Here is a 56180-nt window from a genome sequence, read left to right on the forward strand (position 1 = left end):
GCGCAAGGCGGACCCAGACCTCATCTGTCAACACAAACCGCTCTTCGTTCATTCAAACCTCCATTTTGGAAGCTTGAATCAGATTTCAGCCAGCTTGGGAATCCTGAATGTCCACAGACCCTAATTTTCACAAAACTTCCGACGGACGCCCGATGAGGCGCGCCTGGCGTCTTGTTCCCGCTCACATTCAGGGTTACGCATCCCACATGACACAGACCATGACCACCCCCACCGACGACAGAGTCGCCAAGAAGAATGTTGCCATTCTCGTGATGGCGCAGGCCTTCCTCGGCGCTCAGATGCCGATGATCTTTACCATTGGCGGCCTCGCGGGGCAGTCGCTGGCCTCCAACCCTTGTTTCGCCACCTTGCCGATCTCACTGATCGTCGCCGGGTCGATGATGGCAGCAACGCCGATTTCGGCGATCATGCAGCGCTGGGGCCGCCGCGCGGGCTTCTTTACCGGAGCGCTGTTCGGAGCGCTCGGCGGCATCGTTGGCGCCTATGGTCTCTATCTCGGCTCATTCCCTGTGTTCCTGCTCGGCAGCCTTCTGACCGGCGTCTACATGAGCGCGCATGGTTTCTACCGCTTTGCCGCCGCCGATACCGCGTCCGAAGAGTTCCGTCCCAAGGCGATTTCCTATGTGATGGCGGGCGGGCTTTTGTCGGCCATCATCGGCCCACAGCTGGTCAAGGCGACCAGCCAGGCCTTTGTCATCCCCTTCTTCGGAACCTATATGGCGGTGATCGCGGTCAACGTTGTGGGTGCGGCGCTGTTTCTGTTCCTGAACATCCCGAAACCACCGGTCCCCAGCCATGACGCCCCCAAGGGCCGCAGCCGTATCGAGCTGCTGAAAACCCCGGTGATCGCGGTGGCGGTGATCTGTGCAATGGTTTCCTACGCGCTGATGAACCTCGTGATGACCTCGACCCCGCTGGCCGTGGTCGGCTGCGGCTATACCGAAGGCAACGCCGCCGATGTGGTGACCTCTCACGTGCTGGCGATGTATGTGCCCTCCTTCTTTACCGGTCACCTGATCGCGCGTTTCGGCGTGGAGAAGATCGTTGCCGCGGGTCTGGTCATTCTGGCCGGCGCGGGCGCCGTGGCGCTGCAAGGCGTCGACCTCGGAAACTTCTTTATCGCGCTTGTCCTGCTTGGTGTTGGCTGGAACTTCGGCTTTATCGGCGCGACCACCATGCTGGCGGGCGCGCATGAGCCGCACGAACGTGGCCGGATGCAGGGTCTGAACGACCTTCTGGTCTTTGGCGGTGTCACCATGGCCTCGCTCGCCTCGGGCGGTCTGATGAACTGTTCGGGCGGCTCGCCGGTGGATGGCTGGAGCGCGGTCAACATGGCGATGGCGCCCTTCCTGGTGCTGGCCGGCGGCGCGCTGGTCTGGCTCGCCCTGCGGCCCAAGCGGGTCTGACAGTTTCGTTCAGCTAAAATTCAAAAAGCCGCCCCGTGGGGCGGCTTTTTTGTGTTCGCTTGCAGAGACCCACGGGCTCAAACGCGCCTGTCTACCAGCGCCCCAGTGCGGCCCGCATCATCAGCCCGCCGCGGCGGCGGAATTCGCTGGTGCCAAGCGCGCCTGCCGCAACCCGTTCGGGCTCCCCGATCGCCTGTTTCAGGATACTCTGCGCCTGCCAGCCCGCCAGCATCGCCGGGGCCGCTGCTGTCGACACGCTGCCGCGCGCACCCCGCGCTTGCGCCAGATATTGGTATCCCTTTTCCGCCAGCTGCTGCACACCCTTGGTGGTGCCATCGAGCAAGGGCACGCGTTTTTGTTTTTCCAGCTCCGGGATTGCGCGCAGCCAGTTGGCAATGCCCATGCCACGTCCAAAGGCGCGCACGGTTTCTTCTTCCGCCTCGCCCAGCGAAGCTGCTGCCATCCATAAAAGGCTACCCGAGGTGGCATCGATATAGGTATCAAACGCCGCTTCATCCTCAAAAGGATCGCGGTAGATGTCCCAGCGCCGCGCCTCGGCCATGGGATCAATCTCTTTCGCAAGTTCGGGGCGCAGCAGCCGCCCAAGCGGGGTCGCCACATAGTGACGGCGTACCTGCTTCGCCTCTGCGATTTCGGCGCCGACATCGCGCCACCATTGCACCCGCATCTCTGCGATCATGCTTTCCTGGCTGGCCCAGGGCGCGCGGGAGAGTTCAAGATTGAAGGCATAGAGCGCGAACAGAAGCGGACGCGCTGCAACGGGCGCCGCCATGGTCGCCATGAAGCGGTCCGGATCGCCCTGCCGGACCAACTCAGCGCAGCCTTTCAGATCGTCGTCAAATTCCATTTAGGAACTCCTTCACGGCCATTGCAGTTTCCGGCGCATCGACGATGCCAAGGTGGCTGACACCCGGAATGATGCGATAGCTCCCCCGGTGCGTCACTGGCGCCATCAGTGGCTCATAGCCCTCCGCGACAAAGGCTTCGTCTTTTTCCCCTGCCATTACAAAGAATTCCGGAAGAGCCCTAATGTCCGCCAGATAGTCGCTTCGCGGTGCGTATGAGGTGTTGAGCCGATAGGAATATTCCGTCGTCGCCAGATGCCCCAGCGGTCCGTCCAGAACCTGTTTCGGCATGGCGAACTGGATCACGGTCAGGTGATTGAACCACGTGATCCCCAAGGCATTCAGAATCGAAAGCCCGATGATCCGGCGCGTCAGCGGCTGCGCCCATCCGCCCGAATTCTTGCGGGTTGTTGGGGCGTCATACTTCAGGAACGGCGCCAGAAGAACGGCGCGGTCCAGCATGCCCCCATGTTGCCCCCCGGCAAAGCGCACCACCAGCCCGCCGCCCGAGGAATGCCCGAGCAGAACAACTTTCTGCCGCGGTTGCACGCGGGCTGCGATCAGGTCCGCAAGGTCATCCTCCAGCTGGCCAATATACTCCACATCGCCGCGCCGCCCGGGGGCGGCTCCGTGCCCGCGCAGATCCGGCACCAGAACATGTCCTGCGATCTGCGGTGCAAGCGTGGCATATTGCAGCCCATTCCAGCCGGAACCATGCACCATGACCACCAGCGGCCCCGCGCCGTTGTCGAAGCTGCGCACCTGCAGCGGATAGCCATCCCGCATCGGAACGGTCTCCGGCTCTGGCATGTCCGGCCCCGCAGAGACCGCAGAGAAATCCAGCCCCTTTTCCGGCGCCGCAGGCAGCATATCTGCAGGCCTTTGCGACAGGATCAAAGCAAAGGGCAGCACCGCCGTGATGGCCAGACCGATAGCCGCCGTCCGGATCAGCGCTTCCATCATGCTTCCGGTGCGCAGTCGCGTATCAGCTTCCAGCGGATCGCATCCAGAAGCGCCTCGAAAGAGGCGTCGATGATGTTCGGGCTAACGCCCACCGTGGACCAGCGGCGGCCCTGATTGTCGGCGCTGTCGATGACCACACGCGTCACCGCTTCGGTGCCGCCCTGAGTGATGCGCACCTTGAAGTCCACCAGACGCATATCGTCGATCACCTCGGAGTAACGCCCCAGATCCTTGGCCAGCGCCTTCGCCAGCGCGTTCACCGGGCCGCGGTCGCTGCCGGTTTCATCCATGGATTCGCTGACCGACAGGCGTTTTTCGCCATCCACCTTCACGACAACGACCGCCTCGGAGAGGCTCACCATCTTGTTGTACTTGTTCTTGCGCCGCTCAACCGTGACCTTGTAGCGCTTCACCTCAAAAAACGTCGGCAGTTGCCCCAGCTCCTCGCGCGCCAGCAGCTCGAACGAGGCCTGCGCCGTATCGTAGGAGTATCCTTCATCCTCGCGCGCCTTGATCCGGTCAAGGATCCGCGCCAGCGCCGGATCGCCCTTTTCCACGTTCAGCCCGGCGTCGGTCAGCCGCTTGCGCAGGTTCGACTGGCCGGCCTGATTGGACATGGGAATGATGCGCGCGTTGCCCACCAGTTCAGGCTGGATATGTTCATAGGTCGACGGATCCTTCAGGATCGCGCTGGCGTGCAGACCCGCTTTATGCGCAAAGGCCGAGGCCCCAACATAGGGCGCCTGCTTCATCGGCACCCGGTTGAGGATATCATCCAGCATCCGGCTTTGCTGTGTGAGACCGGTCAGCGCCTCCAATGAGACGCCAGTCTCGAACTGGCTGGCATAGGGTTCCTTCAGCAGCAGCGAGGGGATCAGCGTCGTCAGATTGGCATTGCCACAGCGTTCGCCCAGCCCGTTAAGCGTGCCCTGCACCTGCCGCACGCCCGCATCCACGGCCGCCAGCGAACAGGCCACCGCGTTTTCCGTGTCGTTGTGCGTATGGATGCCAAGGCGCTCCCCGGGAATGCCTGCCGCGATCACCTCGGTCACGATGCGATAGACCTCGGCGGGCATGGTACCGCCGTTAGTGTCGCACAAAACCACCCAGCGCGCCCCCGCATCCAGGGCGGCACGGCAGGCGGCCAGCGCATACTCCGCATTATCCTTGTAGCCATCAAAGAAATGTTCGGCGTCAAACAGCGCCTCGCGTCCCTCGGCCACGATATGCGCCACCGAGGCGCCGATATTCTCAAGGTTCTCCTCCAGCGTGATGCCAAGCGCGGCCGTCACGTGGTAGTCATGCGATTTGCCCACCAGGCAGACCGTATCGGTTCCCGCGTTCATCACTGCCGCCAGAACATCGTCATTGGCAGCCGAGCGCCCTGCCCGTTTCGTCATTCCAAAGGCCGCCAGTCGCGCGCGGGTTTTCGGCGCCACCTCGAAAAAGGCACTGTCGGTCGGATTGGCGCCGGGCCAGCCGCCCTCGATGTAATCGATCCCCAGATCATCCAGCGCCTTAGCGATCTGTTGTTTTTCGGCAGTCGAGAACTGCACGCCCTGCGTCTGCTGCCCGTCGCGCAGCGTGGTGTCGTAAAGGTAGAGACGTTCTTTGCTCATTCCTGCCTCGTTGTGTTCACCGGGCGGCGCCCGGCCCGGGGTGGGCGTATAGCGCCCGCCCATGGGGCGGGTCGGGCGCTGCCCGGAGACATGCTCCGGGCGGGTCGGATCAGATCTCGTCCAGCTTGGCCGGATCAAACCCCGGCCCCGGTACCAGTTCGACGCCTGTCTTGCTCATCCGGACTTCCAGACCTGCGCCCGTATAGGCCGTTTTCAGACGATCCACTTCAGAGAAGTCCTTGCTTTCCATGGCAGTTTGACGGGCCTCGAACAACCGCGTCTCATGCGCAGACAGATCCACGTCAGGTGCCTTCACCCAGTCCGGAACATCATCGCCCAGCAATCCAAGCAGTTCCATGCTAGAGCGTAGCGCAGCCACATCTCCGGCCTGTGAATATTGGTGGCACTCCGCCAGAACGCCATGGGTGTTGATATCATCCGCGAGGAGCTCAACGACATGCGGTTCCGGCTGCATGCCGGGAAGGGCCTCTGCCGCCTGAGCGTACCAATTGCGCAAGGTCTTCTCAGCTTCCTTTGCCTTCTTCTCGGTCCAGTCCATCGGTTTGCGATAGTGGGTCGACAGGAAGACAAACCGGATCACCTCACCCGGAATGCCCTGGTCCAGCAGATCATGCACGGTGAAGAAGTTGCCGAGCGATTTCGACATCTTCTTGCCTTCGACCTGCAGCATCTCATTGTGCAGCCAGTAGTGCGCAAAAACTTCATTGCCATGCGCACAGCAGCTTTGTGCGATCTCGTTCTCATGATGCGGGAACATCAGATCGTTGCCGCCGCCGTGAATGTCGATCACATGTGGGAACTTCAATGCGTTTTCTGACAACTTCCCCTCTTCAAGGGGCCGTTTCCACAAAAGATCTTCAGCCATAGCCGAGCATTCGATATGCCAGCCGGGGCGCCCGCGTCCCCAGGGGCTCTCCCAGCCGGGCAGATCATCGCTCGACGGTTTCCACAGCACGAAATCCATCGGGTTCTTCTTGTAGGGCGCGACCTCCACCCGTGCGCCCGCGATCATGTCGTCGACGGATCGGCCCGAGAGTTTGCCGTATCCCTCGCGCCAGCTATCGACGGCAAAGAGAACATGCCCCTCGGCGGCATAGGCGTGGCCCTTGGCGATCAGATCCTCGATCATCGCGACCATCTGCGGGATAAACTGGGTCGCGCGCGGCATGTGGTTCGGCTCCAGCGCGCCAAGGGCCCCCATGTCATCCAGAAACCACTGGGTCGTCTCGGCGGTGATCTCTCCGATCGCACGACCGCTTTCGGCAGCGCGCGCGTTGATCTTGTCATCCACGTCGGTGAAATTGCGGGCATAGGTCACGTGATCCGCGCCATACACGTGCCGCAGCAGCCGATAGAGCACGTCGAACACCACGACAGGCCGTGCGTTGCCCAGATGCGCCCGATCATAGACCGTGGGACCACAGACATACATCCGCACGTTTTCCGGATCGATCGGAGTGAAGACCTCTTTCTTGCGGGTCTTCGTGTTGTGCAGTTTGATCACCGGTTGGGTCACTGTATCGGTCGTCGTCATGACAGCTCCTTTGACGGGCACGGGCGTGCAGGGCTCAAGGCCAGGCGCACGGGGGCGCAGCGCGGGCTTAGCAAGTTGTCAGTTGGAAGGGAACGACAGAAACCAGCCCGCTGTGAAATTCAGCAGGTAATGCAGCAGCTAATGGAGATAGGCGCGGCGGTTCGGGTCATGGGATGGCTGTTAGCACGCTCCGGCTCCGCCGCCAAGCATTTCGCAATGCTATGCTAGCTCTTTCTGCCCACGCTCTTGCCGACCCTCCGCAGACACGCCGCCGCCTTCAGAACCGGAACGCAGCCCGCACTGACAGGATATCGCCGTCCTGGCCCGCAAGCGCATTTGCCGAGTCGACATCATGGTGCAGAAATTCGCCGGTCATCTGCAGCACCCGGTTCACCGAGACCCGCAACCCGAGACCAAAGACCTGGCTCGGCGCCAGACCAGAGGACGCACCGTGCTGAACCTCGCCCAGCGTGACATAGCCAAGGGCATCGCCAAAATCGTATCCGGCCCGCAGATGCAGCTGCTGACTGTCCGACTGCCTGCCAAGACCAGTAATATCCAGACCGCCGCCCTGACGGACCGTGCCACCGAGGACAAGCTCACCATAGTCATGATCGAACCCAGCCTGCAGCGTGGCAGCCCCGTTTGACTGCAGCCCCGACCGAGCGACATATGCACCATTACCGCCGAATCCCGCCTGCCCCAGAGAACGTGCCACAAAGGAGGTGGACCAGTCCCCCGCCGCTGCGGGAATGGCCAGCGCAAGCCCGGTCATCGCCCCGATGACATTGGTGCTGAGATGATGAAGCTGGAAAACCCCTGACATTGTTTCGGTCCTGTTTTCGCACCCGTATCGGTACGGTATTTTACGCCAGTTATGGCGCGGCATCCCCGTGATCCAGCTTGTCAAAAATCTCTTAACACTTGGTTCCCGTATCGCGTGTGCTGTGGCCATTCCCTCGCAAAATCACCACTTCATTATAAAACCTTGAAAACACGCCACTTTCCCACCGTAAAATTTCCAGAACATTCCCCAGCCCTTGCGCGGCGTCCCCGCGCAAACCTCCATCGCCGGAGCGCGCTCGTGAAATAGATGACGTTTTTTTCACATCGGTCGCAAACACGATAGTTTTGCCTTGTCGCGCTGCCATCCTGAAACCGCGAAAGGAGGGCGCACGGATGCAGGAGGAGCAATGCTTGGTCAGTCTGGTCTGGCGCACCATCGGCGCCGCACGGGGTCTTGCCGCGCGCGGTCGGCCAAGATCGGGTTATCCGCTTAATAAAAGAAGGTAACCCTTTCTATTTACGGGATTTTCCATGACTTCTGATCCAACAATCCGCACCAATTTACGCAGCGGTGGGCGAGCGGCCCGCCGCGCCGCGCGCGCCGCGCCGCTGGACCGCGCCCTCCGCCCCATCCGCCCTGGCATGTCCGGCGGCGCCTATTCGCCCCTGTCACAGGCCGATGTGGAGAAAATCCACCACGCAGCGCTAGACGCGCTGGAGCGGATCGGCCTTGCCGACGCCCCACAAAGTGGAATTAATTACCTGACCGCTGCGGGCTGCACGCTGGGCAGCGACGGGCGCCTGCGCTTTCCCCGCGCCTTGGTCGAAGATACCCTGGCCCGCGCCAACCGATCCGTCACCCTGTTCAGCCGCGACGGACAGACCGACCTAGACCTCTCCGGCACCCGGGTGCACTACGGAACGGCGGGCGCAGCGGTACATATGGTTGACGTCGACGGCCGCGCCTATCGCGACTCCACCTTGCAGGACCTGCATGACGCCGCCCGGATCTGCGACGCGCTAGACAATATCCATTTCGTACAGCGCCCCATGGTGGCCCGGGACATCACCGACAGCCGCGAACTTGACCTAAACACCATCTACGCCTGCTGTTCGGGGACCTTCAAACACATTGGCACCTCATTCACCGACGCGAGCTTTGTCGCGCCCGCCGTGGAGATGCTGCACATGATCGCAGGTGGCGAGGAGAAATGGCGCGAACGCCCCTTTGTCTCCAATTCCAACTGCTTTGTGGTGCCGCCGATGAAATTCGCCACTGAAAGCTGTCTGGTGATGGAGGAATGCATTCGCCATGGCGTTCCTGTCCTGCTGCTGTCCGCCGGTATGGCCGGAGCCACAGCGCCATCAACCGTGGCTGGTGCCATCGTGCAGGCAGTGGCAGAATGTCTGGCAGGACTTGTTTACGTCAACGCCGTAAGCCCCGGACATCCTGCGATTTTTGGCACCTGGCCATTCGGGCTCGACCTGCGCAGCGGCGCTATGACCGGCGGATCGGGTGAACAGGCGTTGCTGACGGCGGGCTGTGCGCAGATGCACCGGTTCTACGGGCTGCCCGGCGGCGCGGCGGCGGGGATTGCGGATTCCAAACTACCGGACATGCAGGCGGGATGGGAGCAGATGTGCTCCAACGTCATGGCCGGCCTTTCCGGCCTCAACATGGTCTATGAGGCCGCCGGAATGCACGCGTCGCTCCTGGGGTTCTGCCACGAATCTCTGATCCTTGGCGATGATCTGATCGGTCAGGCGCTGCGCTGCGTGCGGGGGATCGAGGTGACAGATGAAACCCTGGCGCTGGATCAAATCGCCGAGGTTTGCCTTGGTGGCAGTGGTCACTATCTTGGAACGGCGCAAACCCTGTCACGGATGCAGGCCGACCATGTCTATCCAACCCTTGGGGATCGCACCTCCCCCAAGGAGTGGGAGGAAAAGGGGAAGCCGGATCTGTTGCACAAGGCACGGGAGCGGAAGGAGGCGATCCTGTCACGCCGAAGCCCGGCGCGCCTTCCCCCGGATCTGGACCGGGTCATAAGGGAGCGGTTCCCCATCCATTTACCCAGTTGACACAGCGCCCCTTGGACGCAAGGCAGAAGACGGGACGACTAAAGCGGCTCGTCTTATTCAATTCAAGGGCTTACTAAAGAGCCTTGATCCTTTGCCGCAGGTATTCAAGAAAACCTGAAAAGGATGTGGAGGCCGCGAATTTCTGGCGGACATAACGCAGTTCTTTCTGGCGCAGCGATTTTGAGACGCTGGCGCTGACCTGCCCCTCATGTATCCGGTTCACCACCAGAGTCTGCGGCAGGATCACCGGATCGCCAAGCGCATCCCACAGCCGTTTGTAGAGGTCTACATCCATCAGCCAGATCAGGTTTTCATCAAACCGCTGCATACGGCTGCGCCGCATTGCCAGCACCGACGGGCTTGAGACGGTGTTTTTGCCAAACTGCAGCTTCTCAGTCAGTCGCGGCACCATGGGGCGTTCAACCGACCCGCCATTGCGGCTGATACCCGAGCCACACAACAGCCAGTCGCCCCCCCCATCCATCGCTTCAACAATATCACCCAAGGCACGGCTTCCATTCAGGAAATCGTCCTGAAAAAGCACTTTGACGATATCACCGGATGCGTGATCCAGGGCATTGTTCACATTGGCCGATGCCTGCCGTGGTGCATCGTGGTTCCAGATGTGGCGTATGGTCAGACGATCCGAGAAAGCGGCGCAGACATCGGCCACCGCCGTGTCATCGGATTGGTCCGAAACGACAACCTCGAAATCGCGAAAGCTTTGCCTTGTCAGGATCTCCAGCGACTGAGCCAGATACTCTGCACCCTTGCCCCCCATGCCATAGGCCGGAATGCAGATACTTATGGCAGGCATGGCGTTTCTCCGGGGCTTGGTGGACTGCACTCTTGGCCTAGCAAAGAGCCGCGCCAAGGCCAAGCGGCAGAACGGGAAACGGATACCTCACAGGAAAAAGCCCCCTCCGATACGGAGGGGGCGAGTTTCGCCAATCAGGCTCATTAGTGTACCGCCCGCGTTTTTTTGCCTGGGCCTTCTTGGCGTCCAGGGCGAGCGCACTCGCCCCCGATCTGGTCTCAGCTGCAGCCCGAAGTGGCGCCGCAGGTGTTGCATTTCATGCAGGTGCCGTTGCGCACCAGCGTGTAGTTGCCGCATTCGCCGCAGGCCTCGCCCTCGTAGCCCTGCATCTTGGCCTTGGTGCGGGCGTCCATGCCGGTCACCGTAACCGAAGCCGTTTCCGTCACCGTTGCGCTTTCAGTCACCTCCGGCACCAGTGTTTGCAGCGCCGTCACCGGGTCAGCACCGGTGCCAAGCGGCGCGATCCCGTCCAGCACGGTCTGCCCGCCGTTCAGCACCACAAGTTCCTGCGGCAGACGCTTGCGCAAGTACCCGGTCGAGGAGATCTGTTTCAGCACCTCCAGCGAGCGGGTTGCGGCGCTTTCGCTCAGCTCGGTGACGTTGGAGACGCCCTCTTCCTCACCGCGACCGATATCATCGAATGCGGGGCCTTCGGGTTTCACATGCGCGAGGTCGGTGCGATCCAGGTAGCTAACCGCCAGTTCGCGGAAAACATAGTCGAGGATCGAGGTTGCGTTCTTGATGCTGTCGTTGCCCTGCACCATGCCCGCCGGTTCGAACTTGGTGAAGGTGAAGGCATCGACGAACTCTTCCAGCGGCACGCCGTATTGCAGGCCAACAGAGACGGCGATGGCAAAATTGTTCATCATCGCCCGGAAGCCAGCGCCTTCCTTGTGCATGTCGATGAAGATCTCGCCAAGGTTGCCGTCTTCATACTCGCCGGTGCGCAGGTAGACCTTGTGCCCGCCGACAACCGCCTTCTGGGTATAGCCTTTGCGGCGCTGGGGCATCTTGGTGCGGTGCGATTTCACCACTTCCTTGATGACCACTTTTTCGACGATCTTCTCGGCCAGGGTGACGGCCTTTTCCTGCTGGCTACCGCTTTCCAGGATCTCGGCCGCCTCATCGTCATCCTCGACCAGCGCAGCCGCCAGCGGCTGGCTCAGCTTGGACCCGTCACGATAGAGCGCGTTTGCTTTGACGCCCAAGGACCAGCTTAGCTCATAGGCCTTCTGGCAGTCTTCGATGGTGGCATCGTTGGGCATGTTGATCGTCTTGGAGATCGCGCCCGAGATAAAGCTTTGCGCCGCCGCCATCATGCGGATGTGGCTGTCAACGCTCAGGTATCGCTTGCCCTTCTTGCCGCAGGGGTTGGCGCAATCGAAGATGTGATAGTGCTCTTCCTTCAGGTGCGGCGCGTTCTCCAAGGTCATGGTCCCGCAGACGTGATCGTTGGTTGCCTCGATATCGGCCTTGGTAAAGCCCAGATGACGCAGCAGATCAAAGGTCGGGTCGTTCAGCTTGGTCGCCGGGATGCCCAGAACACCGGTGCAGAACTCTTCGCCAAGGGTCCATTGGTTGAACACGAAACGCACATCAAAGGCGCTTTCCAGCGCGGCGTCGATCTTGGCCAGCTCGTTGGGGCCAAAGCCGTGACCGGCCAGCGAGGTATGGTTGATCCCCGGCGCATTGCCGATGGTGCCGTGGCCGACGGCATAAGCAACGATTTCTTCGATCTGGGCCGAGGTATACCCGAGCCCTTCCAGCGCGGCAGGCACCGAGCGGTTGATAATCTTGAAATAGCCGCCACCGGCCAGTTTCTTGAACTTCACTAGGGCAAAGTCGGGCTCGATTCCGGTGGTGTCGCAATCCATCACAAGGCCGATGGTGCCGGTCGGGGCAATCACGGTGGCCTGCGCGTTGCGATAGCCGTGCTTCTCGCCCAGTTCCAGCGCCTCATCCCAGGCGCCCGCGGCCAGATCGGTCAGGCGCGCATCGGGGCAATTCTTCAGATCGAGCGGCACCGGCGGCACCGCCAGCCCTTCATAGCCGGTTGTCTTCCCCTGGGCGGCGGTGCGGTGGTTGCGCATCACCCGCAGCATGTGGTCGCGGTTCTTTTCAAAACCGGGGAACGGGCCCAGCTCGGAGGAGATTTCGGCCGAAGTGGCATAGGCGACGCCGGTCATGATGGCAGTGAGCGTGCCGCAGAGCGCGCGGCCTTCGTCGCTGTCATAGCCATAGCCCATGTTCATCAAGAGACCGCCGATATTGGCATATCCCAGACCCAGCGTGCGGAAGTCATAAGACCGCTGCGCAATTTCCTTGGACGGGAACTGCGCCATCATCACGCTGATTTCCAGCGTCAGGGTCCACAGGCGGCAGGCATGCATGTAGTCCTCGGCCTGGAACTCACCGTCCTTGAGAAAGGTCAGGAGGTTCAGCGAGGCCAGGTTACAGGCGGTGTCATCCAGGAACATATACTCCGAGCACGGGTTCGATCCGCGGATCTCGCCGTCTTCGGGGCATGTGTGCCAGTCATTCACTGTGTCATGGAACTGGATACCCGGATCGGCACAGGCCCATGCGGCGTGGCCGACCTTCTCCCACAGATCACGCGCCTTGACGGTCTTGGCGACGCGGCCATCGGTACGGTTGATCAGCTCCCAATCGGCGTCTTTCTCAACCGCGTGCAGGAACGCATTGGTGACGCGGATCGAGTTGTTGGAGTTTTGACCCGAAACCGAGGAATAGGCATCGCTATCCCAATCGGTATCATAGGTCGGGAATTCGATCGAGGTGTGTCCCTGCTTGGCGTAATCCAGAACCCGTTTGATATAAGTCTCCGGGATCGCGACCTTTTTCGCTTCGCGGATGGCTTTCTTCAGCCCCTCGTTCTTGCTCGGCTCATAGGCGTCTGCCTCCAGACCGTCCCATTCGCGGATCGCCGCAAAGATGCCGTTCAGCATCTGCTCGTGCATCTTCGAGCCAGCAACGATCGAGGCAACTTTCTGCTCTTCGATCACCTTCCACTGAATGAAATCCTCGATATCTGGGTGATCCGCATCGACGATGACCATCTTGGCCGCGCGGCGCGTAGTGCCACCGGATTTGATCGCGCCGGCTGCCCGGTCGCCGATCTTGAGGAAGCCCATCAGGCCCGAAGATTTGCCACCACCGGACAGAGGCTCGCCCTCGCCGCGCAGGTGGCTGAAGTTGGTGCCAGTGCCGGAGCCGTATTTGAACAGGCGCGCCTCGCGCACCCAAAGATCCATGATGCCGCCGTCATTTACCAGATCGTCGGACACGGACTGGATGAAACAGGCGTGCGGCTGCGGATGTTCATAGGCGCTGTCGGATTTGGTCAGCTTGCCGGTCTTGTAATCGACATAGTGGTGGCCCTGTGCCGGGCCGTCGATGCCATAAGCCCAGTGAAGCCCGGTGTTGAACCACTGCGGCGAATTCGGCGCCGCGCGCTGCGACGCCAGCATATAGCGCATTTCGTCGTAATAGGCGCGGGCGTCTTCCTCGGTCGAGAAATAGCCGCCTTTCCAGCCCCAGTATGCCCAGCCACCGGCAAGACGGTCAAAGACCTGTTTGGAAGAGGTTTCGCCAACAAATTCAACATCATCTCCATCGGGGACCGACCGCCACAGGAATTCTGGCACGCCCTTTTCGCGGACTTTCTTCAGGCGGGACGGAACACCGGCTTTGCGAAAGTATTTCTGGGCGATGACATCGCTGGCAACCTGGCTCCATTCAGCCGGAACTTCGATGTTTTCGAGTCGGAATACAATGGTCCCGTCAGGATTTCGAATTTCGGATGTAGCCGAGATGAAATCGAGGTCCGCATATGCGTCCTGACCAGATTTGGTGTACTTCCGTTCGATCTTCATGCTCTGCCCCTTCGCATTAGCTCTGTCCCGTCTTTTTGTTGGCCACGTCGCAGCGCAGCCTTGCCATGAAGAAACACAGAAAACAGGCGGCAACTGCTGTCAGAAGCGTGCCAGGGAGCCCTACACCGGCCCCGGTCCTTGGAATCTCTACTAGTGTTTAGTCTTGTTGCAGCGCCCAAAGAACATACAAGATTTAGTGGCGAAGCAACCGGCACCCACAATTTGGCGTAATCACGCCGTGAGGGTCAACGCAAAATTTACCACTTAGATACCATTTTTTTGGTTGACCGGTGAAATCGGAAACGCCCGTGGTTCGCTTCATCGATTCACCAACTGCACCCGCGGGCTGACCGAGCTGCCAACACCACTTCGGCAGCCTCGTATTTTTTTGCGAAACACTAATGGTTTGCCGCAAATACCTTACTCACGGCCCCTTCACCACTTCCTCGGCGACTCCACTAACACCGGCGCGCGGTCCACTTCCGAGACATGACAGCGGACTTTTCGCGCCGACCTGCCACGTTGCACGAAGCGCACAGTCTATCTGCTGAAATCCTGTGCCAAGTTAGGCAAAACCCAGCTGCAGGTGGCGCCAGTTCGCGTCACATGGTTAATAATCGGTTAACACAAGATTTGGTAGCCACAAACATTTCGGGGTCACATTTTGCGCGATTCTAACCATCGCCCCGATCACATCTAAGTGAGACCTGGGCCCCTGATCGCCCTTTCAGTGAGACTGGCTGCTTGCACGCCCGCCTTGGACTTGACCGCCAAAGGACGTCACCCTGACCGGGCCAAACCGATCAGAGCTGGGATTTTTATAAGTGGAAAGTGGTCGGGGCGGCGAGATTCGAACTCACGACCCCCTGTACCCAAAACAGGTGCGCTACCAGACTGCGCCACGCCCCGGACCGTGCGCTTTCCTAGCGGTGTGAAACGGATTTGAAAAGCCCTAACAGGGCCAAACAGACGCATTAGAAGAAAAAACTTCGTGCCGCATCTGGGTGCCCGGCCCAATGCCATATCGGCGCGCCAAACCACCATTGATTTCCAGCACCGCAAACACCCGGTCGCCGCCTGGAATGGGGGTCAGATCATGGGGAATGGCATTGGAATGCACCGACGTCACCACGCCGGTTTCATCGAGGAAAATGATATCAAGAGGGATCAGCGTGTTCTTCATCCAGAAAGCCGCCCTTTGGGGGTGCTCGTAAACAAACAGCATCCCCGCCCCGCGCGGCAGGTCCTCCCGATGCATTAGCCCCATTGAACGGCTGTCGACAGTATCGGCAATCTCAACAGAGAAGGACGCCTGCCCCCAATCGCCGCGAAGATCGACACGATCCGGGGCGCAGGTCTCCTGTGCCTGTGCAATACCTGCACCAAGGCACAGCATTATGGCGGCACCCCAGCGGACAATTCCAGAGGCGCGCACCGACATGATCTTATTCTTCTTCGGATGCGGTTTCGGAAATGGCCGCTTCCCAGGCCTGGACCTCGACCGCCATGCAGCCCCGCCGACCGCTGATCGATCGCATCGCGATGGCCTCGCCCGGCTGGAGGTCAGCAAGACCCGACTGGCGCAACACCTCGACGTGCAAGAAGACGTCATCTCCGTAGCCGAACAGGTTGGCAAAGCCAAAGCCCTTGCCCTTGTCGAACCACTTCACACGCGCCGGGCGCAACGGAAGAGTTTTCAGCTCCTCGATATCCATATCGACAAAATCGCTGAGGACCGGCGCGTCATCCCGGGCCGGAGGCACGATTGCGACAACCTCCACAGCCTGAACGCCGCGCTCCGTCGCGTGGGTCAGAACGGTTACGCTGGACCCGTCCGCCACCGAGCTCTGCCCGAAGTTACGCAGGACATTCACGTGCAACAGGATGTCGGGACCACCCTCGTCGGACACAACGAAGCCATACCCTTTGGTCGGGTCAAACCACTTCACTATGCCCTGGATTTGCCTGAGACTGCTTTGATCGTCTGCCACTTATCTCGTCCACCGCGTCGTATTTGATTTCTCGATGCTTGATGCGCGATTTTCGCATATGAGTTCAAGTTAAAAAAATTCCCCATTATCACGAAAATGCTATTTTATGCTTAACCCACTATGGGTTTAGCCGCACCACACTCCATTCGTCATCCGGCGTATTTCGGCGCCAGACAAATCGGTCATGCAGCCTGAAAGCCCCATCTGCCCAGAATTCAATTTCGCTCGGAACGATGCGAAATCCGCCCCAGAATGGCGGCCGGTCTGGGTTCGGGCCTTTCGTGGCCGTGATTTTTGCAACCTCTGCCATCAGGGCCGAACGGCTCTGCAATGGGCGCGATTGCCGCGAAGCCCACGCCCCGAGCCTGCTTTTCAGCGACCGGGAGTGGTAATACTCGTCTGCCTGCGGACCGTCTTCGCGTGTCACATGACCACGGACACGGATCTGGCGACGCAGGCTCTTCCAATGTAGCACGAAGGCGGCCTTGCCGGACTGCTCCAGCTCCTGCCCCTTGGCGCTTTCGTAGTTAGTGAAGAAGACAAAAGCGCCATCTTCGATTTCCTTGAGCAGCACCATGCGGACATTCGGCATGCCATCAGCATCCACCGTCGACAGCGCAATCGCATTCGGATCATTGAGTTCAGTCTCTTCGGCCTCCGTGAGCCATGCCCGCGCAAGTTCAAAGGGGTTATCCCCCGCAAATAATCCCGACCGCTCTGACATGGAAACCTCTTCTTAACTGTGTGCGCCAATCTATGCCGCCTTGGTTGGGCATACAAGCCAAGGTGGCTGCGGATTTATGCGTATAAATATGTGCGGCCATGCAGGCCGACATCCAAAACTGGCCGCAAAACTGACAATGCGCCTCAACCGGTACTCTCTTGATGCAGCGGCCCGAGCATATTAAAGGTCCTTCAGTTCATATTTTACAGGCGGAGAACCTGCATGCCCAGTCAACTGCTGTCCGGCAAACGTGGCCTTATCATGGGCCTGGCCAACGACAAATCCATCGCATGGGGGATCGCCAAGGCCTGCGCCGATGCCGGTGCCGAACTTGCCTTTTCTTACCAGGGTGAAGCCCTGAAAAAGCGCGTTGGCCCGCTCGCCGAACAGCTGAACAGCACCATCGTTCTGCCCTGCGATGTATCCGACGAAACCTCGATCGACGCCCTGTTTGAGAGCCTCGAAAAAGAATGGGGCAAGCTGGACTTTGTCGTGCACGCCATTGGTTTTTCTGACAAAAACGAACTACGCGGCCGCTACGTCGATACCAGCCGTGACAATTTCCAGATGACCATGGATATCTCGGTCTACTCCTTTACGGCTGTTGCCCGCCGCGCCGAGAAACTGATGTCCGAGGGCGGCTCGATGCTCACCCTGACATATTACGGTGCCGAGCAGGTTATGCCTCACTACAATGTGATGGGCGTTGCCAAGGCCGCGCTCGAAGCATCGGTCAAATATCTGGCCGAAGATCTGGGTAAAGACGGTATTCGCGTAAATGCGATTTCCGCCGGTCCGATCAAAACGCTGGCCGCCAGCGGAATTGGAGACTTCCGCTACATTATGAAATGGAACGAATATAATTCGCCGCTGCGGCGAAATGTTACAACCGAGGACGTCGGTAAATCCGCCTTGTATCTTTTGTCGGACCTCGGATCGGGCGTGACCGGGGAAAACCTGCACGTGGATGCTGGTTACCACGTTGTCGGCATGAAAGCCGTGGACGCACCCGACATCACCAAATAGGGCCACTGCCCCGCCCGGTGCCGCCGTTTTTATTATGAACCGAGCGCCGGGCGATATATCAACGACACATTCGTCAGAACAAAACTGGTTTCGTGCCCGCCTTGCCGCCCGGCACATGATACCGCCTCAGACGCTACAAACGCCGGAGCAAACCGCAAGATGACCGACCGCCTGCCACACGAAAAAGGGTTTCACATCAGCTGGGATCAGATCCACCGGGACAGCCGCGCGCTGGCCTGGCGGCTGGACGGTCAGGGACCTGACGGTGGCGCATGGCGTGCCGTGGTCGCGATCACCCGTGGCGGCATGGCCCCCGCGATGATCGCCAGCCGGGAGCTGGACATCCGCACCGTGGACACGATTTCGGTAAAATCCTATCACCATCAGGATCAGGGCGAGGCAGAGGTTCTGAAGGCCCCGGACGCCGAACTGATGCGCGATGGCGAAGGTATCCTGATCATCGATGATCTGGTGGATAGCGGCAAAACCCTTGAACTTGTGCGCCAGATGTATCCCAAGGCGCATTTTGCCACGGTTTATGCAAAGCCCAAGGGCCGCCCGATGGTGGACACCTTTATCACCGAGGTCAGCCAGGACACCTGGATTTTCTTCCCCTGGGATATGGCGCTGCAATACGTCGAGCCCTATCGCGGCAAGGACTGACGCCGCCACGCCCCGTGCGCGGGACGGACCGCAGCCAATTTTCAAAACACCATAAATGCGCGCCCCCGTTGGAGGCGCGCTTTTTCTTGAGCCTGCCGCGAGGGCGTGCCACAGATAAGGCCCGAATACGCCTGCCCAGGCAGGGCCTTGCGACAACAGGATAGACTGCATGCATATCTCCCGCACCGAAGCGACCTTTTGTTCTCCGATCGTCGAGTCCCGGCGCTGGACCGAAGGGGTTACTTTTCCGCCGTCGCGCCCCCTGATCAACGTCAGTCAGGCCGCCCCGGCAGATCCGCCGCCCACGGGCTTGCGGCAGGCCATCGCCGATGCGGCCCTGAATGAAACCGACGCGCATCTATATGGCGCCGTTTTGGGCCGCAGCGAGCTGCGTGCAGCACTGGCGGCACAGATCTCGGAGCATTATAACGGCACCGTTGGCGCAGCGCAGGTCGGTATTACCTCTGGCTGCAATCAGGCCTTTGCCGCTGCCATCGCCGCCCTTTGCGGCGAAGGGGACGAGGTGATCATCCCGGTGCCTTGGTATTTCAATCACAAAATGTGCCTCGATATGGCAGGTGTCACAGCGGTTCCGCTGCCGGTAGGTGCTGATATGATGCCGGATCCGCAGGCCGCGGCCCAGTTGATCACACCCAAGACGCGGGCCATCACGCTTGTCACCCCCAACAATCCCACTGGCGCCGAATACCCCTCGGGCCTCGTGCAGGCCTTCTTTGATCTGGCCCGCAAACATGGGCTGGCACTGATTCTGGATGAAACCTACCGCGACTTTGACAGCCGCGAAGGGGCGCCGCACGACCTGTTCCAGACGCCGAACTGGGACGAGACGCTGATCCATCTGTACTCCTTCTCCAAGGCCTATCGGCTGACCGGTCACCGGGTTGGAGCGATCGCGAGTTCTGAAGAGAAATTGTTCGAAATGGAGAAGTTTCTCGATACGATAACGATCTGCCCTGCACAGCTTGGACAGATCGGAGCGCTTTGGGGACTTGAAAACCTCCAGTCCTGGCTCGCGGGGGAACGGTTGGAGATTTTGGACCGCAAGGCGGCGATCGAAGAGGAATTCCCCCGCCTTGCCGAGAAGGGATGGAATCTGTTGGGCTGCGGTGCCTATTTCGCCTATGTGGAACACCCCTTCGAGGAAGCCTCGTCCGAGCTGGCCAAAAAGCTGGTGCAGGACGCGTCGGTCCTGATGCTGCCGGGCACGATGTTCATGCCCGAAGGCGATCCGGCAGGCAGCAAGCAATTCCGCATCGCCTTTGCCAATGTCGACCGGGCCGGGATCGTCTCCCTGTTCGACCGGCTTTGCGCGTTTCACCCCTAACGCTACGCTGCGACACCCGAAACCAACAAGCCCGGCACAAGATCTTGCTCCTGTACGGGCGGCAGCGTATGCAGAACACGATTATGACACAGGCACCCTGCCCGCAGCGCCCATCCGGCGCAAAGGGAGCGGGCAACAGGTACGAATGAGGGCACAATGGCCGCAGGCATGAAAAATCTTTCCAGAACCTTTGTTTGGATCCTGATGGGGATGCTGATCGTCGGCCTTGCCGGTTTTGGTGCGGTCAATTTCACCGGCTCGATGAGCGCGGTTGCTTTGGTGGGCGACGAAGAAGTCACCGTCGACGCCTATGTGCGCGAGTTGCAGCGCGAACAACGCGCCATGCAGGCCCAGACCGGTCAGGCAATGCCGATGTCGCAGCTGACCGCAATGGGTTTGGATCAGGTTGTGCTCGGGCGGCTGATCGCCCTCGCCGCCATTGACAATGAGGTCAGCAAGCTGGGCATCTCCATCGGGGATGAAAACCTGCTGTCCGAACTGACCAAGGTCTCCTCGTTCCAGGACTCCAGCGGCCAGTTCGACCGCGAGACCTACCGCTTTACCCTCGACAACGCCGGTTTCACCGAAGCCGAGTTCGAAGACGATCTTCGCCGCGAGGCCTCACGCACGCTGGTCCAGGGCGCCATCATGTCCGGCACCAAGATGCCCGAAGTGATGAGTGACACGCTGGTGTCCTATATCGGCGAGCGCCGCAGCTTTTCCTACGTGCAACTGTCATCCGACGATGTGCTCCTGACGCAGGAGATGCCCGATGACACTGCGCTGCGTGCCTTCTATGACGACAATATCGCGGATTTCACCCTGCCGGAAACCAAATCCCTGACCTACGCGCATCTCAGCCCCGACATGCTGCTTGACACCGTTGAGGTCGATCAGGAGGCGCTGCGTGGCCTCTATGAAGATCGCGCCGATCAATACCTGATCCCGGAACGCCGTCTGGTGGAACGCCTTGTCTTTGCGGACAATGACAGCGCCGCAAGCGCCAAGGCGCAGCTTGACGTGAGCGGCACGACTTTTGAGGTCCTGGTGCAGGATCGCGGTCTGGCCCTGTCGGACGTGGATATGGGCGATGTGACCGAAGCTGACCTCTCGGATGCAGGCGCTGAAGTATTTGCTGCAGAGGTCGGCGATGTTGTTGGCCCGCTGCCATCGGATCTTGGCCCAGCACTCTACCGGGTGAACGGCCGCCTCGAAGCCCGCGAAACCAGCTTTGAAGAGGCCGAAGCCGAGCTGCGCGCCGAATTGGCCGCAGACCGCGCCCGCCGAGTGATTGAGCAGCAAGCCGAATCCATCGAGGACATGCTCGCTGGTGGCGTCACGCTGGAAGAACTGCCGGATCAGACAGACATGCAGATTGGCACCCTCGGCTGGACCGGGCTCAACGCCGAAGGCATCGCCGCATATGACGGATTCCGCGAGGCCGCAGAGGCCGTGACGGTTGATGATTTCCCCTCGGTCGCCTTCCTTGAGGATGGTAGCCTCTTTGCCCTGCGGCTCGACGAAGTCCTGCCCCCGCGCCCCGAGCCCTTCGAAGACGCTCGGGACAAGGTACTTGCCGCCTGGAACGAAAACCGGACAGCAGAGGCCGTAAACAACCTGGCACAGGATCTGCTGAAACAGACCGAGGCAGACGGAGCCTTCCCCGAAGGCTACGACGTGCAGACCGAGACGGCGCAAACCCGCACCGCCTATATCGACACCACCCCGGTCGAGATGATGATCGAGGTCTTCGAAATGAACCCGGGCGAGCTGCGCACCGTGTCCGGTGAAGGCTCCACCGTGGTGCTGCGCCTGGACGAGGTTCTGCCTGCCGAGGACACCAGCGAGGAAATGCAGATGCTGGCCAACGCGATGCAGACCCAGCTGGATCAGGCATTGTCGCAGGCGCTGTTCGAAGCCTTCGCGCAGGACGCACAGCTGCGCGCCGCACCGCGTGTTGACCAGCAGGCCCTGAACGCGGTTCAGGCCAATTTCCAATAAGCGCGCATAGATCAATCAAGGCACCTGACGATGGCTCTGACCCCGGATTTCGACACTTTCGCCGCCGCCTATGAGGCGGGAGAGAACCAGCTGGTCTATACCCGGCTGGCGGCTGACCTCGACACGCCCGTGTCGCTGATGCTCAAGCTGACGGGCGCCCAGAAGGACGCCTTCATGCTGGAATCGGTGACCGGTGGCGAGGTGCGCGGCCGTTACTCGATCATCGGCATGAAACCCGATCTGGTCTGGCGCTGCCGCGGCACGACATCCGAAATCAACCGCTCGGCCCGCTTTGATCCCGAGGGTTTCGAAGCGCAGCCGGGTGCGCCGCTGGACAACCTGCGCGCGCTTCTCGCCGAAAGCCGCATCGACCTGCCCGACGACCTGCCGCAGGCCGCAGCCGGGCTGTTCGGCTATCTTGGCTATGACATGGTCCGGCTGATCGAACATCTCCCGGACGTCAATCCCGACCCCCTTGGCCTGCCCGACGCGGTCATGATGCGCCCTTCGGTGGTCGCGGTTCTGGATGGCGTCAAAGGCGAGGTGACCGTGGTCTCCCCGGCCTGGACCGGAGATGGGAAATCGGCCAAGGCCGCCTATGCGCAGGCCGCCGAACGGGTGATGGACGCGGTGCGCGATCTGGAGCGCGCCATGCCCGCCGAAACCCGCGATCTTGGCGATGCGCACGAGGTGGCCCCGCCGGTCAGCAACTTCAGCAAATCCGGCTATATGGAAGCGGTGGAAAAGGCCAAGGAATACATCCGGGCGGGCGACATTTTTCAGGTGGTTCCGGCGCAGCGCTGGAAGCAGGACTTCCCGCTGCCGCCGTTCTCGCTTTACCGCTCTTTGCGGCGCACCAACCCATCGCCCTTCATGTTCTATTTTAACTTCGGTGGCTTTCAGGTGATTGGCGCCAGCCCCGAAATTCTGGTCCGTGTCTTTGGCAAAGAGGTCACCATCCGCCCCATCGCAGGCACCCGCCCGCGCGGCGCAACACCGGAAGAGGACAAGGCGCTGGAGGCCGATCTTCTGGCCGACAAGAAAGAGCTGGCAGAACACCTAATGCTGCTGGATCTGGGCCGCAACGATACGGGCCGCGTGTCAAAGATCGGCACTGTGCGCCCGACGGAAAAGTTCATCATCGAACGCTACAGCCACGTGATGCATATCGTATCGAACGTGGTGGGTGAGCTGGACGAGGACAAGGACGCTCTGGATGCGTTTTTTGCGGGCATGCCTGCGGGCACGGTGTCCGGCGCGCCAAAGGTCCGCGCGATGGAAATCATCGACGAGTTGGAGCCAGAAAAACGAGGCGTATACGGCGGCGGTGTCGGCTATTTCTCGGCCGGGGGCGACATGGATATGTGTATCGCCCTGCGCACGGCCATCGTGCAAGATCAGACGCTCTATATTCAGGCCGGTGGCGGTGTGGTCTATGACAGCGACCCCGAGGCCGAGTATCAGGAAACCGTGCATAAATCGAACGCGATCCGCCGCGCTGCTGCGGATGCCGCGCGTTTTACCGGCAGCCGCAACAGCTGATAACATCAAAGCGCTCCGGGGCGCGGGCAAGCATAAGCGACCCCGTGCCCCCGGGCTCTGCCCCGTGCGTGTCTATTACGGGTTATTCTGCCGTTACAGCCAGATTGGCGCGCAGACTGGCCGAAACCGGCGCCAGCGCCACCCGGCTGGCCCGGTCCTGCAGCCCCCACAGCAACAGTGCTGAAATCGTATCTGGCTGCAACCGCCCCAGCATGATCACTGCGCCTTCCTGACCGGCCCGGAAGGCCGCCTGATCCAAAAAGCGGCGAATGGCACGCGGGTTCTGACCGGCGCCATCGAAATCCCGGAACACCACGCCGGACGGCACGCCGTCGCGCAGCGCCAGTTTCTGCACGGTATTAAGGCCGCTGTTCTGCAGCACCAGCCCGTATCCCCCGGTCCGCGCCACGTCAGACACCTGATCCGCCAGCGGCCTGTTGCCCTGCACGCCAGTCTCGACGCCTTCCAGAATTCCCAGCGCCTGCGGCACCCGGTCCAGCCAGACCTCCATCGCAGTCTCCGCGTCCTGCGGCATGGCTTCGCGCGGCAGATCCGACAGGATCAGCACCTCAAAGCCCGCCGCCCGGCGCGCGGCCATTTTCTCAGTTGCCCTAGGATCTTCGGGATCGATAGCGAAGCTCAGCGGATAGGGGAAATCGACCAGCGCCTCAGCGCCAACGGATGTTTCATCATCGATGAGGACAATCGACATCAAGGGCCGCCCGTCGCTGCCAGCGAAGGGTTCGGAATAGGCATCAAACGGCTGCTGCGTGGTATCGACGCCCGCCGCAGCGGTCTCTTCGCTGTCGCGTTCGGTTAGCGGCACCACGCGGGTTCCGATCTGCGGCGATTGCGACGCGCGGCTTCCGTCTGCGGTTGGCAGCGAGGCGATCCGACCATTTTCCGGCGCATCCTCCGTCTCGGCCTCCTCGGCGGGCGGCATGTCTTCTTCCGGCTCCGCCTCGACGACCTCAGGCTGCTCAGGCGCGGGTTCGGGGGTGGAGAAGGCAATTACCGGAGGCGCGGTCGGATCCGGGGCGCTGCCCAATTGCGGCACCGGCACCGCAGCGGCTTGCTCCAGCTGAACCGTCTCGGGCGCGCCCTGCGGCGCCGTCATTTCAGGCGCGGTGCCAGGCGCCGGGCTGTCGGTCGGGCTCTGCCCCACCTCTGCCGTGGTGTCCGGCGCCTCGGGTGTCGGCGCCGGGGTCACGGACACCTCGACACCGTCGTCGCTCTCTGCTGTTTCGGGCAACATTGCAGGCTCAGCGCCGCCAGCCGCTGTTTCCGCCTCGGACGGGGCCTCTGGCACATCCGGCAGATCGGCATCGCCAGAGCCGCGCACATCGCCCGCGGGTCCGACTTCGGGACGGGCAGCCGGTTCGGTATCCAGAGAGGTCAGGTCATTGAGGTCATCCGCAGGCACCGTTTCAGGTGCTACCGGCGCGGCCTCGACCAGATCGGCATCGGGTTGCGGCGTCTCTATGGGCGCCAGCGCGCCCGATTGAGGCAAAGTGGCCTTTTCCGGTCCCGTGGCGCTGACGTCGACCTGCCGCGGCAGCGGGGTCGACAACGACCACATGGCAGCGCCGCACACCGCCACCAAAGCTCCGATACTCACGCCTCCCAGAAAGCCACGCATGCCCGCTCGCCCTTTATCCTTGTGTCCGGCCTGGCCATAAGGACCAGCGGGGCGGCACCCTGTCGCCACTGCTCCGCCGAGCCTTCAAAAACGCGCCGCGCTCTTGACGCTGCCTTGCAAGCCTGAACATGTATGTCGCAACAACTATACTGCGGCGCAAGCCCTGCCCGCCACCCATAAAAGAGCCTGCCAAGATGTTGCTGCTGATCGACAACTACGATTCCTTTACCTACAACCTTGTGCATTATCTGGGCGAGTTGGGCGCCACGATGGAAGTGCGCCGCAACGACGCGCTGGATGTCGAGGCCGCACTCGCCCTGCGCCCCGCCGGGATCCTGCTGAGCCCCGGCCCCTGCGATCCGGATCAGGCCGGGATCTGCCTGCCGCTGACCCTTGCTGCGGCAGAGGCCGGTATTCCGCTGTTGGGCGTCTGCCTTGGCCACCAGACCATCGGACAGGCCTTTGGCGGCAAGGTCGTGCGCTGCCACGAAATCGTGCATGGCAAGATGGGCGCAGTGCATCATCAGGGCAAAGGCGTCTTTGCCGGGGTGCCTTCTCCGTTCCAGGCGACGCGCTATCATTCGTTGGTGGTGGATCGCGACAGCCTGCCCGACTGCCTTGAGATCACAGCAGAGCTCGAAGACGGCACCATCATGGGGCTGCAACATCGGGAACTGCCGATCCACGGGGTGCAATTCCACCCGGAATCGATTGCCTCCGAGCACGGCCATACCCTGCTGAAGAACTTCCTGAATGAAATGAAGGTGCCCGCATGAGCGACCAGATGAAGCCGCTGATCGACGCCGCAGCCGACCGCCCGCTGACCCGGGCCGAGGCGGAGCAGGCATTCAAGCTGCTGTTCGAAGGCGAAGCGACCCCCAGCCAGATGGGCGGGCTGCTGATGGCCCTGCGTACCCGCGGCGAAACCGTCGATGAATATGCGGCTGCCGCCGCCGTGATGCGGTCAAAATGCAATCCGGTGAAGGCGCCCGAGGGCGCTATCGACATCGTCGGCACTGGCGGGGACGGCAAGGGCACGCTCAATATCTCGACCGCGACCGCATTCGTGGTCGCTGGTGCAGGCACGGTTGTCGCCAAACACGGCAACCGCAACCTCAGCTCAAAATCCGGAGCGGCAGATGCGCTGGGGCAGATGGGCATTCAGGTTATGGTCGGCGCAGAAGTGGTCGAAAAATCACTGAAAGAGGCCGGAATTGGCTTCATGATGGCCCCCATGCACCACCCTGCGATCGCCCATGTCATGCCCACCCGGCAGGAGCTTGGCACCCGGACGATCTTCAACATCCTCGGCCCGCTCACCAACCCTGCGGGCGTCAAACGCCAGCTGACCGGGGCTTTCTCCCGCGATCTGATCCGTCCCATGGCGGAAACACTTGGGCAGCTTGGCTCTGAACGGGCCTGGCTGGTGCATGGCTCGGATGGCACCGATGAGCTGACCATAACCGGCGTTAGCTGGGTCTCCGCGCTGGAAGAAGACGGCAGCATCCGCGATGTGGAACTGCACCCCGAGGACGCGGGCCTGCCGGTCCATCCGTTCGAGGATATCATCGGGGGCACGCCGGAAGAGAACGCGATTGCCTTCCGGGCGCTGCTGGACGGGCAGCCTTCGGCCTATCGCGATGCCGTCCTGCTCAACAGCGCCGCCGCGCTGGTGGTCGCCGGAGACGCCGAAGACCTGCGCGAAGGCGTCGCCAAGGCGGCCCACAGCATTGACAGCGGCGCCGCACGGGACAAAATCGCAACCGTCGCGCGGATCACATCCGGGGGCAACTGATGCCCTTGCCTGGTGGTCTTGGCGCCTGGTCCGACCTGCCGTTTTTTCAGCGTGACTGGCCCACAATAGAGGCTGCGCTGGCGGCAGAGACGCAGCCGGTTCTGCCCCCTGCGGCGCAGCGTTTTGCTGCGCTGGAGCTGACCCAGCCTGCAGACACCCGTGTCGTTATATTGGGACAAGATCCCTATCCAACCCCCGGCCATGCCCATGGGCTGGCCTTTTCAGTGGAACCGGACGTTGCGCCCCTGCCCCGATCACTTGGCAATATTTTCAAGGAGTTGCAGAGCGATATTGGTGCAGTGCCCACCACGGGCGACCTGCGCAGCTGGGCGCGGCAAGGGGTGCTGCTTCTCAATACCGCGCTCAGCGTACCGGCGGGGGACGCGAACGGGCACAAGGATCTGGGATGGCTATCCCTGATCGAAGAGGTGCTGCAGCGCACATCGCAGCGCCCCACGGCCTATGTGTTTTGGGGAAAACAGGCACAAAGGCTTGAAAAACACCTGAATCCGGGCGATCACCTGATCCTGAAGACCCCGCATCCCTCGCCGCTTTCGGCGCGGCGCGGCTTTTTCGGGTCCCGGCCGTTTTCGGCAATAAACACATGGCTGCGCGCGCGCGGCGAAGCGCCCATCGACTGGGCCAGCTGACTGGAGGCAACGCGATGACAGAAAACGTGCTCGACAAGATCAAGGCCTACAAGCTGGAGGAAGTCGCCGCCGACAAGGCCGCCGTTCCGCTAACCGAGGTTGAGGCCATGGCTCGCAACGCGTCTCCGGTGCGCGGGTTTGCAAATGCGCTGCTCGGGGCCAGCCGCGAAGGCTACGGCCTGATCGCGGAAATCAAGAAAGCCAGCCCCTCCAAAGGATTGATCCGCGAGGATTTCGACCCCGTAGCGCTGGCAGAGGCTTATGAACAGGGTGGCGCCACCTGCCTGTCCGTGCTGACCGATACGCCCAGCTTTCAGGGCGCCAAATCCTTTTTGACCGAGGCACGTGATGCCTGCAGCCTGCCCGCGCTGCGCAAGGATTTCATGTATGATACCTATCAGGTGGCCGAGGCGCGTGCACTGGGCGCCGATTGTATCCTCATCATTCTCGCCTCTGTCAGTGACACGCAAGCAGCCGAGCTGGAAGACTGCGCCACCGAATGGGGCATGGATGTTCTTCTGGAGGTGCATGATGCCGAGGAACTGGAACGCGCCTGCGCGCTGAAGTCGCCCCTGATGGGAATAAACAACCGAAATCTCAAGACCTTCGAGACCACTCTGGACACCACGCGGGAACTGTCGCGCATGGTTCCGGCAGATCGCACCATCGTCTGCGAAAGCGGCTTGTTCACGCCGCAGGATCTGTCGGACATGGCCCGCTATGGCGCCCGCAGCTTCCTGATCGGGGAATCCCTGATGCGTCAGGAGGACGTGGCCTCCGCAACCCGCCACCTGCTCGCCAATCCCCTGACACCGGGAGCGATGTGATGCCGCTGACGCATTTTGACGGCAAGGGCGACGCCCATATGGTCGATGTCTCGGACAAGGCAGTGACCGCGCGTATCGCCACCGCCGAAGGCCACATCACCATGGCCCGGGAAACCTTTGATATTATTTCCGAAGGCCGCGCAAAAAAGGGCGATGTGCTGAGCGTGGCCCGGCTGGCCGGGATCATGGGCGCCAAGAAAACGCCAGAGCTGATCCCGCTCTGCCATCCGCTGCCGGTGACCAAGGTCGCGGTTGAGCTGACCCTGGACCCCGATCTTCCGGGCGTGCGCATCGAAGGCACCGTCAAGACCACCGGCCAGACCGGGGTCGAGATGGAAGCCCTGACCGCGGTGTCGACTGCGGCGCTCACCGTCTATGACATGGCCAAGGCCGTGGACAAGGCGATGGAAATCGGTGGCATCCGCGTTACGCTAAAAGATGGCGGAAAATCAGGACGGTACGAGGCTTAAATGATCTCAGTCAGCGAGGCACGCGCGCATCTTCTGGAGCTGGTTTCCCCGCTTGGAACCGAACTGGTCCCTCTCGCTGAGGCTGCGGGCCGGGTTCTGGCCGACGACGTCGCCGCCCGCCGGGATCAACCGCCCTTTGCCGCATCGGCGATGGACGGGTACACGGTAAAATCTGCCGAGGTCGAACTTCACGCCATGTTCAAGGTGATCGGCGAAGCCGCCGCCGGCCACGGATTTGACGGCACCGTCGGCGCGGGTCAAGCGGTGCGTATCTTCACCGGCGCACCGATCCCCGACGGAGCCGATTTCGTCGTCATTCAGGAAGACGTCACCGCAAAAGGTACCCTGATCACCATCACCGACGCACCCGGCGACAATCCCAACGTTCGCCCGCGCGGTGGTGATTTCAAAAACGGCCAGACCATCTCGGCGCCGCGGCTGCTAACACCATCTGACATCGCCCTCCTCGCTGCGATGAATATTGCCGAGGTCCCCGTTGCCCGCAAACCCGACATCGCCCTGATCTCCACCGGGGATGAATTGGTCATGCCCGGCAGCACTCCTGGACCGGATCAAATCATCGCCTCCAACACATTTGGATTGAAGGCAATGCTGGAGGGTCTGGGCGCACAGGTCCGGATCCTGCCCATCGCGCGGGACACCCACAGCTCTCTGCGCACCGCCTTTTCGCTGGCCGAGGGCGCTGATCTGATCGTCACCATTGGTGGCGCCTCGGTTGGCGATCATGATCTGGTTGGCGAGGTTGCCGCCGACCTTGGCATGGAGCGGAGTTTCTACAAGGTGGCGATGCGCCCCGGCAAACCGCTGATGGCTGGCCGCCTTGGCACCTCTGCCATGGCCGGACTGCCAGGTAATCCAGTGTCGGCCATGGTCTGCGGCCATATCTTCCTGGCACCAATGGTGCGGGCTATGCTGGGGCTGCCGCCCTTACAAGAGGTTATTCTCTCCGCGCCGCTGGCAGCACCGCTGGGACAGAACGGTCCGAGAGAGCATTACATGCGCGCCACCCTGACGGAGGACGGGCAGATCCGCGCGTTCGAGCGGCAGGACAGTGCGCTGCTGACGGTACTGGCAGAGGCCGACGCCCTGTTGATCCGCCCGCCGCATGATCCGCCCCGGGAGATCGGCGAAACAATGTCCTATCTGCGCTTGATCTGATGTTTCCGGCGCCGGGACGGCTGCCGTATCCCAACCGTCTCTCAGGTTGACCGCTCTTGCGGTATGCCCGCGCGCCACACGCCCCTTGCCCCCTGTGATACCCCGGCCGTTCGGTGCGTCGCCACAACGCCACCGGGAAATTCGCATGGGGTCCGTTGACACAAAACGAGAACATGACTAGAACAAAGGGAAACATGGCAAAGCGTCATAGGGCGCAGAGGGGCGGACATGCTGACCAAGAAGCAATTGGATTTGTTGGAATTCATTCACACGCGTCTGCAAAAGGACGGTGTCCCGCCCAGCTTTGACGAAATGAAGATCGCACTGGATTTGCGGTCGAAATCCGGCATCCACCGCCTGATCACTGCTTTGGAAGAACGCGGTTTCATCCGCCGCCTGGCCCACCGCGCCCGCGCCATCGAAATCCTGCGTCTCCCTGACAGTATCAGCGGCGGATCCACCGAGACGGGCACGGATCGCTCCGCCAGTGCAGATGCGGGACCGGCTGCGGCCAACACCGACCGAGCGATTGGCTCCGCAATGGACTTGCCCGTCATGGGGCGCATCGCTGCAGGTGTGCCGATCGAGGCAATCAGCCAGATGGCCAGCAAGGTGACTGTGCCCAGTTCGATGCTAACCTCATCCGGTAGCCACTACGCCCTTGAGGTGCGCGGCGACTCGATGATCGACGCCGGGATCAACAACGGCGATATCGTGGTGATCCGCGAAACCGACACGGCGGACGATGGCGACATCGTGGTCGCCTTGGTTCAGGGGCATGAAGCCACGCTGAAAAAGATCTATCGCCGCAACGGCGCGATTGAACTGGAGGCCGCCAACCCGGCTTATGAAACCCGCGCCTACCCCTCCGATCAGGTTGAGGTACAGGGGCGGCTGGTTGGCTTGATCCGCAGCTACTGACAGCCCGCACCGCTGTTTGGTGGGCGGAGTGTCGGCCAGTTGTTGTATACGGCGGACACCGGCCCGGTTCGGATGAGCCGTACCAATCGCGGTCAATGGCCCTAGCGGGTCCAGATGCGCTGCCCTGACAGGTCCCTCGCCGTGGTCAATTTGCCTTGCTGATCGATCACAATACTGCCCATGCGCCGCAATTGCTGTAGCCCCAAAATGATGCAGCCGCCCTCCGGCTTCAGATCGACCGTCGACACCAGAATCTCCCTCTCAGCACATGAGGTCAAACGCTCCGCAGCCCTGCTGCCTACCGCATGCACCAGACTGTAGGGACCAACCCTGGCGCGGCGCAGGTTCCGATCATTGTCCTGAGGCCGCCAGCGCTTTGCGGCAACGGCCTGCTTGACGGGATCGCCGTCGTTTTCCAACCAGACCCGCGCGGCAAAGCCCTGCCCCTTGCTGCGGGACAAGGCCCGGCCCTCTGGCCCCATCACCCCGACCAAGCCGCCGTTCGATGAAATCAGCGCCAGCGGACGTGTGGCTTGCGACCAGAGCGCAAAGGCCAGTGCAACCGGCAACACCCCGAGAAGGCGCAAACGTCCCAGCCAGATCAACAGGAACAAACCACCGACTGACAGCAGTGGCAGCACCCAAGGCCCCGGCTGCATCACCGTGCCCTCTGCTCCCGGCAGGTCCGCAACCGCGCGGGCGACGGTCAGGATCCAGTCAATGCCGGCCCCCATCGCCGCCAGGCCGAGGCCCTGCAGACCCAGGGGCAGCAGGCAAAAGGACAGAACTGCGGCGGGCACGACGACAAGGCCCATCACCGGCACCGCCAACAGGTTGGCCAGCAGACCATAATGCGACAGGGTGTTGAAATGCGCCGCGCCAAAAGGCGCCGTGGCAAGCCCTGCAACCAGCGAGGACAGAACCAGCGCCGCAACCGGCCGCAGCCATCGCGGCCCAAGGGTGATCCCATCGTCCCGAACCCAGCCGAACACCCCCACCAACGCGGCCGTGGCAGCAAAGCTCATCTGGAATCCCGGGCTGAGCAGCGTTTCGGGGCGGCGCAACAGCACCAGAACCGCAGCGATGGCAACCGCGCGCAGGGAAATCGCCCGCCGGTCCAGCAGCACCGCGGCAAACATCACCGCCACCATGATAAAGGCCCGCTCGGTCGCGACATTCCCGCCGGACAGGGCAAGGTATCCGCTCGCCGCCAGCAAGGCCGCAGCCGCTGACAGCTTCTTAACGTTCAGCCGTAGGGCAATGGGCGGCACCAAACAGAAGGTGAACCGCAGAGCGGCAAAGACGAATCCGGCCACCAGCCCCATATGCAAGCCGGAAATGGCCAGCAAATGCGCCAGATTGCTGGCCCGCAAATCCCCAAGCGTGCCCTGACCGACGCCACTGCGGTCCCCGGTTGTGATGGCGGCTGCGATGGCGCCTGTCTCGCCGGGCAGCCGCTGGCGCAGGGCCAAAGACAGATCCCGCCGCAGCCCGGCCAAGGTCAGCCCCGGCGGGCCGGGATCAAGGGTCAGCACGGCAACCCGGGTATAGCCATTGGCGCCCAGTTGCAGAAACCAGGCGTGGCGTCGGAAATCAAAACCGCCCGGCTCTGCCGGACCTTGTGGCGGCATCAGATGCGCCGTGGTGGCCACCCTTGCGCCGGGCGGAGGCAAGCCGCTGTCCACCGGCACAGAAATTCGCACCCGTGCAGGCGTTCTGTCCGGCGACACCTGTTTCAGCCGTACCTGATCCAGCGTGAGCCGCAGCATATCGCGCGCCGACCGGTCGATATGGACGACGCGCCCTTCGACCGGACCGTAGTAGCGAAAGCCCAGCACCGAAGCGGCCACTGAATGAGACCGCCAACCCGCAGCCATAAACCCAACAACACAAAGAAGAACCGCACGGGCCAGCAGTCCGCTGGTGCTACCCCGCAAGGACAAACCGGCGCATAACCCACCAACACCCAGGGCGCAAAGGTAGGCCAGCGTCCCCGGCTCGACCGGGAGCGCAAAAAAGACCCCTATTCCAAGTCCCAGAAACACCGGCACCCAGGCCAGTAAATGTCCCCTTTGAACCTGTAGCAGCGGGTCCAGGATAGGCATCATACGCATGCTTGCTCCTGACCCTTCGGGTGGGTAGACAGGCAGAAACGCTACTCCTCTTATGGTTTCCAAAAGGTAAATCACCTCCATGTCCAAACCGGTCGTCACCCGTTTCGCCCCTTCGCCCACCGGCTTTCTGCATATCGGCGGCGCCCGCACCGCGCTGTTCAACTGGCTTTATGCGCGCGGACGCGGCGGTAAATTCCTGCTCAGAATCGAAGATACCGACCGGGAACGCTCCACCCCCGAAGCCACCGCAGCGATCCTGCAGGGGCTGGACTGGCTGGGTCTGGATCACGACGGAGAGGTGATCAGCCAGTTCGAGCGCGCCGACCGTCACGCCGAGGTCGCGCATCAGCTGCTGGCCGAAGGCAAGGCCTACAAATGCTTCGCCACCCAGGAAGAAATCGCCGCCTTCCGCGATGCGGCCCGGGCCGAGGGTAAATCAACGCTCTACCGCTCGCCCTGGCGCGATGCCGATGCCTCCACTCATCCGGATGCGCCTTACGTGGTGCGCATCAAGGCCCCGCAGGAGGGGACTTCGGTCATTCGCGATCAGGTGCAGGGCGATGTCTCCATCCGCAACGACCAGCTGGATGACATGATTCTGCTGCGGTCCGATGGCACGCCTGTTTATATGCTGGCCGTGGTCGTGGACGATTATGACATGGGCGTCACCCATGTAATCCGCGGCGACGACCATCTCAACAACGCCGCCCGTCAGATGATGATCTACGAGGCGATGGGCTGGGACATTCCGGTCTGGGCGCATATTCCGCTGATCCATGGCCCCGACGGCAAGAAACTGTCGAAACGCCACGGCGCCCTTGGCGCGCAGGAGTATCAGGCCATGGGATATCCCGCGGCTGGCATGCGCAACTATCTGGCCCGTCTCGGCTGGAGCCATGGCGACGATGAGTTCTTCACCGACGCGCAAGCACGCGAATGGTTCGATCTGGATGGAATCGGCAAAAGCCCGGCCCGGTTCGATACCAAAAAGCTGGAAAGCCTCTGCGGGCAGCATATCGCCGTTAGCGATGACGCTGCACTGCGGCAGGAGATCGGAGCCTATCTTGCCGCAGCCGGTGAGCCTGCCCTGACTGACGTTCAGTCAACTGATCTTGAACGGGCCATGTACTGCCTGAAAGATCGCGCCAAGACTTTCCCTGAACTTCTTGAGAAAGCGCATTTTATCCTGACGTCACGCCCCATCGAACCGGATGCAAAGGCGGCCAAGGCGCTGGCATCTGTATCCGATAGTATACTGAATGAATTGACGCCGCAGTTGCAAAGTGCTAGCTGGACGCGTGACGATCTGGAGGCGCTTCTCAACCAATTCGCGGAAGCACAGGATACCAAGTTCGGTAAGCTGGCCGGCCCGCTGAGAGCGGCCCTGGCAGGCCGGGCGGTAACGCCTTCGGTGTTCGATATGATGCTGATTTTGGGCCGTGAGGAAACATTGGCCCGTTTGACCGACGCTGCAGGCTGATCCCGCCTCTTAACCCTTGGGTAAGTCTGCTTCGATACGACCTCACCTGCGCAGTCCACGCGCAGGTGCTGCCTGCACGAAGCCCGGATTTCTCCGGGTTTTCGTGCCTGTAACAGGAAGGGACATCTATGACCGATACCAATAAGACAGCCCAGCTCAGCCTGAATGGCGAAACTTACGAGCTTCCCATCTTCTCTCCGACAGCCGGGCCCGATGTTCTCGACATCCGCAAACTCTACGCGCAGGCCGGTGTCTTCACTTACGATCCGGGCTTCACTTCGACCGCAAGCTGCGACAGCACCATCACCTTCATCGATGGTGGCAAGGGCGAGCTGCTGCACCGTGGCTACCCGATCGACCAACTTGCAGCCAATTCGCACCACCTCGAAGTCTGCTACCTGCTGCTTTACGGTGAGCTGCCGACCGCTGCTCAGCTGGAAGATTTCGAAGCGCGTGTGACCCGTCACACCATGGTGCACGAGCAGATGCACAACTTCTTCCGTGGTTTCCGCCGCGATGCACACCCGATGGCGACCCTGGTTGGTGTGGTTGGCGCGATGTCCGCCTTCTACCACGACTCCACCGATATCGCCGATCCGTGGCAGCGCGAGGTCGCCTCGATCCGCCTGATCGCAAAACTGCCGACCATCGCCGCGATGGCCTATAAATATTCGATCGGTCAGCCCTTCGTCTATCCGCGCAACGATCTGGATTACGCCGCGAACTTCCTGCACATGTGTTTCTCGGTTCCGGCCGAAGAATATCACGTCGACCCGATCCTGGCCCGCGCCATGGACCGGATCTTTATCCTGCACGCGGACCACGAACAGAACGCTTCGACCTCGACCGTGCGTCTGGCGTCCTCTTCGGGTGCAAACCCGTTCGCTTGTATCGCGGCTGGTATCGCCTGCCTCTGGGGTCCGGCCCATGGCGGCGCCAACCAGGCTTGCCTCGAGATGCTGAAAGAAATCGGCACCGTCGACAAGATCCCCGAGTTCATCGCCCGCGCCAAGGACAAGAACGATCCGTTCCGCCTGATGGGCTTTGGTCACCGCGTGTACAAAAACACCGACCCGCGCGCCAAGGTTCTGAAACAGTCCGCGGATGAGGTTCTTGAACTGCTCGGCGTCGAGGACAACCCGCTGCTGCAGGTTGCCAAGGAGCTGGAACAGACCGCGCTCAACGACCCCTACTTCATCGAGAAGAAACTGTTCCCGAACGTCGACTTCTACTCGGGCATCATCCTGGAGGCGATGGGCTTCCCGACCTCGATGTTTACGCCGATCTTCGCGCTGTCGCGCACCGTCGGCTGGATCTCCCAGTGGAAAGAGATGATCGCAGACCCACAGAACAAAATCGGTCGTCCGCGTCAGCTGTACCTCGGCGAAACCGCCCGCGATTACGTGGATATCGAAAACCGCTGATCGGCATGACAGCCTTGATTGGACGCCTCGCACCTTCTGGGTGCGGGGCGTTTTTTGTTGGCTGGAGCGGCCCTCCAGCTGCGTCCAACTCCCCGGATTCCCCGAGTTCACTCCCAAGATTGTTCTAAATTTGTAGATAATTCTTCTCATCACGAACCATTATCCGCGCGCTCATCTGCAATAGCGGTGTTTACCTACTCTTTAGCTAGGCAGGTCGAATGGGATGGTTTATTAAATTTTTATTGTTATTTGGGGGAATTTTTATGTTTTGGATGGCCATGATCGGCGTCGGCCTGCTTGCGGGTTTTGTATTTCTCGAATCGGATGATGAGGTTGAGACCTCGGAAACAATTACCGAAGAGGAGCAACCGGATGATGCGTTTACCGGTGCCAGCGGTGACGACGAGATAACCGGAAACCGGCAGGACAACACGCTTTTGGGGCGTAATGGCGATGATGACCTCGCCGGTCAGCGCGGGTCCGACAGGGTCTTTGGCGACGGTGGCATGGACACCGTTTCCGGCGGCGGTGGCGACGACAGCGTATTTGGCGGCAACGGGGATGATTTTGTCACCGGTGACCGCGGTGATGACATGCTCCGCGGCGGGCGCGACCATGACATCCTTTTGGATAATCAAGGCTCTGACAGCTTGCATGGCGATCTCGGCCAGGATCTTATCATCGCAAGCGGGCAACTTCTCGAGGGGACTATCGACAACCTGGAACAAGATCGCTCTCTGGAGAATGGCGCCCGAGATCTTCTGGAGCAACTTGGCATCGACTTCTCCGAAGACACCGATTCCCGCGGCGACAGCGTCGATGGCGGCGAAGGGGACGACACCCTTGTGTTCGGAGTAGATGACACGGTCATCGGCGGCAGCGGCAAGGATCTGTTCGTCACGGCATCCTGGCTGGAAGGTGAACCTGCGGCAACCATCACAGATTTTTCACGGGGCGAAGATCAGCTTATCTACGGCTATGATCCCTTGGATGGACCTGCGCCCGCGTTGACGGTGGACCACCTTCCCAACGAGACCGAAGGCAGCGATGCAATCGTCTATGCGGATGGGGTGGAGGTTATTCGGGTGCTGGATCAGGATGGTACGTTTGATCCCGCGCAGGACATTCGCGTGATCCCCTATGGAGCTCGGGCGACTACCTGATCGACAGCGGGTCCTGCAATTCTGAACTGTGGGACCCCTTCCAGATAAGGACGGAACCAATCCCGCCGATCGCCACCAATCAAGAATTGTCACCCTTAAAGAAACAATACCAACCGTTTGTTTTTCATTAAAAATTGACACACCCCCCCCTCAAGATTATCTTTCCGCAAGTTGTATTTAGAACTTTCAGGATATTCCTATGATTGCTCTTTTCGCGCTTGTTTCTCTTGGCCTTTTTGCAGGGCTTATTCTTGATGCAACCGACGATGATCAAGATCCCACCGCTGAAGGGGAAGACCTTTCCGGAACCGAGGAAGGCGATGTTCTGACCGGTACCGATTTAGATGATACCATCCATGGCGGGGATGGATCGGATGCCATTACTGGCGGTGGGGGCGATGACTGGCTACGCGGCGGCTCCGATCAGGATGTGCTTATCGGCGAAGAAGGTAACGATAGCATCACCGGAAGCCTCGGCGCCGATTGGCTGCAGGGAGACCAGGGGCAAGACACATTGAACGGCGGGTTCGGTGGCGACGGGCTTTATGGCGGCGAAGGGTCCGACATCATGCTCGGCGGGGCTGGCGACGACGTTCTTTCCGGTGTCGTCATGTATGAGATCGCGGAAGATCAGGCAGCAGATGCCTTGGAGGATATTCAGGACGGATTTGGCGTCAGAATGACCCCATACTTCAGCTCCGTCTCAGACGATGGCGACAGCGACACTCTTCTGGGCGGTGACGGCCATGACACCTTGATTGCCGGCGACGGAGATATTCTGACGGGCGGTGGCGGCAGCAACGACTTCATTACAGGTGCCTGGGCGCAAGGTAACGACCTTGCAGTCATTACCGACTTCGACTTGGATGAAGACGCGGTTCTCTACTACTATCCTGAAAGCGAAGAGGCCCCCGACCTCACCGTCACATCCGAAGAGAACGGGTCCGGTGGTCAGGACAGCACCCTATATGCCGATGGGGTCTCCATCATGCGGATCAACGACACGGACGGATTGTTCAGCGTCGATGTCCATGTCCGCCTACGCGCAACCGCCGCAGAAATCTAAAAGAAAGTCGGCCCCGCGTCAGAATAACCGACCGGGCCGGTCCCCTACTAACGCCCTTCGAACTTGGCTGGGCGTTTTTCCATGAAGGCAGTTACTCCTTCCAGGAAATCGCGGGTCTTGCCGCATTCGCCCTGTAACTGCGCCTCAATCGACAGCTGTTCGGGCAGGCTTTTGTCATAGCTGCCGCGCATCGCGGTCTTGATGGCGCCAAAGGCCTTGGTCGGACCTTCGGCCAGATAGGCCGCGCGCGCCCGCCAATGGGCGTCGAACTCGGCGTCCGGTACCGCTTCCCAGATCATGCCCCAGTCGCTGGCTTGCTTGGCCGTGATCTTGTCCGCAAACAGGGCCGCGCCCATCGCCTTGGCCAGCCCCATCTGGCGCGGCAGGAACCAGGTCCCACCAGCATCGGGCATCAGGCCGATCCGGGCAAAGGCCTGCAGGAAATAGGCGCTCTCGGTCGCGATTACCACATCGGCTGCCAGCGCCAGATTGGCCCCTGCCCCGGCCACTGGACCGTTGACCGCCGCCATGGTCGGCACCGGGCAATCATAAAGCGCCTCAAGCATCGGCGTGTATTCGTCGCGCAGCGTCCGCTCCAGATCCAGGTCGCCAGAGCCAGAGGCATCGCTCAGATCCTGCCCCGAGCAAAAGGCGCTGCCAGCGCCGGTGAGCACCACAGCGCGTGCCTCGCCCGCGGCCTGTTTCAGGGCATGGGTCAGTTCGGCCCGCATCTGACCAGTCAGCGCGTTCATCTTCGACGGGCGGTTCAGCGTCAGGATCGCCAATCCGTTCTCAAGCGAATATTGGATTTCTTTATAGTCCATCAGAGGGCCTCGTCTGTCTTCTCTCGGATCCCCGCGGGCCAGTGGCGCCGCAGAGCGGATGTGATTTCAGCCATGGTGGCGTAAAGCATTGCGGTCGAAAAGCCGGACCCGGCGTCACTCGTCCATAATTTTCCGCAGCCGGTCTTCTTCCTCGGGGCTCAGTCCGGCCTCTGCTGTGCCGGGCGCCTTGGCCCGCCCACGCAGATACCCGGCGCCAAGACCAAGGGCCAGCAACAGCATCAGCGGACCCGCCGCCCAAAGCAGCCAGTTCGCTCCCGTGGTGGTGGGCCGCAGCAGCACGTATTCGCCATACCGGTCGACCACGAAATCGATCACCTCGGTATCGCTGTCCCCGGCCACCAGGCGCTCGCGCACCAGAAGCCGCAGATCCCGCGCCAGATCGGCGTTGGATTCATCGATATTCTCGTTGCGGCAGACCAGGCAGCGCAGGTCCTTGGACAATTCGCGCGCGCGCCCCTCCAAAACCGGATCGGATAGGACCTCATCCGGCTGGACGGCCAGTACAGGCGTCGCAGGCAGCGCGACCACCCCCATGAGGGTGATCACCAGAACCTTGGTAAACCGATTGAGCATAGCCGCGCCCCTCATTCTGCGGGCACCTTGGCCGCGCCAGCGCCCTTGCGGGCCCCGGCTGCCACGCGGAATCGTCGGTCGCTGAGGCTCAGCAAACCGCCAAGCGCCATCAACAGACAGCCACCCCAGATCCAGTTGGCCAGCGGTTTGATATAGGTCCGCACGGTCCAGCCGCCATCTGCCTGCTGATCCCCGATCACCACGTAAAGGTCACGCAACAGCCGGTAGTCAATTGCGGCCTCTGTCGTCGGCATCTTCGCCACCGGATAGGTGCGTTTTTCGGGATGCAGCACAGCAACATCCGCGCCATCCTTAAAGATGCTGACGGTGGCCATGGTGGTGAAGTAGTTCGGCCCCCGCGCGCGATCGACCGCATCCAAGACCAGCTCGTACCCGCCGACAGTGAAGGGCTCTCCGATCTTGGCAACGCGGATGTCTTCCTCTTCCCACGCCGTCAGACCGGCAATGGCAAAGATGGTGATCCCCAGCCCTGCATGGGCCACGGCCTTACCCCAGTCAGCGCGCGGCAGGCGCAGCAATCGACCGAACTGCCCGTCCTTGCCGGTGCGCGACCACAGATCGGCAGCGGCGCCAAAGACCACCCAGGAGCCAATGAACAACCCGATGGGCCCCAGACCGGAGCGGCCCGTCTGCATGGCCCAGGCCAGCACACCCAAGGCAACCGACAGGACCAGCACATAGCGCAAGTACCAGATCGTCTGGCCCAGCTTACCGCGTTTCCACGGCAGCATGGCGCCAACCGGCAGGATCATCCCCAAAAGCACCATGAAGGGGGTGAAGGCCGCGTTGAAGAAGGGCGGTCCGACGCTCAGTTTGCGGGCAAAGGCCATTTCCGCCACGATCGGCCAGAGCGTGCCAAAGAACACCACAAAGCAGCTCACGGCCAGCAGGATGTTGTTGGCCACCAGCGCGCCTTCGCGGCTGACGACCCCAAAAACACCCTTGGCCTGCATCTGTTGGGCACGCGCGGCGAACAGCGTCAGCGCCCCGCCGGTAAAGAAGGCCAGGATGAATAGAATGAACACGCCGCGTTCCGGATCGTTGGCAAAGGCATGTACCGAGGTCAGCAGCCCCGAGCGTACGATAAAGGTCCCGATCAGCGAGAAGCCAAAGGCGAGGATGGCCAGCAGGATGGTCCAGCTTTTGAGTGACTCACGTTTTTCCACCACGATGGCGGAATGCAGCAGCGCTGCCGCCAGCAGCCAGGGCATGAAGCTGGCGTTTTCCACCGGGTCCCAGAACCAGAAGCCACCCCAACCCAGCTCGTAATAGGCCCACCAGGATCCCAGCGCGATGCCGATGGTCAGGAAGATCCAGGCGGCCAGCGTCCATGGCCGCACCCAGCGTCCCCAAGCGGCATCAATGCGCCCCTCGATCAGGGCTGCCACGGCAAAGGAAAACGCCATCGAAAGCCCAACATAGCCGAGGTAAAGGAATGGCGGGTGAAAGGCGAGGCCCGGGTCCTGCAGCAGCGGGTTCAGATCCTGCCCGTCAAACGGCGGCGACACCAGCCTCAGGAACGGGTTCGATGTGAACAGAATGAAGGCAAAGAAGGCAACACCAATGGCGGCCTGAACCGAAAGAACCCGCGCCTTGAGCGTCTGCGGCAAGCCGCCGCCGAAGACCGAGGCCACTGCGCCGAACAGGCTGACAATCAGCACCCAGAGCAGCATGGAGCCTTCGTGGTTCCCCCAGGTGCCCGAGATCTTGTAAAGCATCGGCTTGGCCGAGTGGCTATTGAGGGTGACAAGCCGGAGCGAGAAATCCGAAGTCACGAAGGCCCAGACCAGCGCCGCAAAGGCAAAGGCGGTAAAGAAGAACTGCGCCTGTGCCGCAGGTTCGGCGACGGCCATCCAGCCGGGCCAGCGTTTATGGGCGCCGATCATGGGAACGACCATCTGCACGATGGCAACCAGAAAGGCGAGGATGAGGGCGAAGTGACCGAGTTCTGTAATCATACCTCTGTCTATAATCTTTCACCGGGGCGGCGCCAATGGCATTTGGCGCGTCCAGCCGCCGCAGGAGGCGATTGCGCGCTTACTCTGCGGGGTCGGCCTGCGACAGCCTGAGCTGGCTTTGCTTCCATGCCGCCAGCGCCCGGTTTTCGGCTTCCGCACTCGCCGCCAAGTGTCCTTCCTGCTGCATAGAAGGGGCTTCTTGAACGGACGGCGCCTCACCACCCTGCAAAGACGCAAAACTTTCTGCGCCTTTCGGCATGCGCGCCGCGACTTTCGCGAGGCTCCGCTGGAACTCCTGGCTTTTAATCTGATGACGCGCGCCAAAATAGAACGAGACGATAACCCCCAGCAGCCACCACAACGGTTCGGGCACGGCCGCCAGCCCCTGCATCCGGGCTGCAAACCATGCGGGGTTGGCCATTGCGCTCACCATCAGCCCCACTGTCCCGAGCGCCAGCAGCGGTCTTGGCAGCCGGTTGATCCCATCCATCACCCGGTCAAACCCGCTGCGCCGTTCAGCGCGGAATTCTGCGGCGAACTGCTGCAGCGCCGCGCTTTGCGCCCGGCTGGCGCGCTCTGCACCGGCCTCTGCGTTTTCACGAAAAACCTCAACTGTTTCACGCAACACGTTGCGATTACGTCCAAACAGCAAGCGAACCAAACCTGTGATCATCGTTTTTATCCCTGCCACGATGCGACCCGCCGGGCAAAGGCCTGCCGGTCCATGTGGTATTTTTTGCTGATGAAGGTCTCGGCGCGACGGATCCATCCGCCCTTGCCGCCCGCGCGCATCCGGGCGTATTTGCGGCTGGCCGGGCGCCGGTCTGCCAAGTCGAAATAGTAACTGCGCCGGGCAATGCCGTAGGCGTCGCGCAGGCTGCCGTCATCTACCTGCGCCGCCCGCTGCGCCGCCGCCGCAGTATGCGGCCCGATGACCCCGTCCACCGCCAAGTCAAATCCCATCTCCCGCAACAGCCCCTGCAGGATCCGCACCGCGTTGGCGCCGGAATTGACATACATATCGAACACCGATGCCTGGAGCGCCTCTGGCAAGCGGGCGATCCCCGGACGTTCAAAATAACAGCGGACGAAGATATCCTCCGCCTGCTTTCGGCTCAGCGCCTTCACATCCATGGCGTCGACCTGCCCATCACCGGTAACATCAATTCCCAGCCGTTTCAGGGTCCCGATCGTGACCCCGTGTTTGGTGGCCCCACCCGGATCACCGATATCATTCACATAACCGCCTTCGCGCTCGACGATCTCTTCGGCAATCTGTCTGACCTGCATCCGGACACTCTTTGCTGTTTAGTGGCAAAGTGTTGCACCAAACAGCTGAGGTCCCGTTACCCTGGCGTCCGCGTGTGAGGCAACGGTCTGGCCCTGCGGCCCTCCGCCGCCGTTGCATTCCGCCCTTGAGCCTTCTGCGCGCACTCTGCTACCTCATCGCCACGGGCCAGACAGGCCGGACAAGCGGCAAGGCAGACAGATGACGAATACTCCGATCAAGGTGGTCGACCGGGCAAGCGGCACGGTTTTCGACGAGGTGATCCTTGGCGAGAAATGGATCCGCTGGGCTTATCAGGACGCAGGCTCCAACCTGCTGGAGCACGCACTGTTCCGATCCTCTTTGGTTAGCCGCCTGTTCGGGCTGTGGTTCGACTCGCCCCTGTCCCGGCGCAAGATCGCCGCGGTCATCGAGGAACTGTCGATTGACATGGACGAGGCCCGCGATCCGGTCTCCAGCTTTCGCTGCTTCAATGATTTCTTCGTGCGGCACCTGAAACCGGAAACCCGCCCCTATAGCGATGAGCCACGCGACATCGTCTCCCCGGCAGATGGTCGTGTCTTGGTGTTCCCAGAGCTGGATAAGGACGTCTTTGTCCCGGTCAAAGGGCACCCGATGTCAATCCGTACCATGCTGCCCGGCCTGCACGAGCGGTTTCTGGGCGGCGCCCTCGCCATCGTCCGCCTGTGCCCCGCCGATTATCACAGGTATCATTTTCCGACCGCAGGCCAGATTACCGAAACCCGCGACATTCCAGGCGCGCTGCATTCGGTGAACCCCATCGCGCTTGGCGCCGGGCCGGATGTGTTCGGCGACAACAAGCGCAGCCTGACCCTGATCGACACGGACACGGCGGGCACCATGTGCTTTGTCGAGGTCGGCGCCTTTGGCGTGGGGTCCATCGTCAACACCCGCACCAGTGGCCGGGTCGAGAAGATGGACGAAAAGGGCTATTTCAAGTTCGGCGGCTCCACCGTCGTCGTGGTCTTTGAACCCGGGAAGGTCCAGTTCAGCGACGATCTGATCACCAACAGTTCCAAAGGCTTGGAAACCCTTGTGAAAGTCGGCGAACCTCTGGCGCGCGCCCTCTGACCCCTATTTTTCCGGCGGAATCGAGTATGTCATGGTGGAGCGCGCCACCATCTTGTCCGAACCTTCCGAATACATATGCACATCGCCAACAGCGAGCGCGCGGCCCAGTTTCAACAGAGTTCCTTTGGCGATCAGATCGACACCCGCCTCGGGCTTGCGCATGAAATCAAGCGAGCAATTGGTGGTCACCGCCAGTGCCTTGCGTCCCAGCCGGGATAGTACCAGCCCGTAGACCGTCACATCAGCCAGCGCGAACATCGAAGGGCCAGACACAGTGCCGCCCGGCCGCAGGTGCCGTTCTGCCGTCAGCAGCCGCATGGTGATCCCTGCCTCAGACAGTTCATCCACCACGAAATCATCCGCCACCTGCGGAAAGATCTCCGCCATATAGGCGGTCAGCCCCGCCGCATCAAAAGCCAAAGCCATGCTTTTCCTTCTCCCTTGTCCGCCATAGAGTTGCCCCAAACAGGGTCAGGAGGACAAGATGACAATTCTGGAACGTCGCGACGCAAATGCGATCGCACATCTGCGCATGAACGCTCCCGAGCGGCTGAACGCGCTGTCGGATGAGATGCTGGCCGCCCTGCAAGAGCAGATCGACGCCTTGAAAAACGACAGCACAATCAAGGCGGTTGTACTCTCTGGCGAGGGCAAGGCCTTCTGCGCCGGGCATGACATCCGGCAGATGACGGCGGGACGGCAGGCCGAGGATGGCGGCAAGGCCTATTTCGAGGGGCTGTTCGCCCGCTGCACCAGCGTTATGATGGGTCTGCAACGCCTGCCGCAGCCGGTGATTGCCCAAGTGCATGGGATTGCGACTGCCGCTGGCTGTCAACTTGTCGCCTCTTGCGATCTGGCTGTGGCGGCGCAGGGCACCCGGTTCGGCGTCAATGGCGTCAATATCGGTCTGTTCTGCTCGACCCCTATGGTGGCCCTGTCTCGCAATATCCCGCGAAAACATGCCTTTGAACTGCTGACCACTGGCGAGTTCATGTCCGCCGTCCGCGCCGCCGAGCTGGGCCTGATCAACCGCGCCGTGCCCGAAGAGGATCTGGAGGCGGAAACGCTGAAGATGGCAGAAACCATCGCATCAAAACTCGGCTCGGCCGTGAAGATCGGCAAGGAAGCCTATTACCGTCAAATCGAAATGCCCCTAGACGAGGCCTATGCCTATACCAGCGGGGTGATCGTCGAAAACCTGATGCACCAAGACACCATCGAAGGGCTCAACGCCTTTATCGAAAAGCGTCCGCCCAACTGGGAAGACAACTGAGTTTTCCGAAAATTTAAAACAAGTTTAGCCTTTGTTTACGATTGACCAGATATTGTTTCCATATCCGGTCTTTCAATAAAGGCAGGATCATGGCAAAGGTTGGGCACCGGTCACAGACCGGTCACAATTTTGGGCCGCTGCGTCGGAAGGTCCCTCCAACCGGGTCTCTCTCCCCGGTCGACATTCCCGCCGCAGTGGCCCCAAAATTCTCCCCTGCACAATACCGGTTCCAATGATCAGCAAACGGGTGCGTTGTCGGCCCCCTTGCATTGCGCGCCATCGCTGCCCCCGGCGCATGTCATATTGCGCAATGGCCATCCCTGCCCTATGTGGCACTTCATGACACAAGAATTGCATATCGTGGGCGGCGGCATGGCCGGGTCCGAAGCTGCCTGGCAGGCGGCGAACATGGGCGTAAAGGTCGTGCTGCACGAGATGCGGCCCACGGTCGAAACCTTTGCCCACCAGACCGGCAACCTGGGTGAGATGGTCTGTTCCAACTCCTTCCGCTCCGATGACGATGAACAGAACGCCGTTGGCCTGCTGCATTGGGAAATGCGCGCCGCCAAGGGTCTGATCATGACCACGGCGGATAAGCATCGCCTGCCCGCAGGCGGCGCCCTGGCGGTGGACCGGGAACCCTTTGCCGAAACCGTCACCGCCCAGCTTAAGAGCCTTCCGAATGTCTCTGTTTCTTATGAAGAAATCACAGAGCTTCCCACCGAAGGTCACTGGATCTTTGCAACCGGTCCGCTGACCTCCCCCGATCTGGGCAAGGCGATCCAGGCTGAAACCGGCGCCGAGGCGCTGGCGTTCTTCGATGCCATTGCACCCATCGTCTATGCCGAGAGCATCGACATGTCCAAGGCCTGGATGCAGTCGCGCTATGACAAGGGCGAAACCGAGGAGGAGCGCACCGCCTACCTCAACTGCCCGATGGACAAGGACCAATACGAGGCCTTCATCGACGCGCTGCTCGCCGCCGACAAGACAGAGTTCCACGAGGGCGAAACCGCTGGCTATTTCGACGGCTGCCTGCCGATTGAAGTGATGGCCGAACGCGGCCGCGAAACCCTGCGCCACGGACCAATGAAGCCCGTTGGCCTCACCAACCCGCACCAGCCCGACATCAAGGCCCACGCCGTGGTACAGCTGCGCCGCGACAATGCCTTGGGGACGCTGTTCAACATCGTCGGCTTCCAGACCAAGATGAAATACGGCGCCCAGACCGAGGTGTTCCGGATGATTCCGGGGCTGGAGAATGCCAGTTTCGCTCGGCTTGGCGGTATCCACCGCAATACCTTCCTCAACTCTCCGACCCTTCTGGACAGCCAGATGCGTATGAAATCGCGGCCCAATATCCGCTTTGCCGGGCAGATCACCGGCGTCGAAGGCTACGTGGAAAGCGCCGCTATGGGCCTGCTTGCCGGTCGCCTGGCCGCTGCGGAGATCCTGGGCAAGCCCCTGACCGATGTGCCGCAGGACAGCGCCATGGGCGCGCTGATCCATCACATCACCGGCGGCGCCGAGGCCAAGACGTTCCAGCCGATGAACGTGAACTTTGGCCTGTTCCGCCCGGTGGATGGGCTGAAAGGCGGGCGTCGCGGTCGCAAGGACCGCTACAAGGCCTATACTGATCGGGCCAAAGCCGCCTGGACCGAATGGCTGCAGCAGTTTTCCTGAACCGCGAGGGGCGCAATGACATTTCGCACCCGTTTTGCGCCCTCGCCCACCGGCCCGCTGCACCTGGGCCATGCCTATTCCGCGATCATTGCTCATGAAATGGCCCGCGCCGCCGGAGGCGCCTTCCTGCTGCGCATGGAGGACACCGACCTGCAACGGTCGAAACCGGAATGGGACGCGGCCATCATCGAAGATCTGACCTGGCTGGGCCTTCGATGGGACGAGCCTATTCTGCGCCAGTCAGAGCACCTGAAAGACTATAACAAATACCTCAAAGCCTTTGAAAGTATGGGGCTTTTATACCCCTGCTCCTGCAGCCGTGCAGATATCCGCGCCGCCCTCTCCGCACCGCAGGAGGGTGTCAGCCACGACGTCTATCCCGGCACCTGCAAGAACCGCCCCATGTCGGATCGCAAACCGGGTGATGCGCTGCGGCTGCATCTTGACCGCGCGCTTTCCCGCCTCAAAGGCCAGAACGTGACCTTCGAAGAAACCGGCGCGGCGCATAAGGGCACACACCATCTGGATCCTGAGCGCGCCCTGCAGGAAATCGGCGATGTGGTTCTGTCCCGTAAAGGCGAAGAGATCATCACCTATTTCCTAGCCTCGGCGCTGGACGACGTGCATCAGGAGATCACCCATGTGGTACGGGGCGAGGATCTGTTCGACTTCACCCAGCTACAGGTCCTGCTACTGACACTGCTGGAGCTGCCGGTTCCCATTTACCACCACCACCGCCTGATCCGTGACGAGGCAGGCAAGCGCCTCGCCAAACGCGACGATGCCCGAGCCATCGCAAAATACCGCGCCGAAGGCGCAACACCGCAGGACATCCGCCGCATGGTGGGCCTTGGCTGAGCGCCCTCAGACCGTGGGCGCCATCAGTTCGACCTCTTCCCCTTCCCGCACAGCGGTATAGAAACAGCTGCGCCGGTTGGTGTGGCAGGCCGGCCCGGTCTGGCGCACGACAGCAAGCAAGCAATCCCGGTCACAATCCAGTCGCAGATCCACCAGCTCCTGCACATGGCCCGAGCTTTCACCCTTGACCCAGAACGACTGCCGCGAACGCGACCAATAGGTTACCTTGCCCGTCTCCAGCGTGCGCACGACGCTTTCGGCGTTCATCCAGGCCATCATGAGCACCTCATGGCTGTCGTGGTCCTGCGCGATACAGGGGATCAGCCCGTTTGCGTCGTAACGCAGGCTTGCGGGATCAAAGGACTGTGTGGTCGCGCTGGACATGGCAAAAACCTTTTGCATCTGAAGCTTCGCTCCCTATGTATGAGGAACTCCACCCAAGGGAAACCCCGAGGCCCGCATGTCCAGCGAAACCGATCTGATCAAACTCTATTCTTCCCGCATTCTGGCCCTTGCGGCGGATATTCCGCATTTGGAGCGTCTGGAAGATCCTGATGTCACAGTGAAAAAACGCTCGCCTCTCTGCGGGTCGACGGTGACCGTCGATCTGAAGGTCGAGGATGGCAAGATCACCGATTTCGGCCAGGACGTGAAAGCCTGCGCCCTGGGGCAAGCCGCGGCATCGGTTGTGGCGGATCACATTATCGGCTGCTCGCTGGAGACGGTGGAAAAGGCCCGCAACCAGCTGAAAGCGATGCTGACCGAAGGTGCCGAACCGCCGCAAGCCCCCTTTGACGAACTTGAGGTATTGGTGCCCGCCCGTGAGTTCAAGAATCGCCATGCTTCAATCATGCTGGCGCTGGATGCGACGCGTGAGGCGCTTCAGCAAGTTGCTAAGGAAGAGTGTACTTAACGATAATTTTATAACATTTGGGCTACTTGTTGACTGTAACGAGTAAACGGGTCCCTAAATGCTGCAAAAACAAGACACTCAGGCGCCATCAGCCGCGGACGCCAATCTGAACGATCTTGCCGAAATCTCTTCCCAGCTCGGTTTTGAAATTGTCGACATTGCCGGGTTTCTGGACACGATCGAGAGTAAATCCAAAACCCAACTTGAAGATCTTGACCAATTGGACCGAGGCGCCGAGCGGGTTGTCAGATCGAATGCGCAGGTCATGGAGACCGTGGGGGCCGTCTCTCTATCAACCCAGAAAACGCTGGAGTCAGCCAGAGCGTCCGTAGCCCTCGTCCGCGAAAGCAGCGGCCGCAGCCAGGAGGTTGCCGAATGGGTGCAGGATCTCAACAGCCGGACCGAGGACGTCAGCAACACCGTCGACGCTATGCGCAAGGACAACGAGATCATCACTTCGATCGCGGCGCAGGTGAACATTCTGGCCATCAATGCCAAGATCGAAGCGGGCCGCGCAGGCGATGCCGGGCGGGGATTTGCGGTCGTTGCAGAGGCGATCAATGATCTATCCAAACGCACCCAACGCGCAGCACGGGAGATCAGCACAAATATCGAAACGCTTTACAGCTGGATCCGGACTCTGGACGAAGAGACTGAGACGATATCCAAATCCGCCAAACAAATCCTGGACCGCGCCCGAGATACCGACGCGTCGCTGGCTGGCATTGAAAAAGACGCCCAGAACGTGAACAGCGAAACCGGCCGGATTCTGACCGATGCCACGACCGTGCGCGACGCGATGGAGGCGTGTTTTCCCAACATCAACCGGATCAAGCATTCTGTTCAGGATACCACTGCCGACATTCAAAAGACCCACCACCGTGTTGAAAATCTTATTCTTTCCTCTGAACGTCTTGTTCAGGGCACGGTCGCTCTTGGCGGCCAATCCGGGGACAAGATGTTCATCGCATTTGTCACCGACATGGCGGCCCAGATTGGCAGGCTATTCGAAGAGGGCCTGACCAGCAGCCGGATTTCGCAGGCAGATCTGTTCGACCGGAGTTATGTTCCAATCCCCAACACCAATCCGACACAGGTCATGACCCGTTTCACCAAGTTCACCGACAGCGTCCTGCCGCCGCTGCTGGAGGCCGCCCTGGATCTGGATCCGCGCGTGGTCTTTTCCGCAGCAGTGGACGTCAACGGATACCTCCCGACCCACAACAAGAAATTTTCCAAACCGCAAAGCGCAGATCCTGACTGGAACACGGCCAACTGCCGCAACCGGCGGATTTTCGATGATCGTGTCGGGCTCAAGGCCGGACGCAACACAGGTCCCTTCCTGATGCAGGTTTACCGGCGCGACATGGGCGGCGGCGACTTCGTCATGATGAAGGACCTGTCGGCGCCCATTACCGTGGGTGGTCGCCATTGGGGTGGTCTGCGGATGGCCTTTACGACCTGAAGCCCAATTACACGGATCCCAGAAACAGACGAAAACCCCGCGCAACTATATATTCACGCAATAAAAAAAGCCGCCACACATCCGGGCAGATGGTGGCGGCAACTCTGGTTCTTCATGCGGGACGGGTCACGCTTTCCGGCAATCAGGCAAGGCCGGACGGGGATGGGTACAGGCAGGTGTTCCCCTCATCGGTTCGGGACAGGATGCAGTGCGACCACCATGAAGAGCCAAGATCGAATTCAGGATTGTGTCAGGCTTAGAAAGATCCCGGAAGGTGCAGCGCCGCCACTAGCATGACCGTAAGGGCGCCCGCACCAATCGCGTCCTGCAGCAGGGTGGATTGGGCGTTTTGAAGGGTCGTTTTCAACTGTGCAATCATTATCGTTCCTCCGGTCAGTTCGCTGTGTTTGCGCTTAGGCGCGTTCTTGTTGCCCCTTTGTTCTCACTTTACGAACAGCAAGTAAAGAACTTTATGAGAACATTTGCGAACTTTTTGGAACAAAACTGGTTTCAGTAGGAACGAAACAGACTAACCCACTGAAATTAAACGGAACGCCTGATCCTGCTTCATCAACCACAGCAGAACGCGTGCGGCCTGCCCCCGGGGGCCGGTCAGATCAGGGTCTTTGGCCAGCAGCGCACGCGCATCGCTCTGCGCCACGGCCATCAGCGGGGCCTGCCGTTCCAGATCGGCAATCCTGAACCGCGGAAGGCCGGATTGGGCTGTGCCGATCATGTCACCGGCACCGCGCATCTCCAGATCGGTTTCGGAAATGCGAAAGCCATCCTCGGTTTCGCGCAGCACCTCCAGCCGCCGGCGGCCTCCCTCGCTCAGCGGTGGCTGGTACATCAACAGGCAGGTGGATTCGGCGCTGCCACGCCCGACCCGGCCCCGTAGCTGATGCAGTTGGGCTAGGCCAAAGATTTCGGCCCGTTCGATCACCATGATCGAGGCATTGGGCACGTTGACGCCCACCTCGATCACCGTGGTCGCCACCAGAACCTTTGTCTCACCGCTTTGAAAGGCGGCCATGGCAGCATCTTTTTCCCCAACCGGCATCTGCCCATGCACGAGACCCACCACGCCTTCGCCAAGGGCGGCGCGCAAGAGCTTGAACCGTTCTTCTGCAGCGGTCAGGTCCATGACCTCGGATTCGCCCACCAAGGGGCACACCCAGTAGCATTGCCGCCCTTCCTCGATAGCGTGGCGCAGGTGATTGACGATCTCTTCGGTCCGTTCGGTACTGATCACCGCCGTCTTCACCGGCTTGCGGCCGGGCGGTTTTTCATCCAGCACCGAAACATCCATATCGCCATACTGCGCCAGCGCCAGAGACCGCGGAATGGGCGTCGCGGTCATCACCAGAACATCCGCGCCCATGCCTTTTTCCGCCAGCTCCATACGTTGACGAACGCCAAACCGATGCTGTTCGTCGACGATGGCCAGCCGCAAATCCGCAAAATGAACATCCTGCTGGAACACCGCATGGGTGCCAACCAGGATCTGGATATCACCCCGCTCTAGCGCGGCCAGCTTGGCCTTGCGCTCGGCGCCCTTATCCCGGCCGGTCAGCAGCTCCAGAACCACGCCTGCCTCTTCGGCAAGCGGGCGCAGCCCGTCGTAATGCTGCTGCGCGAGGATGCTGGTCGGAGCCATCATCACGCCCTGCCCGCCAGCCTCCACCGCGACCAGAAGCGCCATCAGCGCCACCAGCGTCTTGCCCGCGCCCACATCGCCCTGCAGCAGCCGGTTCATCCGCCGGTCCGAGGCCATATCGGCGGATATTTCCTCAATCGCTCGGGTTTGCGCCCCCGTGGGGCGATAAGGTAGCGCCGACAGGACACGGGACTGCAAACGCCCGGTGGCCTGACTCTGGATGCCACGGGATTTGCGCTCCGATTGGCGGGCAATCGCCAGCGTCAGCTGATGCGCAAACAGCTCATCATAGGCCAGGCGCGCCCGTGCCGGTGCATCAGGGGACAGATCCTCCTGCCCTTGTGGCTCATGCGCCGTGGTGATCGCCGCGTCCCATGAAGGCCAGGCTTCGCGTTTCACCTGCTCGGGGTCGATCCACTCGGGCAGATCAGGGGCCAGATCCAAGGCACCGCGCAGTGCCTTGAACATGGTTTTCTGCGATACCCCATGGGTCAGGTGATAGACTGGCTCGAACTCGGGGATCGTCGCGGCCTCTTCGACTGGCACCATGTGATCGGGATGCACCATCTGCGCGATACCGTCGAACAGCTCCAGCTTGCCCGACACCAGACGCCGCGATCCCTCGGGGCACTGCGCCTCCAGGTAGCGGCTGCGTCCGTGAAAGAACACCAACTGAAAATCCGTCTCCGCATCCGTCACCGTAATGCGGTAGGCGCCCCCGCGATTGCGCGGCGGCCTATGGGCGCCGCTGGTGACTTCAACCGTGGCAACGGTCGGCAGCTCCAACCCGGAAACCGTATCGCGACGACGGCGATCCTGTACCGAGTATGGCAATGAAAACAACAGGTCACGCGGCGTTTCTATATGGATCTGCTCCAGATTTTGGGCCGTCTTCGGCCCAATCCCTGGCAGTTTCTCCAGCCCTGAAAACAGGGGAAACAGGATCTCGGGACGCCCGCTCATGACTGTTCTATCAGCTCAAGCCAGCTGTCTTCATCCAGAACCTTGATCCCAAGATCTGCCGCCTTGGTTGCCTTGGATCCGGCCCCGGGCCCCGCCACAAGGATATCGGTTTTCTTGGAGACCGAGCCGGAGACCTTTGCCCCCAGCGCCTCAGCCCGCGCCTTGGCCTCGGCCCTTGTCATCTTTTCCAGCGTTCCGGTGAAGACCACCGTTTTGCCGGACACCGGGCTTTCGGCGGCGGGTGCATCCGGGGCGATGATCGTCAGATGTGCCGTCAAACGGTCAATCGCGGCGCGTTCCTCGGGGTTGGCAAGGGCGTCGGACAGAGACAGGGCCAGAATAGGTCCTATCCCGTTGGCGCCGACCAGATCGTCCCAGGCCGCCTGCGCGGCCTCGGGTACGTCGCAGGCGCTGACCGCAGCAGCACGGGTGTCAGTGATCCGGGCCCGGCGCCCTTCCTCGGCGGCGGCGATGCGTTCGGCCTCTTCCGCCTCATCCGCCGCCCGATGCGCCAGCGCCGCCGGACGCGCGGTATCAAGCGCCGAAACCAGTTCACCCCAACCGCCGTAATGCAGCGCCAGATCGCGGCCACCGACCTCGCCGACGTGGCGAATACCAAGGGCAAAGATGAACTTGGCCAGTGGGATCTGTCGTTTCTCATCAATGGCATCAAACAGGTTGGCGGCCGATTTTTCCCCCCAACCTTCGCGGTTTTTCAGCTGCTGCATGCCAGAGCCAAAGCGGTCCCGCAGGGTAAAGATATCAGCCGGTTCGCGGATCCATTCATCGCCGTAGAATTGTTCGACCTGCTTGTTGCCCAGCCCATCAATATCAAAGGCCGCGCGAGAGACGAAATGTTTCATCTTTTCAACAGCCTGCGCGGGACAGATAAGGCCACCGGTGCAGCGGCGCACAGCGTCGCCCTCTTCCCGGATCGCTTCGGATCCGCATTCCGGGCAGATATGCGGGAATGCATATGGCTCTGCACCCTCGGGCCGCTTGGTGAGGTCCACATCCGCCACCTTGGGGATCACATCACCAGCGCGGTAGATCTGCACCCAATCGCCGATGCGGATGTCCTTGCCGCCACGGATTTCTTCGCCTTTGGAGTCCAGCCCGCGAATGTAATCCTCATTGTGCAGTGTCGCGTTCGAGACAACCACCCCGCCCACGGTCACCGGGGTCAGCCGCGCCACCGGGCTGAGCGCGCCGGTGCGGCCCACCTGAATGTCGATGGCTTCGAGCCGGGTCCAGGCCAGTTCGGCGGGAAACTTATGCGCAATCGCCCAGCGTGGCGTGGTGGAGCGGAAACCCAGCCGCCCCTGCAGCGCCATGTCATTCACCTTGTAAACGACACCGTCGATATCGTAGCCCAGCGTTGCCCGCTGTTCCTCGATGCTCCGGTAATGCGCAATCATCTCGTCCACAGTGGGGCACAGCCTGGTCAGGGGATTGATGGTAAAACCAAAGCCTTCCAATCGTTTCATCGCCTCGAACTGCGTTTCCGCAAGGGGTTCAGAGAGCTCACCCCAGCTATAGGCAAAGAATTGCAATGGACGGGAGCGGGTAATTTCCGGATCCAGTTGACGCAAGGACCCTGCCGCCGCGTTGCGCGGGTTGGCAAATGTCTTGCCACCGCGTTCCTCCTGCCGGGCGTTCAGGGCGGAAAAAGCCTCGTGGCTCATGTAGACTTCACCGCGCACTTCCAGAACATCCGGCGCATCCGCGATCCGTTGTGGAATATCGTCTATGGTACGGGCGTTTTCGGTGACATTCTCGCCCACCGAACCGTCGCCTCGGGTGGCGGCCTGTATCAGCACACCGTTTTCATAGCGCAAAGACAGCGATAGACCGTCGATTTTCGGCTCAGCAGTAAAACTGAGCGGAGCATCCTCTGACTGTCCCAGATATTTGCGGATGCTGCGGGCGAAATCTGCGACATCGCTGTCTTCAAAGGCATTTCCCAGCGACAGCATCGGCACGCTATGCGTCACCTTGCCAAAACCGGACGCGGCCGGGGCCCCCACGGTATCCAGCTGCGATGCTTCGTCTTTCAGTGCCGGAAACACGTCCGTCAGAGCAACATACCGGCGTTTGGCCGCATCGTATTCGGCGTCCGAAATGACCGGAGCATCTTTCTGGTGATACGCGAGGTCTGCGGCCTGAAGTTTTTCCTGCAAAGCGAGGAATTCCTGGCGGGCTTCTTCTGCAGAAAGACTTTTCGGATCGCTGTCTTGTTGTTGTGTCACGCGTTTGCCCCGTCTTGCTTCAGACTAGGTGATAGGCCGGAGAACCAGCCACGTCCAGAGAAGCAAGAGCGCTTTGGAGCATCATCAGACACAAAAAATCCCGCCGCAGCGGGTTACAGCAAGGCCCAGACAGGCCATGCTGGTGGACACTAATGTCGCCAGGACGCGCACATGGTTAATGACGCGACCTTATGGTTAACGGCGCACGCTTTTCGCCTATCGCGCGAACCGTATAGATTGAGGGCAGCTCACCGCCCCCAAATATTGGATTACTCATCGAATAGGCTGGCGATCAGGCGCCGACAGCCATTCGTTGTTCTGCGCCACCGCCCAGCTGGTCGTCCTGCGGATCGCGCAGCACATAACCACGGCCCCAGACGGTTTCGATGTAGTTTTCACCACCTGTCGCAGTGCTGAGTTTCTTTCTCAACTTGCAGATGAAAACATCGATGATTTTCAGTTCCGGCTCGTCCATGCCACCATAAAGATGGTTCAGGAACATTTCCTTGGTCAGGGTCGTTCCCTTCCGCAGGCTCAGAAGCTCCAGCATCTGGTATTCTTTGCCGGTCAGGTGAACGGCCTTGCCGTCAACCTCAACGGTTTTTGCATCCAGATTAACCGAGATCTTGCCGGTCTTGATGATCGACTGGGAGTGACCCTTGGAGCGGCGAATGATCGCGTGGATCCGTGCCACCAGTTCCTCACGATGGAACGGCTTGGTCAGGTAATCATCAGCGCCGAAACCGAAGCCTTTGATTTTATTGTCTGTATCATCAGCACCAGACAGGATGAGAATGGGCGTCTCAATACGTGCCATGCGCAATTGGCGCAGCACTTCGTGCCCGTTCATGTCCGGAAGTCCCAGATCCAAAAGGATCAGATCGTAATCGTAAAGCTTCGCCAGATCGATGCCTTCCTCGCCCAGATCCGTCGTATAGACGTTCAGGTTGGCATGGGTCAGCATCAACTCAATGCTTTTTGCAGTTGTAGGATCATCCTCAACAAGAAGAATGCGCATGTTCGTTTTCTCCGCCTGTATCCTGTTTCCCTCAGGTCGCTGTTAACCTTGCTGGAAAATAGTTAATGCCCCGTTACCATGATCGTTAAAACTCAACATCAAATCAACCGTTCGGTGTTGTTTTAGCACAAAATGGCACTGGGTAGGCGGAGCAAAAGGTTAGTATTAAGCACTAGGGTCTGTGGACATTCAGGATTCCCAAGCTGGCTGAAATCTGATTCAAGCTTCCAAAATGGAGGTTTGAATGAACGAAGAGCGGTTTGTGTTGACAGATGAGGTCTGGGTCCGCCTTGCGC

Annotated in this window: 47 protein-coding genes and 1 tRNA gene; 24 read left to right on the forward strand and 24 right to left on the reverse strand. The window is 60.8% G+C overall.

Annotation, left to right across the window (positions count from 1 at the left end; genetic code table 11):
- Nucleotides 1-206 precede the first annotated feature (206 nt).
- Nucleotides 207-1427, forward strand: a complete 1221-nt coding sequence (locus tag AAFO90_RS13110) for an MFS transporter (protein WP_274828046.1) — start codon at nt 207-209, stop codon at nt 1425-1427.
- 91 nt (nt 1428-1518) lie between these two features.
- Here the strand turns inward: AAFO90_RS13110 and AAFO90_RS13115 are convergent, their stop codons facing one another.
- The 5 genes from AAFO90_RS13115 to AAFO90_RS13135 form a co-directional block, all read right to left on the reverse strand.
- Nucleotides 1519-2295, reverse strand: coding sequence for a squalene/phytoene synthase family protein (locus AAFO90_RS13115; protein WP_347509675.1), 777 nt, complete (start codon nt 2293-2295; stop codon nt 1519-1521).
- Nucleotides 2285-3253, reverse strand: coding sequence for an alpha/beta fold hydrolase (locus AAFO90_RS13120; protein WP_347509676.1), 969 nt, complete (start codon nt 3251-3253; stop codon nt 2285-2287). The genes AAFO90_RS13115 and AAFO90_RS13120 overlap by 11 nt, the downstream gene beginning before the upstream one ends.
- Nucleotides 3253-4875, reverse strand: a complete 1623-nt coding sequence (gene cimA, locus AAFO90_RS13125; protein WP_347509677.1) for a citramalate synthase — start codon at nt 4873-4875, stop codon at nt 3253-3255. Before cimA ends, AAFO90_RS13120 begins: the two co-directional genes overlap by 1 nt.
- A gap of 109 nt (nt 4876-4984) precedes the next feature.
- On the reverse strand, nt 4985-6430 hold the full coding sequence (cysS, locus tag AAFO90_RS13130) for a cysteine--tRNA ligase (protein ID WP_347509678.1): 1446 nt from the start codon (nt 6428-6430) through the stop codon (nt 4985-4987).
- A gap of 277 nt (nt 6431-6707) precedes the next feature.
- Nucleotides 6708-7256: a hypothetical protein gene (locus AAFO90_RS13135; protein ID WP_347509679.1), complete on the reverse strand. Its 549-nt coding sequence runs from the start codon at nt 7254-7256 to the stop codon at nt 6708-6710.
- A 491-nt stretch (nt 7257-7747) separates the two neighbouring features.
- On the opposite strand from AAFO90_RS13135, the gene AAFO90_RS13140 reads away from it, so the two are divergent.
- On the forward strand, nt 7748-9298 hold the full coding sequence (locus tag AAFO90_RS13140) for a trimethylamine methyltransferase family protein (protein WP_347509680.1): 1551 nt from the start codon (nt 7748-7750) through the stop codon (nt 9296-9298).
- Nucleotides 9299-9371: 73 nt separating this feature from the next.
- Here the strand turns inward: AAFO90_RS13140 and AAFO90_RS13145 are convergent, their stop codons facing one another.
- The 6 genes from AAFO90_RS13145 to pdxH all read right to left on the reverse strand — a co-directional run bounded on the left by AAFO90_RS13145 (nt 9372) and on the right by pdxH (nt 16723).
- Nucleotides 9372-10115 (reverse strand): glycosyltransferase, encoded by a 744-nt coding sequence (locus AAFO90_RS13145; RefSeq protein ID WP_347509681.1) that lies wholly within the window; start codon nt 10113-10115, stop codon nt 9372-9374.
- A gap of 218 nt (nt 10116-10333) precedes the next feature.
- Complete coding sequence (locus tag AAFO90_RS13150; RefSeq protein WP_274828037.1) at nt 10334-14008, reverse strand: vitamin B12-dependent ribonucleotide reductase; 3675 nt, start codon at nt 14006-14008, stop codon at nt 10334-10336.
- Between the two features lie 832 nt (nt 14009-14840).
- Nucleotides 14841-14917 (reverse strand) — tRNA-Pro (locus tag AAFO90_RS13155).
- Nucleotides 14918-14960: 43 nt separating this feature from the next.
- Nucleotides 14961-15404 carry a DUF192 domain-containing protein gene (locus AAFO90_RS13160; RefSeq protein ID WP_274832261.1) on the reverse strand — a complete coding sequence of 148 codons (444 nt, stop codon included), beginning with the start codon at nt 15402-15404 and terminating at the stop codon, nt 14961-14963.
- Nucleotides 15405-15453: 49 nt separating this feature from the next.
- Complete coding sequence (locus AAFO90_RS13165) at nt 15454-15999, reverse strand: cold shock domain-containing protein (protein ID WP_065270167.1); 546 nt, start codon at nt 15997-15999, stop codon at nt 15454-15456.
- A gap of 118 nt (nt 16000-16117) precedes the next feature.
- On the reverse strand, nt 16118-16723 hold the full coding sequence (gene pdxH / locus AAFO90_RS13170; RefSeq protein WP_347509682.1) for a pyridoxamine 5'-phosphate oxidase: 606 nt from the start codon (nt 16721-16723) through the stop codon (nt 16118-16120).
- A 222-nt stretch (nt 16724-16945) separates the two neighbouring features.
- Between pdxH and fabI the strand changes: the two genes are divergently transcribed.
- From fabI to trpE, 5 genes are all read left to right on the forward strand, one after another.
- Nucleotides 16946-17749, forward strand: a complete 804-nt coding sequence (gene fabI / locus AAFO90_RS13175; protein WP_065270165.1) for an enoyl-ACP reductase FabI — start codon at nt 16946-16948, stop codon at nt 17747-17749.
- Between the two features lie 159 nt (nt 17750-17908).
- A complete protein-coding gene (gene gpt, locus AAFO90_RS13180) occupies nt 17909-18412 on the forward strand; it encodes a xanthine phosphoribosyltransferase (protein ID WP_347509683.1) in 504 nt (167 codons plus the stop codon).
- A gap of 169 nt (nt 18413-18581) precedes the next feature.
- Entirely contained in the window at nt 18582-19757 is a 1176-nt protein-coding gene (locus tag AAFO90_RS13185; protein WP_347509684.1) for an aminotransferase, read from the forward strand.
- Between the two features lie 156 nt (nt 19758-19913).
- Nucleotides 19914-21758, forward strand: coding sequence for a SurA N-terminal domain-containing protein (locus AAFO90_RS13190; RefSeq protein WP_347509685.1), 1845 nt, complete (start codon nt 19914-19916; stop codon nt 21756-21758).
- 30 nt (nt 21759-21788) lie between these two features.
- On the forward strand, nt 21789-23300 hold the full coding sequence (gene trpE, locus AAFO90_RS13195; RefSeq protein ID WP_065270161.1) for an anthranilate synthase component I: 1512 nt from the start codon (nt 21789-21791) through the stop codon (nt 23298-23300).
- Nucleotides 23301-23382: 82 nt separating this feature from the next.
- On the opposite strand, the gene AAFO90_RS13200 is transcribed toward trpE, so the two are convergent.
- Nucleotides 23383-24939 (reverse strand): divergent polysaccharide deacetylase family protein, encoded by a 1557-nt coding sequence (locus AAFO90_RS13200; protein WP_347509686.1) that lies wholly within the window; start codon nt 24937-24939, stop codon nt 23383-23385.
- A gap of 194 nt (nt 24940-25133) precedes the next feature.
- Between AAFO90_RS13200 and AAFO90_RS13205 the strand changes: the two genes are divergently transcribed.
- The 7 genes from AAFO90_RS13205 (at nt 25134) to lexA (ending at nt 30781) form a co-directional block, all read left to right on the forward strand.
- The gene (locus AAFO90_RS13205; RefSeq protein WP_347509687.1) at nt 25134-25715 is read left to right on the forward strand and encodes an aminodeoxychorismate/anthranilate synthase component II; all 582 of its coding nucleotides are present in this window, start codon (nt 25134-25136) and stop codon (nt 25713-25715) included.
- Nucleotides 25712-26734, forward strand: a complete 1023-nt coding sequence (trpD, locus tag AAFO90_RS13210; RefSeq protein ID WP_347509688.1) for an anthranilate phosphoribosyltransferase — start codon at nt 25712-25714, stop codon at nt 26732-26734. Before AAFO90_RS13205 ends, trpD begins: the two co-directional genes overlap by 4 nt.
- Nucleotides 26734-27384, forward strand: a complete 651-nt coding sequence (locus AAFO90_RS13215; RefSeq protein WP_274832166.1) for a uracil-DNA glycosylase — start codon at nt 26734-26736, stop codon at nt 27382-27384. The genes trpD and AAFO90_RS13215 overlap by 1 nt, the downstream gene beginning before the upstream one ends.
- A gap of 14 nt (nt 27385-27398) precedes the next feature.
- Nucleotides 27399-28211 (forward strand): indole-3-glycerol phosphate synthase TrpC, encoded by an 813-nt coding sequence (trpC, locus tag AAFO90_RS13220; RefSeq protein WP_347509689.1) that lies wholly within the window; start codon nt 27399-27401, stop codon nt 28209-28211.
- Nucleotides 28211-28681 (forward strand): cyclic pyranopterin monophosphate synthase MoaC, encoded by a 471-nt coding sequence (gene moaC / locus AAFO90_RS13225; RefSeq protein WP_065270156.1) that lies wholly within the window; start codon nt 28211-28213, stop codon nt 28679-28681. The genes trpC and moaC overlap by 1 nt, the downstream gene beginning before the upstream one ends.
- The gene (gene glp, locus AAFO90_RS13230) at nt 28682-29860 is read left to right on the forward strand and encodes a gephyrin-like molybdotransferase Glp (RefSeq protein WP_347509690.1); all 1179 of its coding nucleotides are present in this window, start codon (nt 28682-28684) and stop codon (nt 29858-29860) included.
- A gap of 228 nt (nt 29861-30088) precedes the next feature.
- Entirely contained in the window at nt 30089-30781 is a 693-nt protein-coding gene (gene lexA / locus AAFO90_RS13235; protein ID WP_274828025.1) for a transcriptional repressor LexA, read from the forward strand.
- Between the two features lie 101 nt (nt 30782-30882).
- Here lexA and AAFO90_RS13240 read toward each other — a convergent pair whose 3' ends face one another.
- A complete protein-coding gene (locus AAFO90_RS13240) occupies nt 30883-32895 on the reverse strand; it encodes a ComEC/Rec2 family competence protein (RefSeq protein ID WP_347509691.1) in 2013 nt (670 codons plus the stop codon).
- Nucleotides 32896-32974: 79 nt separating this feature from the next.
- On the opposite strand from AAFO90_RS13240, the gene gltX reads away from it, so the two are divergent.
- The 4 genes from gltX to AAFO90_RS13260 all read left to right on the forward strand — a co-directional run bounded on the left by gltX (nt 32975) and on the right by AAFO90_RS13260 (nt 38028).
- A complete protein-coding gene (gene gltX / locus AAFO90_RS13245) occupies nt 32975-34375 on the forward strand; it encodes a glutamate--tRNA ligase (protein WP_347509692.1) in 1401 nt (466 codons plus the stop codon).
- A gap of 128 nt (nt 34376-34503) precedes the next feature.
- Entirely contained in the window at nt 34504-35799 is a 1296-nt protein-coding gene (gltA, locus tag AAFO90_RS13250) for a citrate synthase (protein ID WP_065270151.1), read from the forward strand.
- Between the two features lie 218 nt (nt 35800-36017).
- Nucleotides 36018-36962: a calcium-binding protein gene (locus AAFO90_RS13255; protein ID WP_347509693.1), complete on the forward strand. Its 945-nt coding sequence runs from the start codon at nt 36018-36020 to the stop codon at nt 36960-36962.
- 199 nt (nt 36963-37161) lie between these two features.
- Nucleotides 37162-38028 carry a calcium-binding protein gene (locus AAFO90_RS13260; RefSeq protein WP_347509694.1) on the forward strand — a complete coding sequence of 289 codons (867 nt, stop codon included), beginning with the start codon at nt 37162-37164 and terminating at the stop codon, nt 38026-38028.
- Nucleotides 38029-38075: 47 nt separating this feature from the next.
- Here AAFO90_RS13260 and AAFO90_RS13265 read toward each other — a convergent pair whose 3' ends face one another.
- The 5 genes from AAFO90_RS13265 to AAFO90_RS13285 all read right to left on the reverse strand — a co-directional run bounded on the left by AAFO90_RS13265 (nt 38076) and on the right by AAFO90_RS13285 (nt 42715).
- Nucleotides 38076-38852 carry an enoyl-CoA hydratase-related protein gene (locus tag AAFO90_RS13265; RefSeq protein WP_347509695.1) on the reverse strand — a complete coding sequence of 259 codons (777 nt, stop codon included), beginning with the start codon at nt 38850-38852 and terminating at the stop codon, nt 38076-38078.
- A gap of 114 nt (nt 38853-38966) precedes the next feature.
- A complete protein-coding gene (locus tag AAFO90_RS13270; RefSeq protein ID WP_347509708.1) occupies nt 38967-39407 on the reverse strand; it encodes a cytochrome c-type biogenesis protein in 441 nt (146 codons plus the stop codon).
- 50 nt (nt 39408-39457) lie between these two features.
- On the reverse strand, nt 39458-41425 hold the full coding sequence (locus AAFO90_RS13275) for a heme lyase CcmF/NrfE family subunit (protein ID WP_347509696.1): 1968 nt from the start codon (nt 41423-41425) through the stop codon (nt 39458-39460).
- Nucleotides 41426-41504: 79 nt separating this feature from the next.
- On the reverse strand, nt 41505-42098 hold the full coding sequence (locus tag AAFO90_RS13280; protein ID WP_347509697.1) for a holin family protein: 594 nt from the start codon (nt 42096-42098) through the stop codon (nt 41505-41507).
- 5 nt (nt 42099-42103) lie between these two features.
- Entirely contained in the window at nt 42104-42715 is a 612-nt protein-coding gene (locus tag AAFO90_RS13285) for a holin-associated N-acetylmuramidase (protein WP_347509698.1), read from the reverse strand.
- A 199-nt stretch (nt 42716-42914) separates the two neighbouring features.
- On the opposite strand from AAFO90_RS13285, the gene asd reads away from it, so the two are divergent.
- Nucleotides 42915-43805, forward strand: coding sequence for an archaetidylserine decarboxylase (gene asd, locus AAFO90_RS13290; RefSeq protein ID WP_347509699.1), 891 nt, complete (start codon nt 42915-42917; stop codon nt 43803-43805).
- A 3-nt stretch (nt 43806-43808) separates the two neighbouring features.
- Here the strand turns inward: asd and AAFO90_RS13295 are convergent, their stop codons facing one another.
- Nucleotides 43809-44231 (reverse strand): PaaI family thioesterase, encoded by a 423-nt coding sequence (locus tag AAFO90_RS13295; RefSeq protein ID WP_347509700.1) that lies wholly within the window; start codon nt 44229-44231, stop codon nt 43809-43811.
- Nucleotides 44232-44289: 58 nt separating this feature from the next.
- Between AAFO90_RS13295 and AAFO90_RS13300 the strand changes: the two genes are divergently transcribed.
- From AAFO90_RS13300 to gluQRS, 3 genes are all read left to right on the forward strand, one after another.
- Nucleotides 44290-45078 carry an enoyl-CoA hydratase gene (locus AAFO90_RS13300; RefSeq protein WP_347509701.1) on the forward strand — a complete coding sequence of 263 codons (789 nt, stop codon included), beginning with the start codon at nt 44290-44292 and terminating at the stop codon, nt 45076-45078.
- A 339-nt stretch (nt 45079-45417) separates the two neighbouring features.
- Complete coding sequence (trmFO, locus tag AAFO90_RS13305; RefSeq protein ID WP_347509702.1) at nt 45418-46761, forward strand: methylenetetrahydrofolate--tRNA-(uracil(54)-C(5))-methyltransferase (FADH(2)-oxidizing) TrmFO; 1344 nt, start codon at nt 45418-45420, stop codon at nt 46759-46761.
- Between the two features lie 15 nt (nt 46762-46776).
- Nucleotides 46777-47619, forward strand: a complete 843-nt coding sequence (gluQRS, locus tag AAFO90_RS13310; protein WP_347509703.1) for a tRNA glutamyl-Q(34) synthetase GluQRS — start codon at nt 46777-46779, stop codon at nt 47617-47619.
- Between the two features lie 6 nt (nt 47620-47625).
- Here gluQRS and hisI read toward each other — a convergent pair whose 3' ends face one another.
- Nucleotides 47626-48021: a phosphoribosyl-AMP cyclohydrolase gene (hisI, locus tag AAFO90_RS13315; protein ID WP_347509704.1), complete on the reverse strand. Its 396-nt coding sequence runs from the start codon at nt 48019-48021 to the stop codon at nt 47626-47628.
- Between the two features lie 58 nt (nt 48022-48079).
- Between hisI and AAFO90_RS13320 the strand changes: the two genes are divergently transcribed.
- The gene (locus tag AAFO90_RS13320; RefSeq protein WP_065270139.1) at nt 48080-48532 is read left to right on the forward strand and encodes an iron-sulfur cluster assembly scaffold protein; all 453 of its coding nucleotides are present in this window, start codon (nt 48080-48082) and stop codon (nt 48530-48532) included.
- A gap of 58 nt (nt 48533-48590) precedes the next feature.
- Nucleotides 48591-49997: a methyl-accepting chemotaxis protein gene (locus tag AAFO90_RS13325; RefSeq protein ID WP_347509705.1), complete on the forward strand. Its 1407-nt coding sequence runs from the start codon at nt 48591-48593 to the stop codon at nt 49995-49997.
- Nucleotides 49998-50253: 256 nt separating this feature from the next.
- Here the strand turns inward: AAFO90_RS13325 and AAFO90_RS13330 are convergent, their stop codons facing one another.
- From AAFO90_RS13330 to AAFO90_RS13345, 4 genes are all read right to left on the reverse strand, one after another.
- Entirely contained in the window at nt 50254-50376 is a 123-nt protein-coding gene (locus tag AAFO90_RS13330; RefSeq protein ID WP_274831152.1) for a hypothetical protein, read from the reverse strand.
- 150 nt (nt 50377-50526) lie between these two features.
- The gene (gene recG / locus AAFO90_RS13335; RefSeq protein ID WP_347509706.1) at nt 50527-52617 is read right to left on the reverse strand and encodes an ATP-dependent DNA helicase RecG; all 2091 of its coding nucleotides are present in this window, start codon (nt 52615-52617) and stop codon (nt 50527-50529) included.
- A complete protein-coding gene (gene ligA, locus AAFO90_RS13340) occupies nt 52614-54866 on the reverse strand; it encodes an NAD-dependent DNA ligase LigA (RefSeq protein ID WP_347509707.1) in 2253 nt (750 codons plus the stop codon). Before ligA ends, recG begins: the two co-directional genes overlap by 4 nt.
- A gap of 292 nt (nt 54867-55158) precedes the next feature.
- Entirely contained in the window at nt 55159-55884 is a 726-nt protein-coding gene (locus AAFO90_RS13345) for a response regulator transcription factor CtrA (protein WP_065273438.1), read from the reverse strand.
- Nucleotides 55885-56180: the final 296 nt, after the last annotated feature.

Source organism: Phaeobacter sp. CAU 1743, from assembly GCF_039839315.1.
In the GTDB taxonomy this organism is placed as follows: Bacteria; Pseudomonadota; Alphaproteobacteria; order Rhodobacterales; family Rhodobacteraceae; genus Phycobacter; species Phycobacter gallaeciensis_A.

Bases quoted from the DNA above. Each gene is read 5' to 3' on its own strand.
- AAFO90_RS13255 (WP_347509693.1), top strand. From the start codon at position 36,018: ATGGGATGGTTTATTAAATTTTTATTGTTATTTGGGGGAATTTTTATG.
- gluQRS (WP_347509703.1), top strand. From the start codon at position 46,777: ATGACATTTCGCACCCGTTTTGCGCCCTCGCCCACCGGCCCGCTGCAC.
- AAFO90_RS13275 (WP_347509696.1), bottom strand. From the start codon at position 41,425: ATGATTACAGAACTCGGTCACTTCGCCCTCATCCTCGCCTTTCTGGTT.
- AAFO90_RS13160 (WP_274832261.1), bottom strand. From the start codon at position 15,404: ATGCTGTGCCTTGGTGCAGGTATTGCACAGGCACAGGAGACCTGCGCC.
- AAFO90_RS13285 (WP_347509698.1), bottom strand. From the start codon at position 42,715: ATGCAGGTCAGACAGATTGCCGAAGAGATCGTCGAGCGCGAAGGCGGT.
- AAFO90_RS13190 (WP_347509685.1), top strand. From the start codon at position 19,914: ATGGCCGCAGGCATGAAAAATCTTTCCAGAACCTTTGTTTGGATCCTG.
- gltA (WP_065270151.1), top strand. From the start codon at position 34,504: ATGACCGATACCAATAAGACAGCCCAGCTCAGCCTGAATGGCGAAACT.
- AAFO90_RS13140 (WP_347509680.1), top strand. From the start codon at position 7,748: ATGACTTCTGATCCAACAATCCGCACCAATTTACGCAGCGGTGGGCGA.
- AAFO90_RS13115 (WP_347509675.1), bottom strand. From the start codon at position 2,295: ATGGAATTTGACGACGATCTGAAAGGCTGCGCTGAGTTGGTCCGGCAG.
- AAFO90_RS13300 (WP_347509701.1), top strand. From the start codon at position 44,290: ATGACAATTCTGGAACGTCGCGACGCAAATGCGATCGCACATCTGCGC.
- pdxH (WP_347509682.1), bottom strand. From the start codon at position 16,723: ATGTCAGAGCGGTCGGGATTATTTGCGGGGGATAACCCCTTTGAACTT.
- AAFO90_RS13150 (WP_274828037.1), bottom strand. From the start codon at position 14,008: ATGAAGATCGAACGGAAGTACACCAAATCTGGTCAGGACGCATATGCG.
- AAFO90_RS13330 (WP_274831152.1), bottom strand. From the start codon at position 50,376: ATGATTGCACAGTTGAAAACGACCCTTCAAAACGCCCAATCCACCCTG.
- AAFO90_RS13110 (WP_274828046.1), top strand. From the start codon at position 207: ATGACACAGACCATGACCACCCCCACCGACGACAGAGTCGCCAAGAAG.
- AAFO90_RS13265 (WP_347509695.1), bottom strand. From the start codon at position 38,852: ATGGACTATAAAGAAATCCAATATTCGCTTGAGAACGGATTGGCGATC.
- cysS (WP_347509678.1), bottom strand. From the start codon at position 6,430: ATGACGACGACCGATACAGTGACCCAACCGGTGATCAAACTGCACAAC.
- moaC (WP_065270156.1), top strand. From the start codon at position 28,211: ATGCCGCTGACGCATTTTGACGGCAAGGGCGACGCCCATATGGTCGAT.
- AAFO90_RS13215 (WP_274832166.1), top strand. From the start codon at position 26,734: ATGCCCTTGCCTGGTGGTCTTGGCGCCTGGTCCGACCTGCCGTTTTTT.
- glp (WP_347509690.1), top strand. From the start codon at position 28,682: ATGATCTCAGTCAGCGAGGCACGCGCGCATCTTCTGGAGCTGGTTTCC.
- gltX (WP_347509692.1), top strand. From the start codon at position 32,975: ATGTCCAAACCGGTCGTCACCCGTTTCGCCCCTTCGCCCACCGGCTTT.
- AAFO90_RS13200 (WP_347509686.1), bottom strand. From the start codon at position 24,939: ATGCGTGGCTTTCTGGGAGGCGTGAGTATCGGAGCTTTGGTGGCGGTG.
- AAFO90_RS13240 (WP_347509691.1), bottom strand. From the start codon at position 32,895: ATGCGTATGATGCCTATCCTGGACCCGCTGCTACAGGTTCAAAGGGGA.
- AAFO90_RS13270 (WP_347509708.1), bottom strand. From the start codon at position 39,407: ATGGGGGTGGTCGCGCTGCCTGCGACGCCTGTACTGGCCGTCCAGCCG.
- lexA (WP_274828025.1), top strand. From the start codon at position 30,089: ATGCTGACCAAGAAGCAATTGGATTTGTTGGAATTCATTCACACGCGT.
- AAFO90_RS13120 (WP_347509676.1), bottom strand. From the start codon at position 3,253: ATGGAAGCGCTGATCCGGACGGCGGCTATCGGTCTGGCCATCACGGCG.
- recG (WP_347509706.1), bottom strand. From the start codon at position 52,617: ATGAGCGGGCGTCCCGAGATCCTGTTTCCCCTGTTTTCAGGGCTGGAG.
- AAFO90_RS13295 (WP_347509700.1), bottom strand. From the start codon at position 44,231: ATGGCTTTGGCTTTTGATGCGGCGGGGCTGACCGCCTATATGGCGGAG.
- cimA (WP_347509677.1), bottom strand. From the start codon at position 4,875: ATGAGCAAAGAACGTCTCTACCTTTACGACACCACGCTGCGCGACGGG.
- trpD (WP_347509688.1), top strand. From the start codon at position 25,712: ATGAGCGACCAGATGAAGCCGCTGATCGACGCCGCAGCCGACCGCCCG.
- fabI (WP_065270165.1), top strand. From the start codon at position 16,946: ATGCCCAGTCAACTGCTGTCCGGCAAACGTGGCCTTATCATGGGCCTG.
- AAFO90_RS13145 (WP_347509681.1), bottom strand. From the start codon at position 10,115: ATGCCTGCCATAAGTATCTGCATTCCGGCCTATGGCATGGGGGGCAAG.
- AAFO90_RS13325 (WP_347509705.1), top strand. From the start codon at position 48,591: ATGCTGCAAAAACAAGACACTCAGGCGCCATCAGCCGCGGACGCCAAT.
- AAFO90_RS13205 (WP_347509687.1), top strand. From the start codon at position 25,134: ATGTTGCTGCTGATCGACAACTACGATTCCTTTACCTACAACCTTGTG.
- gpt (WP_347509683.1), top strand. From the start codon at position 17,909: ATGACCGACCGCCTGCCACACGAAAAAGGGTTTCACATCAGCTGGGAT.
- asd (WP_347509699.1), top strand. From the start codon at position 42,915: ATGACGAATACTCCGATCAAGGTGGTCGACCGGGCAAGCGGCACGGTT.
- trpE (WP_065270161.1), top strand. From the start codon at position 21,789: ATGGCTCTGACCCCGGATTTCGACACTTTCGCCGCCGCCTATGAGGCG.
- AAFO90_RS13320 (WP_065270139.1), top strand. From the start codon at position 48,080: ATGTCCAGCGAAACCGATCTGATCAAACTCTATTCTTCCCGCATTCTG.
- AAFO90_RS13280 (WP_347509697.1), bottom strand. From the start codon at position 42,098: ATGATCACAGGTTTGGTTCGCTTGCTGTTTGGACGTAATCGCAACGTG.
- AAFO90_RS13135 (WP_347509679.1), bottom strand. From the start codon at position 7,256: ATGTCAGGGGTTTTCCAGCTTCATCATCTCAGCACCAATGTCATCGGG.
- AAFO90_RS13260 (WP_347509694.1), top strand. From the start codon at position 37,162: ATGATTGCTCTTTTCGCGCTTGTTTCTCTTGGCCTTTTTGCAGGGCTT.
- hisI (WP_347509704.1), bottom strand. From the start codon at position 48,021: ATGCAAAAGGTTTTTGCCATGTCCAGCGCGACCACACAGTCCTTTGAT.
- AAFO90_RS13185 (WP_347509684.1), top strand. From the start codon at position 18,582: ATGCATATCTCCCGCACCGAAGCGACCTTTTGTTCTCCGATCGTCGAG.
- AAFO90_RS13345 (WP_065273438.1), bottom strand. From the start codon at position 55,884: ATGCGCATTCTTCTTGTTGAGGATGATCCTACAACTGCAAAAAGCATT.
- trmFO (WP_347509702.1), top strand. From the start codon at position 45,418: ATGACACAAGAATTGCATATCGTGGGCGGCGGCATGGCCGGGTCCGAA.
- trpC (WP_347509689.1), top strand. From the start codon at position 27,399: ATGACAGAAAACGTGCTCGACAAGATCAAGGCCTACAAGCTGGAGGAA.